Origin of the sequence: Paraburkholderia sp. CNPSo 3076, from assembly GCF_026343935.1 — a bacterium.
Classification (GTDB): Bacteria; Pseudomonadota; Gammaproteobacteria; order Burkholderiales; family Burkholderiaceae; genus Paraburkholderia; species Paraburkholderia nodosa.
Window position 1 is genome coordinate 1 of sequence record NZ_JAPMAL010000042.1, and the last position, 56,853, is coordinate 56,853.

At 62.2% G+C, this 56,853-nt stretch carries 51 protein-coding genes, 4 pseudogenes and 1 riboswitch (1 of these 56 only partly in view); of the genes and pseudogenes, 22 read left to right on the top strand and 33 right to left on the bottom strand.

Going from position 1 to position 56,853, the window contains the following annotated elements; all coding sequences use genetic code 11:
- From ilvA to M3A49_RS35490, 5 genes are all read right to left on the bottom strand, one after another.
- A partial coding sequence (ilvA, locus tag M3A49_RS35470; protein ID WP_266233045.1) for a threonine ammonia-lyase, biosynthetic occupies positions 1-1,254 on the bottom strand: 1,254 nt, incomplete at its 3' end.
- Between the two features lie 517 nt (positions 1,255-1,771).
- Positions 1,772-2,806: a ParB/RepB/Spo0J family partition protein gene (locus M3A49_RS35475; protein ID WP_266233046.1), complete on the bottom strand. Its 1,035-nt coding sequence runs from the start codon at positions 2,804-2,806 to the stop codon at positions 1,772-1,774.
- Positions 2,796-3,482, bottom strand: coding sequence for a ParA family partition ATPase (gene parA / locus M3A49_RS35480; RefSeq protein ID WP_254358597.1), 687 nt, complete (start codon positions 3,480-3,482; stop codon positions 2,796-2,798). Before parA ends, M3A49_RS35475 begins: the two co-directional genes overlap by 11 nt.
- Positions 3,483-4,453: 971 nt before the next feature.
- Positions 4,454-5,827 (bottom strand): replication initiation protein, encoded by a 1,374-nt coding sequence (locus M3A49_RS35485; protein ID WP_266233047.1) that lies wholly within the window; start codon positions 5,825-5,827, stop codon positions 4,454-4,456.
- A 1,514-nt stretch (positions 5,828-7,341) separates the two neighbouring features.
- A complete protein-coding gene (locus M3A49_RS35490) occupies positions 7,342-7,656 on the bottom strand; it encodes a DUF4148 domain-containing protein (protein WP_266233048.1) in 315 nt (104 codons plus the stop codon).
- A gap of 432 nt (positions 7,657-8,088) precedes the next feature.
- On the opposite strand from M3A49_RS35490, the gene M3A49_RS35495 reads away from it, so the two are divergent.
- Both M3A49_RS35495 and M3A49_RS35500 read left to right on the top strand, forming a co-directional pair.
- Complete coding sequence (locus tag M3A49_RS35495) at positions 8,089-8,664, top strand: ATP-binding protein (RefSeq protein ID WP_266233049.1); 576 nt, start codon at positions 8,089-8,091, stop codon at positions 8,662-8,664.
- A 102-nt stretch (positions 8,665-8,766) separates the two neighbouring features.
- Complete coding sequence (locus tag M3A49_RS35500) at positions 8,767-9,417, top strand: winged helix-turn-helix domain-containing protein (RefSeq protein WP_266233050.1); 651 nt, start codon at positions 8,767-8,769, stop codon at positions 9,415-9,417.
- Between the two features lie 138 nt (positions 9,418-9,555).
- Here M3A49_RS35500 and M3A49_RS35505 read toward each other — a convergent pair whose 3' ends face one another.
- From M3A49_RS35505 to M3A49_RS35540, 8 genes and pseudogenes are all read right to left on the bottom strand, one after another.
- Positions 9,556-9,840 (bottom strand): DUF4148 domain-containing protein, encoded by a 285-nt coding sequence (locus M3A49_RS35505; protein ID WP_254358317.1) that lies wholly within the window; start codon positions 9,838-9,840, stop codon positions 9,556-9,558.
- 216 nt (positions 9,841-10,056) lie between these two features.
- Positions 10,057-10,599 (bottom strand): annotated as a pseudogene (locus M3A49_RS35510) (TolC family protein); the annotation flags it as partial.
- A pseudogene (locus M3A49_RS35515) lies at positions 10,599-11,902 on the bottom strand (efflux RND transporter permease subunit); the annotation flags it as partial. The pseudogenes M3A49_RS35510 and M3A49_RS35515, both read right to left, overlap by 1 nt.
- A 198-nt stretch (positions 11,903-12,100) precedes the next feature.
- A complete protein-coding gene (locus M3A49_RS35520; RefSeq protein WP_266233051.1) occupies positions 12,101-12,775 on the bottom strand; it encodes a response regulator transcription factor in 675 nt (224 codons plus the stop codon).
- Between the two features lie 40 nt (positions 12,776-12,815).
- On the bottom strand, positions 12,816-13,748 hold the full coding sequence (locus tag M3A49_RS35525) for a LysR family transcriptional regulator (protein WP_266233052.1): 933 nt from the start codon (positions 13,746-13,748) through the stop codon (positions 12,816-12,818).
- A 129-nt stretch (positions 13,749-13,877) separates the two neighbouring features.
- Positions 13,878-14,267: a hypothetical protein gene (locus M3A49_RS35530; protein ID WP_266233053.1), complete on the bottom strand. Its 390-nt coding sequence runs from the start codon at positions 14,265-14,267 to the stop codon at positions 13,878-13,880.
- Between the two features lie 208 nt (positions 14,268-14,475).
- On the bottom strand, positions 14,476-15,915 hold the full coding sequence (locus tag M3A49_RS35535; RefSeq protein WP_266233054.1) for an MFS transporter: 1,440 nt from the start codon (positions 15,913-15,915) through the stop codon (positions 14,476-14,478).
- 45 nt (positions 15,916-15,960) lie between these two features.
- Positions 15,961-16,563, bottom strand: a complete 603-nt coding sequence (locus tag M3A49_RS35540; protein ID WP_266233055.1) for a TetR/AcrR family transcriptional regulator — start codon at positions 16,561-16,563, stop codon at positions 15,961-15,963.
- A gap of 164 nt (positions 16,564-16,727) precedes the next feature.
- Between M3A49_RS35540 and M3A49_RS35545 the strand changes: the two genes are divergently transcribed.
- Complete coding sequence (locus M3A49_RS35545; RefSeq protein ID WP_266233056.1) at positions 16,728-17,819, top strand: HPP family protein; 1,092 nt, start codon at positions 16,728-16,730, stop codon at positions 17,817-17,819.
- Positions 17,820-17,837: 18 nt separating this feature from the next.
- Here the strand turns inward: M3A49_RS35545 and M3A49_RS35550 are convergent, their stop codons facing one another.
- From M3A49_RS35550 to M3A49_RS35560, 3 genes are all read right to left on the bottom strand, one after another.
- Positions 17,838-18,836 carry a sodium:calcium antiporter gene (locus M3A49_RS35550; RefSeq protein ID WP_266233057.1) on the bottom strand — a complete coding sequence of 333 codons (999 nt, stop codon included), beginning with the start codon at positions 18,834-18,836 and terminating at the stop codon, positions 17,838-17,840.
- Positions 18,837-19,013: 177 nt separating this feature from the next.
- Positions 19,014-19,117, bottom strand: a riboswitch (yybP-ykoY riboswitch).
- Positions 19,118-19,189: 72 nt separating this feature from the next.
- Entirely contained in the window at positions 19,190-20,359 is a 1,170-nt protein-coding gene (locus M3A49_RS35555) for a porin (RefSeq protein ID WP_266233058.1), read from the bottom strand.
- Positions 20,360-20,452: 93 nt separating this feature from the next.
- Positions 20,453-20,665, bottom strand: coding sequence for a hypothetical protein (locus M3A49_RS35560; RefSeq protein WP_266233059.1), 213 nt, complete (start codon positions 20,663-20,665; stop codon positions 20,453-20,455).
- 143 nt (positions 20,666-20,808) lie between these two features.
- Between M3A49_RS35560 and M3A49_RS35565 the strand changes: the two genes are divergently transcribed.
- The 4 genes from M3A49_RS35565 (at position 20,809) to ugpB (ending at position 23,904) form a co-directional block, all read left to right on the top strand.
- Positions 20,809-21,090 carry a hypothetical protein gene (locus tag M3A49_RS35565; protein ID WP_266233060.1) on the top strand — a complete coding sequence of 94 codons (282 nt, stop codon included), beginning with the start codon at positions 20,809-20,811 and terminating at the stop codon, positions 21,088-21,090.
- 113 nt (positions 21,091-21,203) lie between these two features.
- Complete coding sequence (locus tag M3A49_RS35570; protein WP_266233061.1) at positions 21,204-21,887, top strand: class I SAM-dependent methyltransferase; 684 nt, start codon at positions 21,204-21,206, stop codon at positions 21,885-21,887.
- 46 nt (positions 21,888-21,933) lie between these two features.
- Positions 21,934-22,332 carry a VOC family protein gene (locus M3A49_RS35575; protein WP_266233092.1) on the top strand — a complete coding sequence of 133 codons (399 nt, stop codon included), beginning with the start codon at positions 21,934-21,936 and terminating at the stop codon, positions 22,330-22,332.
- Between the two features lie 225 nt (positions 22,333-22,557).
- A complete protein-coding gene (gene ugpB / locus M3A49_RS35580; protein WP_266233062.1) occupies positions 22,558-23,904 on the top strand; it encodes a sn-glycerol-3-phosphate ABC transporter substrate-binding protein UgpB in 1,347 nt (448 codons plus the stop codon).
- Between the two features lie 117 nt (positions 23,905-24,021).
- Here the strand turns inward: ugpB and M3A49_RS35585 are convergent, their stop codons facing one another.
- Together M3A49_RS35585 and M3A49_RS35590 are read right to left on the bottom strand one after the other, a co-directional pair.
- Positions 24,022-25,878, bottom strand: a complete 1,857-nt coding sequence (locus M3A49_RS35585; protein WP_266233063.1) for an acyl-CoA dehydrogenase — start codon at positions 25,876-25,878, stop codon at positions 24,022-24,024.
- 104 nt (positions 25,879-25,982) lie between these two features.
- Positions 25,983-26,282, bottom strand: coding sequence for a helix-turn-helix domain-containing protein (locus M3A49_RS35590; protein ID WP_266233064.1), 300 nt, complete (start codon positions 26,280-26,282; stop codon positions 25,983-25,985).
- 22 nt (positions 26,283-26,304) lie between these two features.
- Here M3A49_RS35590 and M3A49_RS35595 point away from each other — a divergent pair, with 22 nt between their 5' ends.
- The 8 genes from M3A49_RS35595 to M3A49_RS35630 all read left to right on the top strand — a co-directional run bounded on the left by M3A49_RS35595 (position 26,305) and on the right by M3A49_RS35630 (position 34,363).
- Entirely contained in the window at positions 26,305-26,460 is a 156-nt protein-coding gene (locus M3A49_RS35595) for a DUF2345 domain-containing protein (RefSeq protein WP_266233093.1), read from the top strand.
- A gap of 66 nt (positions 26,461-26,526) precedes the next feature.
- Positions 26,527-26,685 carry a hypothetical protein gene (locus M3A49_RS35600; RefSeq protein ID WP_266233065.1) on the top strand — a complete coding sequence of 53 codons (159 nt, stop codon included), beginning with the start codon at positions 26,527-26,529 and terminating at the stop codon, positions 26,683-26,685.
- Positions 26,686-26,754: 69 nt separating this feature from the next.
- Complete coding sequence (locus M3A49_RS35605; RefSeq protein ID WP_266233066.1) at positions 26,755-28,314, top strand: esterase/lipase family protein; 1,560 nt, start codon at positions 26,755-26,757, stop codon at positions 28,312-28,314.
- Positions 28,315-28,415: 101 nt separating this feature from the next.
- Positions 28,416-29,384, top strand: coding sequence for a T6SS immunity protein Tli4 family protein (locus M3A49_RS35610; protein ID WP_266233067.1), 969 nt, complete (start codon positions 28,416-28,418; stop codon positions 29,382-29,384).
- A 4-nt stretch (positions 29,385-29,388) separates the two neighbouring features.
- A complete protein-coding gene (locus tag M3A49_RS35615) occupies positions 29,389-29,655 on the top strand; it encodes a hypothetical protein (protein WP_266233068.1) in 267 nt (88 codons plus the stop codon).
- 350 nt (positions 29,656-30,005) lie between these two features.
- Positions 30,006-30,716 (top strand): hypothetical protein, encoded by a 711-nt coding sequence (locus M3A49_RS35620; RefSeq protein ID WP_266233069.1) that lies wholly within the window; start codon positions 30,006-30,008, stop codon positions 30,714-30,716.
- Between the two features lie 166 nt (positions 30,717-30,882).
- On the top strand, positions 30,883-32,199 hold the full coding sequence (locus M3A49_RS35625; protein WP_266233070.1) for a methyl-accepting chemotaxis protein: 1,317 nt from the start codon (positions 30,883-30,885) through the stop codon (positions 32,197-32,199).
- A gap of 52 nt (positions 32,200-32,251) precedes the next feature.
- Positions 32,252-34,363, top strand: a complete 2,112-nt coding sequence (locus M3A49_RS35630; protein WP_266233071.1) for a putative bifunctional diguanylate cyclase/phosphodiesterase — start codon at positions 32,252-32,254, stop codon at positions 34,361-34,363.
- Here M3A49_RS35630 and M3A49_RS35635 read toward each other — a convergent pair.
- Genes M3A49_RS35635 through M3A49_RS35650 form a run of 4 tightly spaced genes read right to left on the bottom strand, consistent with a single transcriptional unit; the run spans position 34,360 to position 38,973 of the window.
- Entirely contained in the window at positions 34,360-35,382 is a 1,023-nt protein-coding gene (locus M3A49_RS35635; protein ID WP_266233072.1) for a CaiB/BaiF CoA transferase family protein, read from the bottom strand. The two genes, M3A49_RS35630 and M3A49_RS35635, sit on opposite strands and share 4 nt — an antisense overlap.
- 44 nt (positions 35,383-35,426) lie before the next feature.
- Positions 35,427-36,557 carry an acyl-CoA dehydrogenase family protein gene (locus M3A49_RS35640; protein WP_266233073.1) on the bottom strand — a complete coding sequence of 377 codons (1,131 nt, stop codon included), beginning with the start codon at positions 36,555-36,557 and terminating at the stop codon, positions 35,427-35,429.
- Between the two features lie 41 nt (positions 36,558-36,598).
- A complete protein-coding gene (locus M3A49_RS35645) occupies positions 36,599-38,146 on the bottom strand; it encodes an AMP-binding protein (protein ID WP_266233074.1) in 1,548 nt (515 codons plus the stop codon).
- Complete coding sequence (locus M3A49_RS35650) at positions 38,125-38,973, bottom strand: IclR family transcriptional regulator (protein ID WP_254358195.1); 849 nt, start codon at positions 38,971-38,973, stop codon at positions 38,125-38,127. The genes M3A49_RS35645 and M3A49_RS35650 overlap by 22 nt, the downstream gene beginning before the upstream one ends.
- A gap of 342 nt (positions 38,974-39,315) precedes the next feature.
- On the opposite strand from M3A49_RS35650, the gene M3A49_RS35655 reads away from it, so the two are divergent.
- Genes M3A49_RS35655 through M3A49_RS35665 form a run of 3 tightly spaced genes read left to right on the top strand, consistent with a single transcriptional unit; the run spans position 39,316 to position 42,100 of the window.
- Positions 39,316-40,509, top strand: coding sequence for a thiolase family protein (locus M3A49_RS35655; RefSeq protein WP_266233075.1), 1,194 nt, complete (start codon positions 39,316-39,318; stop codon positions 40,507-40,509).
- 34 nt (positions 40,510-40,543) lie between these two features.
- Positions 40,544-41,323: an SDR family NAD(P)-dependent oxidoreductase gene (locus M3A49_RS35660; protein ID WP_028208365.1), complete on the top strand. Its 780-nt coding sequence runs from the start codon at positions 40,544-40,546 to the stop codon at positions 41,321-41,323.
- Positions 41,324-41,335: 12 nt separating this feature from the next.
- Entirely contained in the window at positions 41,336-42,100 is a 765-nt protein-coding gene (locus M3A49_RS35665) for a crotonase/enoyl-CoA hydratase family protein (protein ID WP_266233076.1), read from the top strand.
- Positions 42,101-42,113: 13 nt separating this feature from the next.
- On the opposite strand, the gene M3A49_RS35670 is transcribed toward M3A49_RS35665, so the two are convergent.
- The 7 genes and pseudogenes from M3A49_RS35670 to M3A49_RS35695 form a co-directional block, all read right to left on the bottom strand.
- On the bottom strand, positions 42,114-42,875 hold the full coding sequence (locus M3A49_RS35670) for an aldolase (protein ID WP_266233077.1): 762 nt from the start codon (positions 42,873-42,875) through the stop codon (positions 42,114-42,116).
- Positions 42,876-42,934: 59 nt separating this feature from the next.
- Positions 42,935-43,168 (bottom strand): annotated as a pseudogene (locus tag M3A49_RS35675) (Lrp/AsnC ligand binding domain-containing protein); the annotation flags it as partial.
- Between the two features lie 753 nt (positions 43,169-43,921).
- Positions 43,922-44,524: a tyrosine-type recombinase/integrase gene (locus M3A49_RS35680; RefSeq protein WP_266233094.1), complete on the bottom strand. Its 603-nt coding sequence runs from the start codon at positions 44,522-44,524 to the stop codon at positions 43,922-43,924.
- 148 nt (positions 44,525-44,672) lie between these two features.
- Positions 44,673-45,986, bottom strand: coding sequence for a Bd3614 family nucleic acid deaminase (locus M3A49_RS35685; RefSeq protein ID WP_266233078.1), 1,314 nt, complete (start codon positions 45,984-45,986; stop codon positions 44,673-44,675).
- Positions 45,987-46,152: 166 nt separating this feature from the next.
- Positions 46,153-46,896, bottom strand: coding sequence for an MBL fold metallo-hydrolase (locus M3A49_RS35690; protein ID WP_266233079.1), 744 nt, complete (start codon positions 46,894-46,896; stop codon positions 46,153-46,155).
- A gap of 385 nt (positions 46,897-47,281) precedes the next feature.
- Positions 47,282-47,593 carry a hypothetical protein gene (locus M3A49_RS42540; protein ID WP_323183463.1) on the bottom strand — a complete coding sequence of 104 codons (312 nt, stop codon included), beginning with the start codon at positions 47,591-47,593 and terminating at the stop codon, positions 47,282-47,284.
- A gap of 683 nt (positions 47,594-48,276) precedes the next feature.
- Positions 48,277-48,494, bottom strand: a pseudogene (locus tag M3A49_RS35695) (ATP-binding protein); the annotation flags it as partial.
- A 166-nt stretch (positions 48,495-48,660) separates the two neighbouring features.
- Between M3A49_RS35695 and M3A49_RS35700 the strand changes: the two are divergent.
- The 3 genes from M3A49_RS35700 (at position 48,661) to M3A49_RS35710 (ending at position 51,840) form a co-directional block, all read left to right on the top strand.
- Positions 48,661-49,881: a porin gene (locus tag M3A49_RS35700; protein WP_266233080.1), complete on the top strand. Its 1,221-nt coding sequence runs from the start codon at positions 48,661-48,663 to the stop codon at positions 49,879-49,881.
- Between the two features lie 264 nt (positions 49,882-50,145).
- Complete coding sequence (locus M3A49_RS35705) at positions 50,146-50,964, top strand: MoaF C-terminal domain-containing protein (RefSeq protein WP_266233081.1); 819 nt, start codon at positions 50,146-50,148, stop codon at positions 50,962-50,964.
- 177 nt (positions 50,965-51,141) lie between these two features.
- Positions 51,142-51,840, top strand: a complete 699-nt coding sequence (locus M3A49_RS35710) for a helix-turn-helix transcriptional regulator (RefSeq protein WP_266233082.1) — start codon at positions 51,142-51,144, stop codon at positions 51,838-51,840.
- On the opposite strand, the gene M3A49_RS35715 is transcribed toward M3A49_RS35710, so the two are convergent.
- The 4 genes from M3A49_RS35715 to M3A49_RS35730 form a co-directional block, all read right to left on the bottom strand.
- Entirely contained in the window at positions 51,815-52,504 is a 690-nt protein-coding gene (locus tag M3A49_RS35715) for a TetR/AcrR family transcriptional regulator (RefSeq protein WP_266233083.1), read from the bottom strand. The genes M3A49_RS35710 and M3A49_RS35715 overlap by 26 nt on opposite strands.
- A gap of 99 nt (positions 52,505-52,603) precedes the next feature.
- Positions 52,604-53,905, bottom strand: coding sequence for an NAD(P)/FAD-dependent oxidoreductase (locus M3A49_RS35720; protein WP_266233084.1), 1,302 nt, complete (start codon positions 53,903-53,905; stop codon positions 52,604-52,606).
- A 125-nt stretch (positions 53,906-54,030) separates the two neighbouring features.
- A complete protein-coding gene (locus M3A49_RS35725) occupies positions 54,031-54,843 on the bottom strand; it encodes an SDR family NAD(P)-dependent oxidoreductase (RefSeq protein ID WP_266233085.1) in 813 nt (270 codons plus the stop codon).
- Positions 54,844-54,912: 69 nt separating this feature from the next.
- Complete coding sequence (locus M3A49_RS35730) at positions 54,913-55,671, bottom strand: SDR family NAD(P)-dependent oxidoreductase (protein WP_266233086.1); 759 nt, start codon at positions 55,669-55,671, stop codon at positions 54,913-54,915.
- A 325-nt stretch (positions 55,672-55,996) separates the two neighbouring features.
- Between M3A49_RS35730 and M3A49_RS35735 the strand changes: the two genes are divergently transcribed.
- Positions 55,997-56,853, top strand: the 5' portion of a protein-coding gene (locus tag M3A49_RS35735; protein WP_266233087.1) for an aldehyde dehydrogenase family protein. It continues 652 nt past the right edge of the window; 857 of the gene's 1,509 nt are visible here — the first part of the coding sequence; its start codon is at positions 55,997-55,999; the stop codon falls past the right edge of the window.

Consider the following 56,853-nt stretch of genomic DNA (forward strand, 5'->3'; position numbering starts at 1 on the left):
GGTCTTCGCGATCTGCTGCGACTCGCCGCGGTTGCGGATCTGCACGCCCACGAAGATGTGCGCGCGCTCGGCGTCGTCGATGCGGTAGTTGAACTCGGTCACGCTGCGCGTGCCGACCAGCTCGCAGAAGCGCTTGAAGCTGCCGCGCTCCTCGGGGATCGTCACCGCGAACACCGCTTCGCGCGCCTCGCCCACCTCGGCGCGCTCGGCCACGAAGCGCATGCGGTCGAAGTTCATGTTCGCGCCCGAGGTGATCGCCACCAGCGTCTGGCCTTCGATGCCCTCGCGCTCCGCGTACTGCTTCGCGCCCGCCACGGCCAGTGCGCCTGCGGGTTCGAGCACGCTGCGCGTGTCCTGGAAGACGTCCTTGATCGCGGCGCACAGCGCGTCGGAATCGACGGTGAGCACTTCGTCGAGATAGTGCTGGCACAGGCGGAAGGTTTCCTCGCCCACGAGCTTCACGGCCGTGCCGTCCGAGAACAGGCCGACTTCGGCGAGTTCCACGCGCTGGCCCGCCTGGATTGACTGCGCCATCGCGCAGGAATCATCGGTCTGCACGCCGATCACCTTGATCTCGGGGCGCACGGCCTTTACGTACGCCGCCACACCCGCAGCCAGCCCGCCGCCGCCGATCGGCACGAAGATCGCGTGAATCGGGGCCTGATGCTGGCTCAGCACTTCCATCGCGACGGTGCCCTGGCCGGCGATCACGTAGGGATCGTCGAACGGGTGCACGAAGGTCAGGCCGCGTTCTTCCTGCAAGCGCACGGCGTGGGCGTAGGCGTCGCTGTACGACTCGCCGGCCTGCACGACCTCGACGGTCGCGCCGCCGTGGGCGCGCACGGCATCGACCTTCACCTGCGGGGTGGTCACCGGCACGCAGATCACGGCCTTCACGCCGAGCTTCGCCGCCGAAAGCGCCACGCCCTGCGCGTGATTGCCCGCCGAGGCGGTGATCACGCCGCGCTCGAGTTGCGCAGGCGAGAGATGCGCCATCTTGTTGTACGCGCCGCGCAGCTTGAAGGAGAACACCGGCTGGTTGTCCTCGCGCTTGAGGAACACGGCGTTGCGCAGGCGCGCCGAGAGGTTCGGGGCGCGCTCGAGTTCGGTCTCGCGGGCGGCGTCGTACACCCGTGCCGTGAGAATCTTCCGGAGATAGTCGTTTTCGTCGCGTCGAGACTGAGCGGAATCAGTGGCTTCGGCGACTTCGGTGGCTTCGTTTGCTTCGGTGGGGCGGCTTTGATGCACCTGCATGACGGCTCCTGTACTCACTTTCGTTTTGGCCAGGAGGCGGAAACAAAAAACCCGCCTCTTGGGGCGGGTTGTTGTCACTGCTGCCAGACGTACGCTAACCCACCATTCGTTGAATGGTGCTAATAATCAGCGCAATCGTGAAAAGGCGGCAGTTCATCTCACAAAGCATGACCTAGGGGGCGGGCGTTGTCAATTGCTCACAGCCTTGTTGCTTGTAATGCATTACAAACTACGTATTATTTGCTACGTTTTTCGCTTGTCGTGGATATCTCCATGGCTCGCAATGCAAAAAACGCAATTTAACTCTGCCTCAACTAACATGTTTCGTGAAACATTCTAGAAAATTGGATCTAACCCATTGAATCTAAATGATTATGCCTGATCCGGTATTTTTTCTCGGCTGTTTCACGGATTCGACCCCGGCGGTGGCTCGCGTACGGCTCACATCGCCACTACAACAAAAAAAGGGCGTCTGACGACGCCCTCCCCTGCTGAGGTTGGCCGATGCTCGCGACCCTCAGGTCGTCGTCCCGGTCGTATCCATTTCCGAAGCCCACTGCTCGATGACCGCCTTGACGCGCTCGGCCAGACGTTGCTGATCCGAAGGCGCGATGCCCTTGAGGCTCAACTCCGCGCGCCCGTCGCCGAACAGCTTCAGTTCGCCCAGTGCGACGCCGTCCGGTCGGTTGAACTGGACGCGGGACTGATAGTGCGTCCGGCGCGGCCCGACGCTGCGCGCGCCCGCTTCAGCCGAGGCCGCCGCCTCGAGCTTGCGCACACTCGCCTTCCCATCGATCACCTGCTGAAGCCAATGCTCGGCGACCGTTGCGCCCGCCCGGTCGAAGATCAGCTTGATGTTGTAGGCATGTCCGAGTCCGACATCCTTGCGATTCTGCGCCATCCTCTGCAGCAGATAAGGCGGCAGCGACGTGAGCGCAATCACCTTGCTGATGTGCTTCGGATCTTCGCCGACGGCCACGCCCAACTCGACCTGGTCCACGTAGACGCGATCGTCGAGCAGTTTCTTCCACGCGAGCGCATCGTCGAATACCGTCTGTTCCTCGCGTTCCTTGTTGGCGTGATAGGCGCGCAGGTACAGGTTCTGGTTATCGAGACCCTCGCGGACATCGGCGTCGATGAATTTATCGCCGCGCGAACGCGCAGCGCGAATACGCCGCTCGCCGTCGACGATCACATATTGGCCGGGAAACGCCGCGAGTTTCGTGACCAGGATCGGCGTGATCTGCCCTTGCGTCGCAAAGCTTTCGGCCAGCTCGTCGATCGTCTCGGCGCTGTAGAACGCGCGCGGGTTGTACGGATTGGAGACGACATCTTCGACCGAAATCTTCCGGACCGCATGCAGCGAAAGCGGTGCCTCGATGACTTCGGCAGGCTGAGCCGCCGGCGTGTCTGTGTCTACGGCGTTGGGTGCGCCCGCGTCGCGCTGCGCGATATTGACGACATCGGCTTCGGCGAGACGCTCGCCAGCCGAAACGCGCTCGGCAGCCATGCCCGCGCGGACCTTGCTGGTGAAATTCAGCTTAGCGGCCATCGACCACCTCTTCTTCTTCCTGAACCAGCGCGATGATCTCGTTGTAGACGGCGCTGATCTCGTCCTTCGCGACTTTCGCCCCGCGCACGCCGCGCACATCGAAGACGGTGCGGCCGAGCGCTGCCGTCTGCCGATAGAGTTCGCGCTGTTTGATGGTTGCCGCAAATACGCGGACATTGCTCTCGGCGAGGATGGCGCTCATCTGCGTGTGCAGCAGCGTCTTCGAATTAGATTTATTCAGCAAAATTGCGAATTTTCCGGCCGGATTGGCAACGCGGGTTCGCTCGACCAACTCCATCATCCCTTCGCTACTCCAGATGTCGATCGGCGACGCATCTGTCGGAATGACGGTGGCGTCGGCTACGGCAAGCACTCGCGCGGTAGTCAGGTCGTTGATATTGGGCGGGCAGTCGACAATAACGACGTCGTAGTCGTTTGCCAGCGCGGCGATCTCCGGCCCAATCATCTTCTCCAGCTTGTGAATGCTGCCGACGCGGAACGGCAGGGGCGTTTCGGGACCGGCCGCTGCACACCAACTCATGCAAGATTGCTGACCATCGGCATCGGCGACATAGACCTTATAGCCTTCAGCCTGAAATGCCCCAGCCAAATTCATGCTGGTGGTGGTTTTGCCAACCCCACCTTTTTGGTTCGCTACGGCTATCACGAGACCCATTCGTTTCTCCATGCAATTGTTCAACAGCGGACGAGCCTTCCAGGCGCACTCTCCACGTGGAGACTCCAGCAAGTCATTCGAGAGTCTAATGGCAACTTAAAGTAAATTCTAGGATTTCTGTCTCAGACGTTGTCAGTTCACAACCAATTGGCCGAACGGATAAGGATTGGACCCAACACAGAAGGTTGGCGAACGGGCGCAATGACTGGATTGCGATGTTTCAACGACCGTGGAAAACCGATCTCCACGTGGAGATCGCAGAATTGAAGATGTGGGCTCGCCTGCTCGCAGGTCGATGAGACGCAGTATCTTTGCACAGCCGTGTAATGCGCTTGTGACGATGGGAGAAGGATCGAGTTAGGCGAAAGCACTGGAGCAGTATGCCGCTGCCGAGGGCGTTGAGGAGCCTCGAGCAAATCTCCACGTGGAGATTCATCGACTTGACCTTGAGCAGTCTAGTGCAGTGAGCGAGATGGGGATGAACTAGAAACGATTCGGCCTGTGTGTGCAACTATTGAATCTCCACGTGGAGATTCATCAACCCACATTCGGGATGGTTACTGATGCGTGAGCAGGTGCTATCCAGGATGGCAGGATGGGTTGTGACAGCAAGCGGGTACTGACCATCACCGGCATGTCGCCGAACGCGCACATTCTTGATCGCTTGAAGCAGTGACTCTCCACGTGGCGATCAACGCGAACAGCACGAACTAACCAAGCGGCATCAGCAGTCGCAGCAAGCCGAGACAAAGCACAAACATCACTCCGCAGCACTCAGGCAGTCGAACCCTGGCGCACCACGAAACAAACCAGCTCCTCTAACGCGCAGAAACTCCGAAATATATATTTAGCTCCGATTTCTACGTTGTCATATTTAGCCAATTATTCTTGCTCGCGACCCGCGTGTACTCACAGCGAATCGCGCAAAAAAAACGGCGGCCAAAGCCGCCGTCCTGTTTCTTCGATAACCTTCACTCGTCCCGCGCTTTCAACGCAAAATCGATTTCCGCCGCCTGCAGGCCTTCGCCCCCAGCCGGCGCCTGTTGTCCGCTCAGCAGGAATTCAAGCAGGTCGGCAGCCGTCGGTTGGCCCCAGGTGTCCAGCACCACCCAACGGAAGAAGTTCGTCGATGCCATCTTGCTTGGCACCTTCGCCGTCGAGACCTTGAGCTTGTCCATGCCGACCGTCTCGTTGTAGCGCTTGATCAGCGCAGTCTGGTCGTCGTACTCGAGCTCATTGAAGTAGGCGCGCGCCTCGTTGATCTTCGCGGCGATATAGCGGTCCTTCACCTGATCCTGACTTTCGCGCGCGCGGCCAGCGTCTGCGGCGGGCGCGGCGGCATTCGCACCGGGTAACTCGTAGCCCTCCGTCAGCGCCTTGCGGAAATACGCCGCAACGTTGGCGAGCGGCGCTGCGTTTTTCTGCGCCACCCGCGCTGCGGTATAGGCCACCGCCGTGCGAATCTTCTCCTCGCCGTACTGCTTGAGCAGGCGCCGCGCCTCGGAAACCGGGATGCTGAACTTCGACATCTCGCCGATCAGCAGCGTTTCGTTTACACGCAGTTCCTGGGACGGATTGGTCTCCGGCTTGCGGGTCACACGGAACTGCAGGGCGACGACCGAGCGTCCCACCTTGTGCTCGATGAGCTCGAACATGTGATCCGAAATCTCGTTGACTTCCTTGATGCAGGGCACCAGTACACGGCTCTTGAACTGCTTGTAGAGCTTGTACGATTGCGCCGAAGTATCCTGCCCAAGGATCAGGTCGCGCAGCGTCGCGAGCGGAAAGCGCGCCGTCACACCCACGGCCTCGTAACGAACGACGTTCTCCCACAGCGCGAGCGAATGCGCCTTCCTGAACTGACGCGTGATGCGCATGTCGATCATCGCGTAGATTTCAGGATTAAGCAGTTCACCGCGAATCTGCTCGGAGAAGGTGTAGCGCAATACCGATCGCTCGAGTTCGGCGCCGGCAAGCAAACCGGACGCCTTCCAGATGCTGCGCTTGTCCTGTGTGAGGTAGTCCCAGTTGACGACCGTGCTGATCAGCGAGTTGATCGTTTCCTTGACGTATTCGGTGTTGTTACTGTTCAGATCGACGTCCTGGGAGAGGGCGGAGATCGTGATCTCGAACGACGAGCGGCCGCGGTCGAGGGAATCCTGGCGAATGGCGTTCTTGATCAACGAGCTGAACATCTTGCGCTGCTGCAGGCTGATCGATCCGGACTTCGGTGCGATATGAATCGCCGGAACGGCCTTGCGGAACAGATCAGGCGGCTGGCCTTGCTGGAATACGAGTGCACCTTGTTTGTCGGCGTCGCCGGCTTCGGCCTTTTTTCTTGCCATATGACCCACGTTGAAAGGGAACCTGTTCGGTTGGTAACTGTATACCAGCCGAACAGGTGACTCAAGGCCGCAAACGCAATCGTGACGCGGCACGACACCCAAGGGCGCAGAGCATTGACAGCCGGAGATTCTCCGCCATGGTGGGCACCGGGAACCCCTCTGGGCCGTGCAGAGCAGACCCCGCACATGAACCCATAATTGGTGACCTTTGTATCGCCGTGCCCCGAAAACCATCCCATAGCTAGCGACCTTTAGGCAGAATGTGAGTACTCACTCTGCGAATTTAGCCTCGATAGGTAGCCGTCCATGGGATCTTTCGTGTGGCTATCAGGGTTGTCGCCCGGATCTGGTCGCCCATGCATCGGCACGCTCATTAGGCCCATAAATGGTGACCTGAACTGGCTCCCACAAATGGCTACCCATACGGCGGCAAAATACGGCGCCGAAGGTCTGCGAATCAGCACTAGCTCCCATAACAGGTGACCCATACCGGATCCCATAGGCTGTTACCTTTGTCCAGCCAGCTTCTCCGCATGGAAGGATTCATGCGGGGGAGCCGATTCGGTGGTCGCTGACGCCGGAATTCCTCTCTCGACAAGTCACCATATCTGGTTACCCAAGCAGATTCCCAAATACGGTTACCTGAATTCAGGCGCGCAGGCCTCTTGAATGCCATCAGGAGAGGCATCCTGGCCCATAAGCGGCGACCTTCGCTGGCTCCCATAAACGGAGACCTGAAGGCAAAACCGCTCCTATTCCCATAGTGGGCAACCTTCTCCCCATATCCACAACCCGTAAACCCCATGCCCGGCTACCGAAGTCCCATATCCACAACCCGAAACTCCCATACCCGGGACCGCAAATCCCATAACGCGCCACCAAATCGGCCGCAAAGCCTTGCCTGGTAAGGGTTTGCGGCGCCTAAAGGTTTACTAAAGTTGTTAAAGCGTAAAAGGTAAACACTGAAACACGCGTTCGATGAGAAAGACGTCTCCCAAAACCGGGGACCTTATCGCATGTGAGTGGTCACCAACCTCCGTGGCCCCATTCCTGGTTACCTAGCCCGTCTACCAACGCTTTGCGGGCACCATAGATCATGACCTAAGCCCCCTCTTCTTGAGAATCAACATTTAGATACCGAACCAGGTCATTGATTTACTGGGAAAAACACCCGGAAGGTCTCCGGCTATGGTGTTGGTCTTCGTCTAAAGGTAACTGTCTATGGGATCGGCTGCATCACGACGAAACCCATTGGAACGCGACCGCAAAGCGCTCAGCCTGCCCTGGGCACCCGCTCAATCCAGGTCACGGAGACGCGCGACCTGGAGAACGCCCATGTGGACCAACCGTTCTTCCCATTTCCGGTTACCCAACTCAGGTCACCAAATATGGGACCCGCTGAAGGTCCACCTTGGCCACGACCCAAAGCGATCACGAAAGCCTGGCGGCAGCGGGACAAGGTGCACTGCACAAAGTCCATTGGTGACCTACGGGCCGCCGAGCGCGCCCCGATCTCAGTCCGAATTCGCGGGAAAGGTCACCGCGGCCGCGGTGTGCTGCGGCAGACAATCACTGCGATATACGTCCGCGAGACGCTGCTGGGCGGCTTCGATATCGGTGGGATAGTTGTTGTCGTCCGAGTTCGGTTCGTAGCCCACCGCCTCGAGTTCCGTGACTTCCCGTATCAGATCGGCATGCGTGACCTCGCGGGCCGGTTTGACGAACGGGTAGCTGTGACATTCCTGCTGCGTCAGATGCGGCGCGGCGACCGCGCTTACGCTCACCGCTCCCACAAACGGCACCCATACGAACTTCAGCCATGACTTCATGATGCATCCTCCTTTTGATGAACCCGCAACGAAATGACAAAGCGCAAACGCGCGAAAAAGCGGATTCGAGGATAAGGAGGTGCCGACGCTGGAACCGGCTCAGCCGAATGAAAGAAGGTTCATCTGCCCCGCGCGCGCTCGAGACGAGACCTCGTGTCCGCACGAATTGACAAAATGACAGGTGCGCGTCACGCGCCAGTAAGAAGATGACGCGCTCTTCATTGCCGTGATGCCGTTGGGTCGAGGGCGCGCCCCTATGATGGCCAGGCACGAGCGCATCCGCGCTCGTGGGTTCGCCAGTGAGTCGTCGAGCCGACCATTCATTGCCATCGGGGTAGCCATGTCAGTCTGCGAGAAAGCACCGTGCTCACGATGCACGACCGCGCGTGTGCCGGCCTTGCACGACGCCGGGCCCCGCATTCGAGGCGCGCGATGAACCTGCCTGCCTGGGTGGCGCTCGGGCGTGGCCTGTTCGTTCCGGCGTCGTCGCGGGCGGCGCCGGACGTGTGGGACATTGGCCGCGACCACTGGCAGACGACCACGGTCCGCTGGTTCACCGCTTACGCAGCGATCTTTTCGCTCGCGTTCATGGCGCTGCTCGGCGAATGGCGCATCACGGCCGAGCCCGTCGCCGAGATTCACGGCGACCGCGCGCTGCTGTTCGAGGCATTCAACAATCTCATCGACAACGCCATCAAGTTCGCGCCGCAAGGCGGCGTGGTGAGCGAGACGCTGTGCTCGACGCCGCTCGGCCCCTTGCTCGAGGTGGCGCACAACGGTCCCGGCATCGCGCCTGGTGAGCGCGCGGCGGTCCTGCAGCGCTTCGATCGCGGCGAGGCGGTGCGTCATATCGCCGGCTCGGGCCAGGGGTTTTGCATCGTGGCCGCCGTGATGCGCGTCCACGATTTCACGCTGCGCATCGACGACGCACGCGAACTGGCGGGCGAGAAGCCAGGCGGCCCGGGTACGCGCATGAGCGTGGAATGCTGGCCGCGCTCGCTCGCCTGACATCTCCCGTCCAGCAGTCGGGCACTCGCAGTCAAGCGCATACTACTCATCTCCCCGAATCACGCCGAAGGCGCCTGGCTCCAGAAGGCCCTGCTCGAAAACGTGCATAGCCTGCAGCGCGCGGAAGACCTGCGCGACGGTCTTTTCGTCGCTGGAGAGGAGCCATTCGATGCGGTGATCGCGATGGCGCTAGACGGCGCGCTGCTGCCTGCGCTGCACGGCATCCTTCCCGGGCTCTCCAGGATCACGGCTGGCGCGACGATCATCGCCGTGCTCGGCATCGTAGCGAGCGCTCGAAGGTGCTGCGCGCGGGCGCCGACGCGTGCTTTCGCTACCCGTTCTCGTTCATCGAAATGCACGAGCGCATGCACGCGCTATGGCGCACCACGGCGGCGTGCGGCGGCGGCGTGCAGGGGTGGACAGCCCGCGCCGGCCGCAAGCGGGCCACAGCCCGTCCAGAACGCGCCACAGCTCGATGCGGGTACGCGCGAGATCGTGGAGGGCGCGCACCGCGCGGAACTCACGCGCCGCGAGTACCTGCTCGTCGAATGCCTCATGCGTCAAATCAACTTGCCCGTGCCGCGCGACCAGATGATCCGCTACGCGTGGCCCGAGAAGGACGACATCGACGCCTCGACCGTCAACCTCGTCGTTTCGCGGCTGCGGCGCAGGCTCGCGCGCGAGGGCATCGATGTGCGCATCGACACCATCAACCGCTACGGCTATCAACTGACCTTGCCGACGTTCGACTGATGCGAGCGCTGAGGTAACCGTTTGTGGGAACCGGTTACCTATCCGGGCGCGGACGCATGGGTTTGTTAACATCAAAAAGCAAACGGCACGCTGAGAGCGTGCCGTTCACCCGTGCCTGAAAAGCCCCGCCTGTCGTGCTCAGTGCGCGTAGAGCGTGGAGTTCAGGTACGCAAGCTGACCATCCTGCGCCGCCTGCACGAGTTCGTGATACACCTCGGCGCGCGTCTTTTCATGGACCGCCTGCCCATAAGGCGGTACCCATCCGCCGGGCGCAACCGTGGGGGCCGTGTCGTTCGCCGCAATCTGGGTGGCTGCCGCGGGCTGGCTGGCCTGCGTGCCGGCCGTCGGTGCCGGGGTTTGTGCAAAAGCGGACGTGGCGGTGACGACACCGGCAAGCGCAGCGATGATCATGAGAGCCTTCATGTGACTATTCCTCCAGGAGTGAGATCGGCTAGCCGGTCAGCGAATGCGATAAATCGCATCCCGGTGTGAGTAGAATAGTTAGGTCACCCTATCGAACCCGATGCAGCTCCATGAAGAAATGTTTATCGGCGCGAGAGGATTCGGTGAAAATAAAAACCCCGCGCAGAGGCGGGGTTCGGGTGGCGATCAATGCGGCTGGCGCCGCTTCAGGGGCGTTCAGGAAGCCACCTTGTCCTCAAGCAGATCCTGCGTGCTCCAGCCGCCGCCTATCGCCTGTATGAGGCCCACGGTGGCATCGAGGCGCCGTGTGTCCAGTTCCAGCGAGGCAATCTGCGTGGAAAGCTCGGTCGTCTGCGCCGTCACGACGTCGAGGTAGCTCACCACGCCGTCGCGGTAGCGCGACATCGAAAGCGTGAGGGTGCGCTGCGCCGCCGTGAGCGCCTCGTCTTCTCGCTGTGCTTCGTCGCCGAGATGGTGCAGCAGCGCGAGGTTGCCTTCGACCTGCTGGAACGCGCCCAGCACCGTGGCCTTGTACTGCGCACCGTTCTCGGCGAGCTTCGCCTGCGCGCCGCGCACGACTGCCGCACGGCGCCCGCCGTCGAAGATCGTCATCATGAGCGTGGGGCCGATCGACCACATCTCGTTGGGCGCGACGATCCACGGCGAGAAGGTGTCGCTCTGGAAGCCGCCGTCGAGGCCGAGTGAAAGATCGGGAAAGAACGCGGCCGTCGCCACGCCGATTTGCGCGTTGGAGGCGGTGGCATGACGATTTGCGCCGCGCCGTCGAGGATCGCGCTGCGCGCGTCCTTGCCCTGCTCGAGGTGCCAGTTGATATTTTCGATCGTGACCGTGGCGTCGTCCACGAGTATGCCGACCGCGAGCGCGAGGCCGCCTAGCGTCATCACGTTAAGCGTTTCGCCGCACGCGGCGAGCCCTGCGATCGCGGCGAGCACGGCGAGCGGAATCGAGGCGGCGATGATGAGCGTCGAGCGCCAGCTACCGAGAAAGAGCAGGATCATCGCCGAAGTCAGCGCGGCCGCAATCAAGCCTTCGCGCGCCACGCCGCTGACCACGCCCTTCACGAACACCGAGTGGTCGGAGAGCGCCACGAGCTTGAGCCCCGGCGGCAACGACTGCTCGATGAGCGGCAGCTTCGCCTTCACGCCGGCGATGATGTCGAGTGTCGAAGCCGAGCCGTTCTTCGTGATGCTCATGAGCACGGCGCGGTGGCCGTCCACGCGCACGATGTTGCTTTGCGGCGGATAGCCGTCGCGCACGTGGGCCACGTCGCGCATATAGATCACCGTGCCATCCACGGTCTCGATGGGCAGCGCATTGAGCTGATCGATCGTGAGCGGACTGTTGTTCAGGCGTACGTTGTATTCGTAGCGGCCGATTTTCTGCGTGCCGGCGGGAATGATCCGGTTCTGCTGCGCGAGCGCGGTCGCCACGTCCTGCGCTGACAGCTTCTTCGCCTGCGCGCTTGTGGGTCGAGGTCGATCTGCACCTCGCGCACCTTGCCGCCGAAAGGCGTGGGAATGGCGACGCCCGCCACGGAAAGCAGTTGCGGGCGGATGAAGTTGGTCGCGTAGTCCGCGAGCTTCTGCTCGTCGAGCGTATTGCTCGTGAGCGCGAGTTGCAGCACCGGCACCGTGGACGCGTTGTAGTTGAGGATCTGCGGCGGCGTGGTGCCTGGCGGCATCTGCTTGAGCACCGTTTGCGAAACCGAGGTGACCTGCGCGGTGGCCGTGCGGATATCGACCGTCGGCTGGAAGAAGATGCTCACGACGCGGTAGCCGCGAAACGACTGCGACTCGATATGCGCCACGTCGTTGACGGTGGTGCCGAGCGTGCGCTCGTAATAGCTGACGATGCGGCCCGCCATGTCGTCGGGCTGCAGGCCCGCGTAGTTCCACACGACACTGATCACGGGAATGCGGATGTCGGGAAAGATATCGGTAGGCGTGCGTAACGCCGCGAGCGGGCCCGCGATCAGGATCAGGAGGGCCAGCGCGATGAACGTGTACGGACGGTTCAAGGCTAGCCGGACGATTTTCAGCATCAGATGGGGCTCCGTTCAGGACATCGGCGCCAAGCTGCGCGCCACGCGTGGGTGCAGCCGACGCCGGTATTGTGTCGGGTGCGTCCTAACACGCGGGAGCCAGGCAAATGAAAGAAGATTTAGCCGCGCGCTGGTTTCGTGAGTCTTGAAGGATTCCGAAATGAAACGCAGCAGAGAGCGCGGCGGAAATTTAGTGCGTCAACCGAGCAGATAACCCGAGCCGCGTATCGTGCGGATGAGCGAGGGTTGACCGGGTGTGTCCACGCGGTTGCGCAGGCGTCCGACGTGAACGTCCACGAGATTGGTGCCGGGGTCGAAGCGGCCGCCCCACACGCCTTCGAAGATCATGGTGCGCGTGAGCACCTGGCCCGCATGGCGCGTCATGAATTTGAGCACGCGCAACTCGGTGGGACGCAGGCGCAGCACCTTGTCGCGGCAACTGAGGCGGCGCTTGACGAGATCGAGTTCGAGCGGGCCCACGCGAAGCATGGTTTCCGTCGCGGCAGGGCGCGTGCGTCGGCGCACTAGCGCTTCGACACGGGCGGACATCTCGTCGATCGAAAACGGCCGTGTGAGGTAGTCGTCGCAGCCGGCCCGCAGGCCCTGGATGCGTTCCTCCACGCCGGTGGTCGAACTCATCACGATCACGGGCGTTTCGATCCCCACGCCACGCATCGTGGTGACGATCGTGAGACCGTGGAGGTCGGGCAGGCGCCGCTCGAGCGCGACGACGTCGTAGTCGCCCGCCATCACCATCGCAATGCCTTCGCGGCCCGAGCGGGCAACGTCGACGGTGAAGCCGGTCGAGGCGAGCGTGGGCACGACGCTGCGCTCGGTCACGGCGTCGTCTTCAATGGTTAGTATTCTGGGCATGGCTTTGCACGCGTGGTGACGAAAGGAACGGGAAGCCGCATCAGGCAACGGCGCGCAGCGGTGCCGGCGCGGACCGCGTCTGCGCTGCATTCGTGCGGAACTGCTCCACGGCGAAGTCGATGAAACTGCGGATCTTCATCGTGAGGCAATTGCGGCCGGAATAGACGATCGAGATGTGCTGCATGCCGCCGTTCACGTCGAACGCGTTGAGCACGGGCAGGAGCGCACCGCGCGCGAGGTCGTCGGCGACGAGAGGTAGCGGCAGCGCGATGCCCATGTCCGCGAGCGCGGCGGCGCGTACGGTTGCATAGCCGTTGGCCGTCATCGGGCCGTTCACGTTGATGCGCTGCACGCCCTCGGCGTTCGAGAACTCCCAGTGGCGCGGCGCATCGGAAACCGCGAGCAGGCCGTGCCCGGCCAGTTCGGCGGGATCGCGCGGCATGCCGTGGCGCGCGAGCCAGGCGGGCGTGGGCACGAGCATCTCCTTGATCGAGGTGAGCTTGCGGCTCACGAGCGAGGCATTCACGCTCTGGCGGTCGGTCGCGAAGCACACGTCGAAGCCGCCTTCGATCAGGTCGATGTGCGTGTCGTACGCCGTCACGTCGAATTCCACGCGCGGGTTGACCGCGCGATACGCGCCGAGCACCGCGGGCAGTCCCGAGCTTGCAAACACGGCGGGCGCGGCGATGCGCAGCACCCCGCTAGGGTCGCGCGTGGCGCGCACGAGTTCCGATTCGACTTCATCGAGCTTCTCGATCACGGCGCGACAGCCATCCAGATAGAGGCGTCCGGCTTCGGTGAGCGAAAGGCTGCGCGTGGAGCGGTTCAGGAGGCGCATGTTCAGATGCGCTTCGAGCATGCCGACGCTGCACGTGACGGCCGCGGCCGACATGCCGAGCTGTTTGCCGGCAAGATTGAAGCTGCTCAGATCGACGACGCGCGTAAAGACACGCATGGCTTGGAGCTGGTTCATGGGCGATAGTCCTGGGCAGACGCGCCGCCACGAGGGCGAGAGCGGGCAACGACGCTGCGCATGGCGGCGACGTTTCATCCACGCTACGTGCGTGGTCAGACGGGAAGAACGAGTAGGCTGGCAGCGCGCCTAGTTAGGCAGCGCCTGCGCATAGGCATGCGCGTCGCGCTGCGCAGCGGCTTCGTGTGCCGAGAGGGCGGCCTTGAGCCGATGCATGCTTTCGGTGGGAATGGCGAAACCCGCCCAACCGAGGCCGGTATGGCGCAGGAACACCACGGTGCCGTCGAATAGCGGGTTGCGTTCCGTGTACCAGCACGGATCGATCTCGAGCACGTATTGATGCGAGCGCAAAGGCTGCTCGGGTACGGCTGGCTGCATGAGCGCGCGCAGCTTGTTGAGTTCTTCGATCAGGCCATCCACATCGGGCGCGTCGAGCAGGGCGGCTTGACCGCTTACTTTCACGCACACCGCGTGCTGGCCGTATTCGTTGACGAGTTCGATCGACATCGGCTTTTGCATATTGCGTTCCTCGCAGTGCTGAAACTGGAAGGCATTATCGGTGCCCAATCGGAACGCATGCTTTAAGTTGCGGCGCACTCCAGATGAAAACAAATTTAGAAAGCGACGATTCGCTTTCCCGTCACGGCGGCATGGCGCGCAGGCCGTGTTAATAGCGCAACCCGACCGATGGCCATCGTTTCATGCAGTACGATGGGAGCGCTTAAACTTATACGTGCTGTTTGCGCAATTGCGGCACGTGATTATTGCGTCCGCCGGCGAGAAACGCTGCAATGAAAAGCAGAATGCCGATAATCGCAACGGTCGTCGCGAACGCGCGAGCCACTTGAGCGCTGCCCGAATCCGGCCCGGCGAGCGCGAAAAACAGGCCACCGAGCAGCGCCACGGCGAGCGCTGCACTCACCTGCAAAACCGAGCTGACGAGCCCGGCGGCAAGACCGGACCAGCGTCGATCGACACATTCGACGTTGCGCCTGACGAGTGCGGGCAGCGCCACGCCCTGGCCGAAGCCGATCAGAAAGAGCGACGCGCTCAGCGCATGAAGATGTTCGTCATGCACAAGCGTGGCAGTCCAAAGTAATCCGCAACCCTCGATTGCCATGCCGGCCGCCGCCGCACGATGCCCGAACTGGCGCGCGATCAGCGGATTGAGCAGCGGTCCGATCAGAAAGCCGACGCCCAGGGGCAGAATACGCAATCCGACTTCGAGCGGCGCGAGCCCGAGCGCACGCTGCACGTAGATCGCGAACATCATGAAGAACGGTGCGAGCGAATAGAAGAAGAGCGTGGCAACGAGCCCGCGCACGAGACCAGGGGCGGCGAAGATGACGGGCGGCACGAGCGCATCACGCCCGGCGTTCGCGACGCGCGCCTCGTAGCGCCAGAAGATCGCGAACAGGGGCGCGGCGGCTATGAGCAACACCCACGTCCAGCCGGGCCAGCCGCGCTCGCGACCTTCGATCAGCGGCACGACGAGCGCAGCCAGCGCTACGGCGAGCAGGACCATGCCGCCGGGATCGAGCTTCGCGGGGTGGTCCGAGCGGCTTTCACGCACGAGCCAGTATGCCGCGGGCGCGGCCGCCATTACAACAGGCAGGTTGATGAGAAAAATGCTGCGCCAGCCCAGTCCGAATACGTTAGCCGAAACGAGCACCCCTCCGAGCGCCTGGCCGGCGACGGCCGCGATCCCATAAGCCGTGCCAAAAAGGCTGAGCGCAAGCCCCTTCTGATGCGCCGGAAAGAGCGCGTGGATCGACGCCAGCGCCTGGGGCGCCATGATGGCCGCGGCGCCGCCCTGGAGGATGCGTCCCGTCACCAGCGCAGCGGGTGAACTCGCGAACCCGCAAACGGCCGAGGCTGCCGCGAACGCAAGGATGCCCACGAGAAAGATGCGCCGCCGCCCGTACAGGTCACCGAGCCGGCCGCCCGTAATGAGAAAGATCGCGTAGGTCGCCGCATAGGCCGAAATAACCAGCTGTGCGATGGCGGCGCTGGCATGCAGGTCGGCCTGCATGGAGGGTAGCGCTACGTTGACGATGAAGAAGTCGAGCGGCGGCAACAGCGTGCCCATCAGCAGCACCGTCAACGCCCACCAGGTGCGCGCGCCCGCTCGCGTGGGCGGCAATTCCACAGTCGAAAGGTTCGTCATGCGACCTCCATATGGAACCAGTCAGTTCCCAATTAACCAAAAAAACTAGCGGATGGCGCTCAGCGCGATTTCAGCAATTGCATCTATCGCGTCCTCGCCGGCGTTGGTCTTGCCTAGCACGCGCATGCCTTCGATCGTGCAGAGCAGGAAGCGCGCGAGATCATCGGCATTCTGGTCGGCGGCCAGTTCGCCCGCTGCCTGGCCACGCCGGATCGCGCCGGCGAGCAGTGCCTGCATGCGCGTGAACATGTCCGTCACGCGGGCTTTCACTTCGGCGTCGAAGGGCAGGCACTCGGTCGCGGCGGCTGTAACCGGGCAGCCCGCAAGCCCTTCGAGGCCGGCAGAAAGGCGCACGTAATGACGTAGCGCCTCGCGCAGCGCGGTGCGCGCCGAGGCGTGCCGCAGGTTGCGCGTGAGCCGCGCGATACCGCGCTCGGTATAGAAGTCGAGCGCCGCAAGAAAGAGCTGGTGCTTGTCGCCGAACGCCTTGTAGAGGCTGCCGCGCGAGAGCTGCGTGCCTTCGATCAGGTCAGGCAGCGACGTTGCGGCATAACCACGCGCGCGAAATACCTCGAGCGCGTTCTGCACGGCTTCCTGCTCGTCGAATTCGCGTGGACGGCCGGGGCCAGAACGGGTATCGGATTTCATGTCGTTATTCTAGACCAAACGATTCCGAATTGTCGGGGAAAATGCGTGCGGCGAATCCAAACATGCATACAGGATGAATTATATGTACGCACAGAAATATCAATTGTTGATATTTGACGCGCGTCGGTAATCTGGCCGACATACCGACCAGCAAGCCCCCGGATATGTCCCGCACCGCGATCATCGAATGGTTGACGAGTTTCGTGCCCAACCCGGCCGCGCCGCAATGGCAGGAGCGGGGGCGGCGTTGCGGCGGTGCGCTGATCGGCATCGCCTTCACGGGACTCGCCACTCACTTGATGTTCGGTGCCGCGGGCGATATCCCGCTGCTCGTGGCGCCCATGGGCGCTTCTGCTGTGCTGCTGTTCGGCGCGTCGGATAGCCCGCTTGCGCAGCCGTGGTCGATTCTTGGCGGCAACTTCATCTCTGCGCTGATGGGCGTGGTGTGCGCGCAATGGATCGCGTCGCCGGTCGCGGCGGCTTCCGTGGCGGTAGCGCTCGCGATCTGCGCGATGTTTCTGTGCCGCTGCGTGCATCCGCCTTCAGGCGCGGTCGCGTTGACCGCCGTGCTCGGCGGCCCCGCTGTTCATGCGCTCGGCTTTCACTTCGTGCTCGCGCCGATCGCGTTCCAGTCCGTTGCATTGCTCGGTGCGGCGCTCGCCTTCCACGCGCTGACCGGGCACCGCTATCCGCGCGCCGCGTTTCGTCCCACACCGGCGGCCGCTGCCGCGCCGCTTGCCGCGCTCTCGCAACATCTACTGGAGCCGCTGGATTTTCCGCAAAAATCGTTCGAACAACTAACTTGCGAGGAAGTCATGTCGATTGGCTGTCCCGCTGTGCCCGCGACAATGGGTGCGCGGGCGGCGCACGAGATGTTCCGCCGCCACGGTGCTTCGACGCTGCCCGTGGTCGACGCGATGGACCGCGTGGTCGGCGTCGTCACGCATCACGCGCTCGGCGACCTTGCGCCGGCGGCGGGCCTCAAGCGATTGTGGAACACGCTGCGCGGCGCGCTGCTGCGCGAGTCGGCGCGCGTGGAAGAAACGGTGGAAGCCGTGATGGCAGCCGGCGTGCACGCGGTCCATCGGGCCACGCCGCTCGCGCATCTGGTGCCGATCTTCATCGAGCATGCCTACCACGACATTCCGGTGATGGACGATGCGCGGCGGCTGGTCGGCGTGGTCAAGCATTCGGACATGATCCGCTGGCTCCATCACCACGCAGGCGCCGCGCAGGCCGCCGCAGCGGCAGCCTGAGCCAGGCGCCTGGCCGCGTCACACCACGAACAGCAACGCCGCGAACACCGCATACAGCCAGCCGACATGCGTGAGCTGACGGCTGCGCACCTTCGGCGCGCGAAACGCCCATTGCAGTATCAGGATGGCGACCATCGTCGTCACGGCCGCGAGAATCGCAGGCGTGCCGAGATGCCACGGCGTGAAGAAGAGGCCGAACGCCGTGGGAATGGTGGCCTGAATCATCATCGCGCCGCTGATGTTCGCCAGTGCCAGCCGCTCCTTGCCCTGGCGCACCCAGATGATCGCGTTCATGATCTCGGGCAGTTCGGTGGCGATCGGGCTGAACAACACGGCGGTCAACTGCGGGCTCAGGCCGAGCCATGGCCCCACGGCGCCGATCTGCTGCACGAACAGATGCGAGGCCGCGAAGATCACCGCGAGCGCGCCCAGCGTCTGCAGCACAATCCACACCATGGCCGGATTGTCGTCGTGCGGGCGCAGCTTCAGCGGCTCGAGATCGCCTTCCACCTCGCCGCCATCTTCGGCGGAAAGCTCCTTCCAGCAGTAGAACGCGTAGGCCGCGAGAAACGCGATCCCCAGTAACGGCTTGAAGCTGAACACCACGAGCCCGAGCGCGATCTTCGCGACGAAGATCGCGAGGAACCATAGCTGGTCGCGGCGCAGGCGGCGCGTATTCACGTCGACTGTGGCCGCGCGCTCGCGGCCCACGCGCTTCGCTGTCGCAAGCAACGCGAAGCCCACCACGGCATAGGCGATCGTGCTGAGCGCGAGCGGCCCGCCAATCGCGGCGCCTATGCCAATTTCCTTGTGCGCGGGATCGCCGCCGAATGCTACGGCAACGAGGGTAACCACGCTCTCGGGCAGCGCAGTGCCGAACGCGGCGAGGATCGTGCCGGTGGCGGTTTGCGTGACCTTGAGCTTGTGGCCGAGCCATTCGACGCTATTGACGAAGGTCTCGCAGGACAGGTAGATGATGCCAGCCGCGGCAATGAGCAAGGCGAACGTCAAGATCATGACGAACGCTCCGTGGCGCAAATGAAGAGGAGTTGCGGGGCGAGACGAGTCATTATCTTTGCCGTGATGTGCGAGCCGGGCACCGAAACCATGACGCTTCCCTTCGCCCGGCCCGGGTGAAAGGGAAAACGTCATAGGTCTCGTCAGGCCGCGCAATTGCAGCGATTCGCTGCAATGATCCGCAATACGGCTGCCGGCGCCATGGTGCAGGGGCACCAATTATGTTGACGGCGGCGCAACGCCAAAGCAGGCGTTGCAGACTACTCCCCTAAGACAGGGGGCGATTATAGCCGAAGTTCAAGGCGGCGAGCGATTTCCGGCGCGCTCGCCGCGCTCGCTTCACGCGAAGCGAATCAGAACTTGTGACGCAGCCCGACCATCACCATCGCCTGCTTGTCGTTGGTCGCATCGTTGCCGAAGTCGCCGAACGAGGCGACCGCGTTGACGAGCTCGCCCGTGTCCGCGTCGATCGTCTTGCCCGACGCCTTCTGGTAGCCCGCGAGCGCGTAGATATCGGTGCGCTTCGAGAGGAAGTAGTCGCCGCCCAGGCTGAACTGGTTGTAGCTCGCGTCCACGCCGTTGCCGTGACCCTTCGTGTAGTTGTAGCCGAAGCCCACGAGCGCGACCGGCGTGACCTGATAGTTGATGAAGGCCTGGCCCGTGTTGAACTTCGTGTTGCTGTTCGCGCCGTACGCGCTCTGATAGTTCGCGTACTCGACATTGCTGTACGCGAGGCCCGCCGTCACCGGCCCATACGTGTAGTCGCCGGCCGCGCGAATGATCTGCAGCGAATTTGCGGAGACGAAGCCGCCCGTAATGGCGGCGGAATCCACGTTGACGTCGGTGTTCGGATTCAGGCCGTCGAACGTCGCGGCCGTGCCGCCGTTGCTATTGGCCTTGAAATAGCCCGCGCCGAAGCCGAACGGGCCATGGTTGTACGCGGCCGCCACGGCCCACGTCTGGCCCGCGCCGGTGCTGCCCGGCTGGCCGCCGAACGCGTACATCGCGCTCATCTGCAGGCCGCCGAAGTTGGGGCTCGCATACTTGATCGAGTTGCTGGTGCGGTAGCTGTTGTCATAGTTGTCCATGTCGCCGGGCGTGGCGAACGCGGAGCCGAATGCGCCGTCGTTGGTGAGCGGCTGCAGGTCGATGAGCGGATCGTACTGGCGGCCGAGCGTGACGGTGCCCGCCGCGCTCGAATTCAGGCCAACCATGGCCGTGCGGCCGAACAGGCGGCCGCCCTGGCCCTGCTTGCCGTTGTCGACGTTGAAGCCGCTTTCGAGCTTGAAGATCGCCGAAAGGCCGTTGCCGAGGTCCTCGGTGCCACGCAGGCCCCAGAGGTTCGGCGACATGTTGCCGGACATCATCTGGAACGTACCGCCCGAGCCGTTCTTGCCTTGCTGGTTGCCGAACCAGGCAACTGAGGTGTCGAGCGAGCCGTAGAGCGTCACGCTGCTCTGCGCGTGAGCGATGGAGGCAAACGATGCCAGTGTGAAGGCGGCGGCGAGAGCGGTTCTTTTCATGGAAGGGTCTTCGTTGGTGAGTGGCATGGGTGAGAGTGAAATCGCGGCGCGCGAAGGCACGCTAAGGCACGGTTTTGCCGACGGCCCCGAAATTCAGCGGCGATTATGCGTAGCGCCCTCCGCGGACGAATTTGAAAAGCGGAAAGACTGAGTTTCAGAATTCGCATGATCGCGAATGCGCCGCCACTGCGGCTTCACAAGGTTGTGACCCGCGCGGGCGTTGTTTTTTTGCGGCGAATTTTTGTTATTGATAAGAATGTCTAAATAAATATCGCGGCCGCTATCTGCGCGTCGCAGATTAAACATTTCTTCATTTTCGTGCGGATGTTTGGCGAAAGTCGCGCCTCTATCCTTGCCTCACGAGTCGCATCCCGATTCGATGCTGGAACGGGCAACGCTTCCGGCCATGACCGATAGCCCGGCCCGCGAGGCCGCACAGGAGAAACGAGGTGAGGATATTCAAGAGCGGCGCATGCGCCGCAATCATGCTGTCGATAGCGGCGCTCGCGCATGCACAGGCGGCGAGCGCGCCGCAAGCGAGCGTGCAGCAGTCGGCGAGCGCACAAGTCCTATTCATGAAATCACGCATTCTTTCTTACGTGTTGCGCGCCGCGCTATGCGTTACGGTCGCCGCTGCCTTCTCCGGATGCGCGAACCTGCATCCGCAGCCCAACGGTCCCGGCGATTGCGTCGGGCCGGCCGGCTTCTGCTTGCCGTTCTTCGGTTCGTAATTCGCGAGATCGGTCTTCTTGCGGCCGTGCTCGCGCACCGCTCCGGGTGTTCTGCGGCGCGCATAATACGCGTTTCGGTGGCATATCCACGCTCCGCGTCGACGAGGAGACCCATGAATCGCGATATCCGCACCGACGCCGAAGTCCTCGCATCATGGCAGCGCAACGCGACGCCCTGGATCGCCGCCGTGCGCGGCGGCGAGATCGCGAGCCGCCGGCTCGTGACCGACGCAGCGATGCTCGACGCCGTGCTCGCGTGCGCGCCGCGCAGCGTGATCGATCTCGGCTGCGGTGAAGGCTGGCTCGCGCTGGCGCTTGAGCGCCGCGGTGTCGCTGTCACGGGCGTGGACGCGGTGCCCGAACTCGTGGAGGCCGCGCGCGCGGCGGGGTTCGCGGACTGCCGCCTGCTAACCTACGAGCAGGTCGCGCAGGGCGCATTACACTGCCGCGCCGATGCGGTGGTGTGCAACTTTTCGCTCATCGGCTCGACCTGCGTCGATGATCTGCTGCGCGCGGTGCCCGCGTTACTGGAGCCGCACGGCACGCTCATCGTGCAGACGCTGCATCCGCTCATGGCATGTGGCGACGAACCTTATGTCGACGGCTGGCGCGCCGGATCGTGGGCCGGATTCAGCAGTGCTTTTCGCGACGCGCCGCCGTGGTACTTTCGCACGCTCGAAAGCTGGATCGCGTTGCTCGACGCAAGCGGTCTCGACATGCGCGCGCTGCGCGAGCCACTCGACCCGCGCAGCGGCAAGCCGGCTTCGGTGCTGTTCATGGCGCAACCGCGCGGTTGACACCACCCCGCGCGCCGCTGCAAACGAGGAGGCAAAGACGATGGCGATGATTTCTCACGTGTACATCGGCGTGAACGATTTCGAGCAGGCATTGACGTTCTATTCCCCCATCATGCAGGCGCTGGGCTTCGTGCTGAAATTCCGCGAGCCCGACTACCCCTGGGCGGGCTGGATGGAGCCGGGACTGCCGCGTCCGCTCTTCCTGGTCGGCCGGCCGTGGGACGGCAACGCCGCGCAACCCGGCAACGGCCAGATGGTCGCGCTGCTCGCGCCTTCGCGCGCGGCAGTCGACGCCGCTTACGCCGCCGCGCTCACGCACGGCGGTGCCGACGAGGGCGCGCCCGGCGTGCGCCCGCACTATCACCCGAACTACTACGGCGCGTACCTTCGCGACCCCGAAGGCAACAAGCTCTGCGTCTGTTGCCACGATCCCGTGGACCATTGATACCGCGCGGCAAGCCATCACACGGGCGTCCCATTCGCTGTGCTACCCTTGCCCTGCCTTGGGCCGAGGGTGCTGTGCGCGCGTGCGAACGACCGCCGGCGGACGGCCCGATGTATCGACGCCGAAAAGCGAAGTCGAAAATCGAAGTCCTGAACCAAAGTCCCGAGCCGCGCCTCATCGCGAGCATGCGCCGGGACAACGACCAATAACAGGAAGAAGACCCAGATGAACAAGCACGAGATACAACGCGCAGGTTCGCGCGGCCGCTTGCGCGCGCTGATCGCCGCCGTGGTGCTGGCGGGCGGCGCGCAAGCCGCGCATGCCGCCACGGAAATCCAGTTCTGGCATGCCATGGAGTCCCAACTCGGCGAGCGCGTGAACGCGATCGCGCAGCAATTCAACGCGTCGCAGAGCGAATACAAGATAGTGCCCGTCTTCAAGGGCACCTACGACCAGACGCTGGCCGCCGGCATCGCGGCCTATCGCAGCGGCGACGCGCCCGCCATCCTGCAGGTGTACGAAGTTGGCACCGCCACGATGATGAACGCGAAGAAGGCCGTGCTGCCCGTGTACGACGTGATGAAGACCGCCGGCGTGCCGCTCGACGAAAAGGCGTTCGTGCCGACCATCGCGAGCTACTATAGCGACGCGAAGACGGGCCATCTGGTGTCGATGCCGTTCAACAGCTCGACCCCGGTGCTCTACTACAATCGCGACGCCTTCAAGAAGGCCGGCTTGCCCGACGCGCCGCCGAAAACCTGGCCCGAAGTCGCCGAAGCCGCCGCGAAGCTCAAGGCCTCGGGCATGACCTGCGGCTTCACTACCGGCTGGCAGGGCTGGATCCAGATCGAGAACTACAGCGCGTGGCATGGCGCACCGCTCGCGACGCGCAACAACGGCTTTGACGGGCTCGACGCGCAACTCGAAATCAACAAGCCGCTGCAGGTCGCGCACATCGCCTTCCTGCAGAACATGGCGAAGCAGGGCACCTTCACCTATGTGGGCCGCAAGGACGAAGCCACGGCCAAGTTCTATAGCGGCGACTGCGGCATCATGACGGGCTCGTCGGGCGCGCTGGCGAACGTGCAGCAATATGCGAAGTTCAAGTTCGGCACCGGCATGATGCCGTACGACCCGAGCGTGAAGGGCGCGCCGCAGAACGCCATCATCGGCGGGGCGAGCCTGTGGGTGCTGGGCGGCAAGAACCCCGAGGTCTACAAGGGCGTGGCGAAGTTCCTCGCGTACCTGAGCTCGCCGGCCGTCGCCGCGAAGTGGCATCAGGACACGGGCTATCTGCCGGTGACGAAGGCCGCGTACGAACTCACGCAGCAACAGGGTTTCTACGCGTCGCATCCGGGCGCCGACACGGCCACGAAGCAGATGCTCAACAAGCCGCCGCTGCCGTGGACCAAGGGCCTGCGCCTTGGCAACATGCCGCAGATCCGCACGATCGTGGACGAGGAACTCGAACAGGTGTGGACGGGCGCCAAGACGCCGCAGCAGGCGCTCGACTCGGCCAACTCGCGCGGCAACGACCTGCTCAGGCGTTTCGAGCAGCAGGCGGCGAACTGACGCTCCAACGCTAGTGAACTGATCCGATGCCTCCGGTGAGGCATCGGGCTGCGCCCCAAAAGGCCGACGCCAGTCCGGTCTTTTGGGGCGCTTTGCTTGTGCTCCGTGCCCGCGGCTTTAGAACCACGCGTCCTGCATGTCGAGCGTGGTGCGATCGAGCGAGGCGAGCAGATCGAACTGCGCGCCCGTTTTCGGCAACTCCCACGCGAAGAAGTAGGCGGCCGCCGCGACCTTGCCGCGATAGAAGTCCGCCTCCTCGCCGTGCGTTCTATTGGACGCGGCGAGTGCCGCGCGTGCCACGAGCGCCTGTTCGAGCCACACCCAGGCCAGGACCACGTGGCCGAACGCTTCCAGGTACACCGAAGCATTGGCGAGTGTCACCGCCGGGTCGCCTGCTGCCCACAACTGCCGCGTGACTTGCGTGAGCCGCTCGAGTGCGGCTGCGAGCGCGCTGGCGTGGGTGGGTTCGTCTGCCGCGCCCGAAGCGTGTGCGCGTTTGAGCGTGGCCTGTACGCGCGCCACGAAGACCTTGAGCGCCGCACCGTCCTTGATGACGACCTTGCGGCCGAGCAGGTCGAGCCCCTGAATGCCGTGCGTGCCTTCGTGGATCGGATTGAGACGGTTGTCGCGATAGAACTGTTCGACGTTGTACTCGCGCGTGTAGCCATAGCCGCCGTGCACCTGGATGGCGAGATCGTTGGCCGCGAGACACCATTGCGAAGGCCAGCTCTTCGCGATGGGCGTGAGCAGGTTCAGCAGCAGCGAGAGCGGCTCGCGCTCCGCGCCGCCGGCGGCGCGTGCTTCGTCCACCAGTTTGGCGCACCAGAGGTTGAGCGCGAGCGCGCCTTCTACGTAGCTCTTTTGTGCGAGCAGCATGCGGCGCACGTCGGCGTGCTCCACGAGCCTCACCTGCCGTGAAGCCGGATCTTTGCCTGCCGCGCCCACAGGACGCCCTTGCGGACGGTTGCGCGCGTAATCGAGCGCATGCAGATAGCCGGTATAGCCGAGCATCGTCGCGCCGAGCCCCACGCCAATGCGCGCCTCGTTCATCAAGTGGAACATGTACGCGAGCCCGTGATGCGCCTCGCCCACGAGATAGCCGATCGCGCCCGCGCGGCCGCCCGGCGTGTGCCGCGTGCCTTCGCCGAAATTCAGCAGGCAGTTCGTCGTGCCGCGATAGCCCATCTTGTGATTGAGGCCCGCGAGCACGACGTCGTTGCGCTCGCCGCGCGAGCCGTCCTCATTCACGAGGTACTTGGGCACGACGAACAGCGAGATGCCTTTGACACCCGCAATGAGCTTGCCGTCGGGTCCGGGAATCTTGGCGAGCACGAGGTGCACGATATTCTCAGCAAGCTCGTGCTCGCCGCCCGAGATCCACATCTTGTTGCCACGCAGACGATATTGCGCGCCGAGCGGGGAGTCGCATTCGAAGTCGGCGCGCGTGGCGACATCCGAAAGCGACGAGCCCGCTTGCGGCTCGGAAAGGCACATCGTGCCGAAGTAGCGGCCTTCCAGTTCGGGGCGCACGAAGGTATCGATCTGCCTGGCGCTGCCATGCGCGAGCAGCAGGTTCGCGTTGCCGATGGTGAGAAACGGATAGGCGCTCGTGCCGACGTTCGCCCCCTTGAACCACGCGAAGCCCGCCTTCTCGACGACGAGCGGCAACTGCATGCCGCCGTATTCGTAGTCCTGGCCCGCGGCCATCAAGCCTGCGTCGCTGAACGCCTTCAACGCCGTCTTCACTTCGGGGATGATCGTGACCGTTTCGCCGTCGAAGTGCGGCTCGTGCTGATCGTTCTTCTTGTTGTGCGGCGCGAAGAGGTCAGTGGCGATCTTCTCGCAGGTGTCGAGCGCGGCGTCGAAGGTCTCGCGCGAGTGGTCCGCGTAGCGCGGAATGCGCGTGAGGCTTTCGACATCGAGCCATTCGTAGAGCAGGAAGTTCAGATCGCGGCGGGAAAGAATCAGCGACATGGCGGAACGGTCTCGCATCATGAGAGGAGAAGGTGCGTAGCGTACCTAAAATAGAACGAACGTGCTATTGGTAATTTCTCCAGCGACGCAGCGACCCAGCGGCCTTAGTGCTCGCCGCCAAAGTGTCGCTGCGGCGACACGCCCATGACACGGTTGAACATCGTCGAAAACGCCGTGGGGCTGCCGTACCCCAGTTCGTACGCGACGCGTGTGATCGACTCGCCCCGGTTTAGCCGGGCAACCGCCTCGATCAGGCACGCTTGCTCGCGCCAGGCGACGACGCTGGTTCCCAGCTGTTCGCGAAAGTCGTCCGATGAAGGAAGACTTGTATCAGCTGTGCAGCACACATCGGTGAAGAGACGCGCACTGCCAATGCCGTGATTCCAGTCACAGAGCGACGACATTGACTTGATTTCCGACAGGAACATGCAAATCAGGAGTGCCAATGGACGTGTCACTATTGAGCCAAAGGAAGAGTTCCTTCTAAAATGCGGTGGATCGTGCGTCCGAATTTCATCGACTGGTATCGAAGATGGAACGAAAGGCAACCGGTCTATCAAATCGACGGCCTTCAGCCGCTAGGGGCCCAGTTCACTCGCGGAAACCGTCAACAACGGGAAGCATGCGCCCTTCGACGACGAGTACACCTTGAAGTGGCCCTTCAGCGATGAACCGGTCTACAACCAGAAGTTCTCGATTATTCGCGACGACGGCAGCGTTATCCAGGGCAGGACAGATACATCTGGAAAGACCGGGCCGCAGCGCGGGCTGGCTGCTGAAAGCGTACGTCTTCGGATTGAAGATTAATCAGCATGATCCCGACCGAATACATAACTCGGCTAGCGCATATTTGCTTCAAAAAGGGAAATCCTGGACATGGCCACAACTGAACGTATCATTCCCGCGACCATAGCAGAGGATGGATCTGCGCACTACACCTCCGTCATGTCGGTGCCGGACGACAGCACAGCCGTTTGTTATATGGTCCCGAATCGCGTCATTCCCGTGATCTTCGTTCCGGGGGTCATGGGAAGCAACCTTATCGGGATTGAGGGCAGTCCGGTTTGGTTGGCCAATGGAGAGGGAGGGATGGCGTGGGGTTGGATAGGTAGGGGCGCTGAGGTACGAAAGAAAAAACTGGATCCGAATACAACGGACGTCTACGAAGATGGCGATATCCCGTCCGGGACCGCGCAGAGTGAGGTGGAACTGCGTCGGCGCGGCTGGGGGACGGTGGCGAAGATGAGTTATGGAACGTTCCTTCCCTTCCTGGAAAATGCACTGAACGATGCGCATGAGTGCAAGGCAGGTTTCCGGGCGAGCCTTATGAAACAACTTGTGGCCGATGCCCCGGGCGTAAGCGTGCTGTCACATGATGAAGTTGCGCTGTCATACAAGTATTACATGCCAGTTCACGCGGTCGGATACAACTGGCTGCAATCCAACTCGGATTCGGCAAAACATCTTGCGGCAAAGATCAAGGAATTTACCGACTACTACAAGAAGCAGAACAAGCTCTGCGAGAAAGTCATTATCGTTACCCATTCCATGGGGGGGCTCGTGGCACGATATTACTCGGAAGTCGATGGGCATCGTGACAAGGTACTGGGGATCGTCCACGGCGTGATGCCAACCACGGGGTCAGCGACGGCCTACAAGCGTGTCACGTCCGGCAGCGAAGGGGCTGCTGGCCCGGTGCTCGGGCCGGACAATTCCACGATGACACCGGTATTTGCGCAGTCTCCGGGGCCGCTGCAACTGCTTCCGGCCGTGGAGTACGGGATGGGGTGGCTCAAACTGAGGAACGGCAAGAAGCAGACCTCACTGCCGGTGAAGGATCCCTATCGTGAGGTGTACGCACAACGAGGGCAATGGTGGAGTCTCGTCAATGACAAGCTGATCAACCCGATGGATCCGGAGAAGAAGAATATCGATGCGGACTGGGATGCCTACGCATCTTCAATAATGAAGAGTATAAAACCGTTCCATGAAGCGATGCGGGGGAAATTTCATCGCGCCACCTATGCGTTCTACGGTGACGATGAGAAGCACAGGACCTGGGGTGATGTCGTCTGGGAGAGCAAGCTGAATCCGGTGCTGAAGTGGACCGATTCGTATGCGAAAGTCGAGAACCTCGAAAATGGACAGGTAATACAGGACAGCGGGACGGGCAGCCAGTCGCTGCTCCAGCGCAGTGGGGGCGATCCCATCTATATGCAATATAACCTGATGCCGCCCGAAGAAAATGGGGATGGGACGGTCCCTATCCGGTCCGGCCGTGCCCCTGCGGGGCAATCCGGTGTGCAGGCCTGTGTGGCCTACCCGGGGGTTGACCACGAGGGTGCGTACAAGAACCGTCCGCAGCAGTACTTCGCGCTATGGGCTGTCACCAGAATTGTTTCCAACGTCAAGGGTACGGTACTGGAATACAAGTGATGCCTCATCAAGCAAACAAATGGCTTTTTTTGCTTCCGTTGCTGGTCGTTTCCGCGTGTGGACGCCAGTTGGCCCCCTTGACCGAGCAGGAGAAACATCACGTGAGTGAACTGACCCAGAACCTGAAACCGTATTGCGTGTGGCGGTATCTGATTGACATGCCGGCCGATGTGCTGATGACGGGTGGCGCGACCGTGCAGGGCGTGAGGATCGAATCAGAGGCCATGACGCATGAAGCGTATCTGCAGGAAGTCGCGAACCGCAAGGCAGAACTCCGGGGTACGAAGAGTATTGACCCGTATCCATTTCTCTATGCCGATGATGAGATCGATGGTTCGGATGCGCACTACTTTGTCCATCGGGGGAACGTGGGTGACGGGCCTAGTCGCCGCGTTTTCGAAGCGTACAAATGGGATCATGGGTATCGGTTCAAGCTTGGAATCGAAGGGAGCGACTTCCTTCATCCCGATCAGACAAAAGATCCTATTGTTCAGCAGATCAAAATAAAGAATGATGTTCCAAAAAAAACACAACTCATATTCGACCTCGTCAAAAGACTCCGCTGGCGCAGCGAGGATGAAATACCTCGGGAACCCGGTCTCTGCTTTTTTGGTGCCTTTCTTCCTGGAAAAGCAACGGACAAGGAAGATGTCGGGACACAGTTTGTGTTTCCCAATAACCGGGATGTGAGTATCGGCATAGGCAGCGATTCAGGTATTCGCGAGTCCAATACTCTATTGCAACGCGGCGCCGAAATCAGCCGTGATTTGAACGCAATTGGGGGAAGGACTGTGCGCAAAGGCTCGGTCAAATTAGAGGGCATTGACGCGGAGGAGTGGCTTCTTACCGGCAAGACGGATCTAGGCGTTCAGGGGACCAAGTGCTTACTTGAAGCGAATTCAACGACGAGCGACGCCCAGTCGCCGCTGCTCACACTCGAGATGAACACCGGCTCTCCAAATGCATTTATGCAGGATCGCATCAAGGCTGCGTCCATGAGCGAGAGCGAAGCCGGCGCCGTGTGGGATATTGTGTCCCGCACACTTCGTCCGCGGCCGAACGGTTTCTGAGGGAGTGCCAATTCCAGTTGACTTCGCAAGCCTGCCCCCTGAGGAGCCTGTACCCGATAACCCACCATCGCGTCTACGCTGGACGATTGTCTTTTTCCTGATCGTGATCGTCGGCGCTTTTATCGTGCTGTTTTTCTGGCCAAAGGGCGAACCAGCCCAGACGCCCCGGTTCTGGACCTGCGTGACGGTTTATCCGTACGGGGTCGCCGCATTCGTGGTCTTGCGGCGCTACAGCGTTTACGAGGGCCGCCGGCTGGATGCCATCGTGTGAAAACGCCCGTGAAAATTATGTGACCGACGTGTTTGCGCAGGCCAGTCGTCCGCTCGGCGTTCTTGCCGCGACCACGAGGTTTGCCAGTGAGGCGAGCGAAGACGCGATTGGAAAATTGCTGGACGGGTCAGTCAAGCTCGAACCGCGGACGGCTCTGAAGCCCGACACTCAACGCGCGTTGGTTCGAGTCACCGGACAGAACCAAGGATGGGATCCGGTTCAGGAACGACGACGAGCGCCGACGGTATGTCCTCGCACGGGCGTTCAGCGAGGGGACCGACGCGGTCGCGGAAGCGGTACGTTCGTTGCCACCAGACTTGGGGTTGAAGGTCCAGTTGATGCTACCGGGCATGGTCGACACGGACGAATCGCTGGCGACCTGGAACAGGCAATGGGTATGGTCGGACCAGGCTGCAGAGAAACGCGAGCTCCTCGAGATCGAGCGCGAACGCACAACGAATGGGCGTCCGCAGCGCGAACTCGAAGGTGCACAGCAACGCGCGTCTCGCGATGGCGAGCGCGCGCAGGCCGAGATCCCGTCCCTGCAGACACAACCGGGGGACTTTCGCCATCAGACGGTTATGCTGGACGGGCGATTTGATGCAATGCGGGCGAGCCACGCTGCACAGGCGCAGGAGCTCGAATTCCTGCGGCGGAACGTGTCCGGTCCGGGTAGTGCAGCACGGCAGGTTCCGCGACGCGCGGCCTGGCAATCCGCCGGCCCCTGTGAAAGCTGTCCGCAAGTCCGGCGTGAAGTTATGAGTCGCACAGGACGCAGTCGGCGGAAGGCGGCCTGCCCGAAGATCGGTGTGTTAGTGCGCTACGAAGGGCGTGTGGTGCGGGTAGTGGCTGAAGCGCGCGGTCAGCGGGCGATCATCAAATCACTTGGCGAAGACGGACGCGCCTTCCGGAACTTGCATGTCGTCAATACACGTTTCACACGCTCAAATAACTGGGGCTCGAGCCAAATACAAGGGGGAAGTGCGATCAAAACGCGGCAAACGTTTGCAAATACTTGTCCTGTAAAGGGTTTCCTGAAGTTTCCCCTTTTGCTGCCGTAAACTCGTGCGCGGCTCCCGATTTTCTTGCCGAGCCCGCCAACGAGTCGCGCCGACGCCATACGGCGGCCCTTTTTGCAGCCGAATTCAATCAGGCGCATCAAGGTCCACCAGCCGCCGCCGCATTAACGCCCACCTGCAACTTTTTTTCCTCATCCAAGTGTCGTTCATGCTGGCAGATTCGCCGGGTCGCGCGCAGTCGCTTCGACCTTCCGGCTCGCAACCGCGCGTGGCCATCCGCGCGCTCGACGACGTCGCGCGCGCCGCCGACGCGGTGATGTATTCCACGCTCGTTCTCTCCGCTATCGCGGCGGTGCTGATCGGCTTCATCTATTACGAACCGCAGCTCGCGCTCGTAGGCGCCGCGCTGTTCCTCGGCGCCGGCAGCTTCGTGTTTTTCTGCGCGCGCGGCACGGCGCTTTCCCGCGTCGCGCTCGCGCTCGCCAATGCCGCGCTCGTCGCGCTGCATATCCAGGCCGCGCATGGTGTCACCGAATTCCATTTCGGCGTGTTCGTCCTGCTGGGCCTGTTGCTCGTCTATCGCGACTGGCGACCGATCGTGCTCGCGCATCGTCTGCGCGTGGCGGCCATCGAGGCGGCGGAGCTGTCGGACATCGTGCGCAGCGTGGTGCGCAAGCGCGAGGTGTGCCTCGCGGTGGACGGCATTCCGGCGAGCGCGCCCACAGCGGTCGCGCTCAAGGGGGCGATCGCCCAGATGGCGCGCGCCGTGCACGAGGTGAGCACGAGCACGGCGCACGTCGAGCAGGCCGCGCTCGAAATCGCGGAAGGCAACGCGAACCTGAGCGCGCGCACCGAACACCAGGCGGGCAGCCTGGAAGAGACGGTCGCCTCGATGGACGTCTTCACGCGCACGGTCATGGCGAGCGCGGAACACGCGCGCGAGGCGAGCGCGTTCGCCCGCGAAGCGTCGACGGTCGCGCAGGCAGGCGACGACGTCGTCGCGCGCATGACCACGACGATGGGCGCTATCGAAGCCTCGGCCAAGCGCATCTTCGAGATCGTCGATGTCATCGAGGGCATCGCGTTCCAGACCAACATTCTGGCGCTCAACGCGGCCGTGGAAGCCGCGCGCGCAGGCGAACAGGGACGCGGCTTTGCCGTGGTGGCCGGCGAAGTGCGCAGCCTCGCGCAGCGCGCCTCGGCCGCCGCGCGCGAGATCCAGCAGCTCGTGGAGAACTCGGCGAACGAAGTCGGAGCAGGCACGCAGCTCGCCGGCGAGGCGCGCGCAGCGATGGAAAGTGTGGTGCGCAGCATTGGCCGCGCGGCCGACATCATGGGCGAGATTACGGCGTCGAGCCACGAGCAGGCGCAGGGCATCGAGCAGGTCAACGCCATGGTCGCGCAGATGGACGACACCACGCGCCGCAACGCCGCTTTGGTGAACGAAGCGGCCGCCGCGTCGTCGTCGCTGCACGCGACGAGCGCGAAGCTGCGCGAGGTGCTCGGCCTCGTCGCGTTGTCGTGATAACGTGGCGCGACGCCCGGGGTGAACGAGTGGTGAACAAGGAGATATTCCCATGATGAGCGTGGTGGGCTGCATCGTCTACAAGCACAATCTGTGGCTCGTCGTCGTCGCGCTGCTGATCTGCGCCGCGGGCTCGTGGGTCGCGGCACGGCTCGTCCTGCGCGCGTTCGCCACGCGTTCGCTGCAGCGCATGGGCTGGTCGTTCATCGCAGCCGTCGTGGCCGCCGCCGATATCTGGTGTACGCACTTCATCGCCATGCTCGGCTTCGAGCCGGGCGTGCCGATCGCCTTCGACCCCGTGCTGACCATCACGTCGCTGCTCATCGCGCTCGTGGGCAGCTTCGCGGGATTTCTGCTCGCCACGAGCCAGGCCGCGAACCGTCTCATGCGCGCGGCGCCCGCGCTGGGCGGCGCGATCGTCGGGCTGGCGGTCGCGCTCATGCATTACGCGGGCATGCTCGCGTATCGCGTGGAAGGCATCGTGATCTGGAATCGCATTGGGATCGCCTTGTCGATCGTGTTTGCGGTCTCGATCAGCGGGCTTGCGCTGCATCTCGCCGGCGTGGCCGCGAGGCGCCCGCAGGAGAACGCAGCCAGCGCGCGGGCAAGCGCCGACGCGTCCGCGCGCGTCGTGGCGGGCGTGCTCGCCCTCGCCATTGCCGCGCTGCACTTCACCGGCATGTCCGCGTTCCAGGTCGTGCCGATGGCGATCAACGGGCACTTTTCGAATCCCGCCGCGTTGCATGCGCTCGCGCTCGCCGTGGCGTGCATGGCGCTCGTGATCGCGGGCGCGGGCTGCGTGAGCTTTCTGCTCGACGACAGCGTGCGCGCCGAATCCGTCGAGCATCTGCGCACGATGGCGATGAGCGACATCCTCACCGGCCTGCCCAATCGCGCGAGCTTCAACGCACGCATCGACGCCGAACTGGCGCGCACGCAGGACACGCGCAAGCTCGCGCTCATCGGCATCGACCTGAACCGCTTCAAGGAAATCAACGACCTGCACGGCCATCATGCCGGCGACGAAGTGCTGCGCATTCTCGCGCGGCGTCTTTCGAGCCTGATGCGCGAAGGCGAGTTCGTGGCGCGCGTGGGCGGTGACGAGTTCGTGGCGCTCACGCGCTTCGCCTCGCGCGAGGAACTCGGCGATCTGCTCTCGCGTCTCGAAACCGCGCTGTACCGGCCGGTGCGCTACGACGACGCCGAAGTGCTCTCGGGCGCGAGCCTTGGCGTCGCCATTTATCCGGACGACGCCACCACCAAGACCGTGCTCATCAACAACGCCGACCTCGCCATGTACCGCGCGAAGGCGGACCTCGCGCAGTCGGTGTGCTTCTACGAGCCGGCGATGGACGAAATCGCGCGGGCGCGCCGCTCGCTCACGCACGACTTGCGCGAGGCGCTCGCGCGCGCGCAGTTGAGCGTGCACTACCAGGTGCAGACCTCGATCGCGAGCGGCGAAATTTGCGGCTATGAAGCGCTGCTGCGCTGGGAGCATCCGCGGCTCGGCTTCATCTCGCCCGCCGAATTCATTCCGCTCGCCGAAGAGAATGGCCTCATTCTCGGCATTGGCGCCTGGGTGCTGCGCGAGGCGTGCACGCGTGCCGTTTCGTGGTCGCCGCCTTACAAGGTGGCCGTGAATCTCTCGCCCGTGCAGTTCTCGCACGCGGATCTGCCGAAGCTCGTCGAGACCGTGCTGGTCGAGACCGGCCTCGCGCCCGAGCGGCTGGAACTGGAACTCACCGAGACGACCATTTTCGCGGACCGCGAGCGCTCGCTCGACGTGCTGCAGCGAATCAAGGCGATTGGCGTGAATATCGCGCTGGACGACTTCGGCACCGGTTACTCGTCGCTCGACACGCTGCGCTCGTTCCCGTTCGACAAGATCAAGCTCGACCAGTCTTTCATCAGCGAGGCCGAGTCGAGCCGCCAGGCCACCGCGATCATTCGCGCGGTGCTCGCGCTCGGCAAGAGCCTCGGTATTCCGGTGCTGGCCGAAGGCATCGAAACCGAAGCGCAGCTCACGCTGCTAGCCGACGAAGGCTGCGACGAAGTGCAGGGCTTCCTGCTCGGCCGCCCGGCGCCGCTCAGCCATCTCGTGGCGAGCGGGCAGCTCTCGCTGCTCGCCGACGATAAAGAAGCGCTGGGCGCGGTTCGAGGTTAACCGCCCTCGCTGCCGTAGTCCACGAAACGCGGCGCGCATTGCGGCTGCCACGCGCCGCCGCTCTGGGCGAACGCGCCGCGCGCCGTGTTGTGCGCATCGAGCGGTGCTTCCGCAAGACTCAGCACGGGCGTGACGCACGCGTCGCTGTCTTCGAACACGGCGGTCCATTCTTCGCGCGTGCGCGTGGCAACCGTCTGGGCGATGCGCTCCTGCACGCGCGGCCAGTGCGCCCGGTCGCGCTGCGGCAGCTCGAGCAGGTCTTCGGCGCCGATGCCTTTCATGAACGCGGCGTAGAACTGCGGCTCGATGCAGCCCACGGCGATATAGCGGTCGTCCGAGCAACGATAGGTGCGATAGAAAGGCGCGCCGCCGTCGAGCAGATTCGTGCCGCGCTCGTCCTGCCAGTGCCCCGCCGCGTAGAAGCCATACATCATGCTCATCAGCATGGCCGCGCCGTCGGTCATCGCGGCGTCGACCACGCAGCCTTCGCCCGTCGAACGCGCGCGCAGGATCGCGGCCACCACACCGAACGCGAGCAGCATGCCGCCGCCGCCGAAGTCGCCGACCAGATTCAGCGGCACCACGGGCTCGCCGCCCGCGAGACCCACCGCATGCAGCGCCCCCGAGATTGCGATGTAGTTGATGTCGTGGCCCGCCGTGTGCGCGAGCGGCCCCGTTTGCCCCCAGCCGGTCATGCGGCCGTAGACGAGCGAGGCGCGCCGCGCGCGGCACACTTGCGGGCCGAGCCCGAGCCGCTCCATCACGCCTGGGCGAAAGCCTTCGATCAACGCATCGGCGCTCGCGATCAGATCGAGTGCGCGTGCAATGTCGTCGCGGCTCTTGAGGTCGAGCGCGACGTATTCGCGCCCGCGCGCAAGCGGTCCGGACGGCGCGGGGGCGCCCTCGCGGCCGATGCAGATCACGCGCGCACCCATTTGCGCGAGCAGCATGCCGCAGAACGGTGCGGGACCGAGCCCCGCAAACTCCACGACGGTAACGCCTTCCAGAGGCTTGATCATGTGTACTTTCCTGCCTGCTTGCTGGTGTGTCGATTCACGCGCCCTCACAGCGTGCGCGCGATGATTTCCTTCATGATCTCGTCGGTGCCGCCGTAGATGCGCATCACGCGCGCGTCCACCCACGCGCTGCCGACCACATACTCGGACATGTAGCCGTAACCGCCGTGTAGCTGCAGGAATTCGTCGAGCAGCTGGTTCTGCAGTTCGGTCGCGTTGAGCTTCGCCATGGCGGCGTCCACGGGCGAAAGCTCGCGGCGCAGGTGCCGCGCGATGCAGTGATCGACATAGGTGCGCACCATCTCCGCCTTCGCGCGCGCATGTGCGAGTTTGAAACGTGCATTCTGGAAATCGAAGATAGCCTGGCCGAACACCTTGCGATCGCGCGTATAGCGGATCGTGCGCTCGAGCATGCCCTCGATCGAGGCGGCGGCGCGCACCGCGATCACGAGCCGCTCCTGCGCCAGTTCGCGCATGAGGTACGAGAAGCCCTGGTTCTCCTCACCAAGCCGCTGCGCGACGGGCACACGCACGTCCTCGAAAAACAGCTCGGACGTGTCTTGCGCGCGCAGGCCGATCTTGTCGAGCTTGCGCCCCTTGCTGAAACCCGGCGTGCCCTCTTCGACCACGATCAGCGACACGCCCTTGCCGCCCAGTTCGGGCGCGGTCTTGCACACCACAACGACGAGGCTCGCATTCTGTCCGTTCGTTATGAAGGTCTTCTGGCCGTTGATGACGTAGTGGTCTCCATCTTTGCGCGCGGTCGTGCGCACCGACTTGAGGTCGCTGCCGGTGCCCGGCTCGGTCATGGCGATGGCGCCGATATGCTCGCCGCGCGCGAGCTTCGGCAGCCACTTGCGCTTTTGCGCCTCGCTGCCGTACGCGAAGATATACGGCGCGACGATGTCCGAATGCAGCGGAAAGCCGATGCCGCTCGCATTCACGCGCGCCAGCTCCTCGATCATGATGGCCGCGTGGCCGAAGTCGCCGCCGCCACCGCCGTACTCTTCGGGAATCGTGCAGCACAACAGGCCTTCCTCGCCCGCTCGCCGCCACACCGACTTCGGCACGATGCCTTCTTGTTCCCATTGATGATGGAACGGCACGATTTCGCGCTCGATGAAGCGTCGGGCCTGTTCGCGGAAAATCTCGTGATCGTCACGGAATACAGTGCGCATCGGGGGTGTCTCCAGTGTCTCTTGCTATTTCGTTATCCGTATCAAGCCGCGGGCTGGCGGTAGCGTTCCTTGAGAATGCGCCGTAGCAGCTTGCCATTGTCGTGGCGCGGCAGCGCCTCCTCGAACTCGACCGAGCGCGGCACCTTGATAGGCGAAAGGCGCTCTCGGCAGAACGCGATCAGCTCCTCGGCGAGCTGCGGGCTCGCGGCGTCGCGCTCGCGCGGCTGCACGACCGCTTTCACGGTCTCGCCGAATTCGGGGTGCGGCACGCCGATCACGGCGGCGTCGGCCACGGCGGGATGCTCGGCGAGCACGTTCTCGATCTCTTGCGGATACACGTTCACGCCGCCGCTGATGATGAGGTCCACGCGCCGGTCGCTCAGGTACAAATAGCCTTCGGCATCGACATGGCCGATGTCGCCATAGGTCGCCCAGCCGTGGCGGTTGTAGACGCTGCGCGTCTTCACCGGATCGTTGTGGTACTCGAAAGCCGGCCCGCCTTCAAAAAACACGCGGCCAATCTCGCCCACGGGCAGTTCGTGATCCTCATCATCGACGATATGGATCTGTCCGTATTTCGAGCGTCCCACCGAGCCGCGATGCGCGAGCCATTCGTCTGAGTCGATCGCCGTGAGGCCCACGCTTTCCGAGCCCGCGTAGTACTCGTAGATCACCGGGCCGAACCACGCGATCATCTGCTCCTTGATGTGCGGCGGGCAGGGCGCGGCGGCGTGGATCGCCACGCGCAGGCTGCTCACGTCGTATTGCGCGCGCGTAGTCCCGGGCAGATTCAGGAGGCGGATGAACATCGTCGGCACCCACTGGCTGTGCGTGACACGGTAGCGCGCGATGGCGTCGAGCGCAGCCTCGGCGTCGAACTTCTGCAGCACGATGGCGCGGCCGCCCGTGTGCAGCATGCGCATGAGGTAGCGCAGCGGCGCGGCGTGGTAGAGCGGCGCGGTGCTCAGGTAGATGGAATCGGCGTTGAAGCCGAACGTCTTGCGCCATGCTGCGGTTTCGGTGTCGTCGGCATCGCGCTGCTCGAACGGCACGGGCGGCTTGCGGATGCCTTTGGGCAGGCCGGTCGTGCCCGATGAATAGAGGAAGTCGCGTCCGCGCGGAAGCGGCGGCAGCGGCGCGCTCGCATCGACCCCGGCGAGTGCCGCTTCGAGCGAAGCGAAGCCGGGCGGCGTCTCACCCGCGCCAGCCACGAAACAGGCGACGCCCTGCGCGGCGCCTTCCGCCACGAGCGTGGCGGCGAGTTCGTGCATGGCCTGCGAAACGATCAGCACGCGCGCGCCGCAGTCCTCGAGGACGTGCGCGGCCTCGCGTGTTTTCAACTGGATGCTGATGGGGGTGTAATAGAGGCCGGCGCGTTCGGCGCCGATGGCGATGACGGCGAGCGCGGGGTGGTTCTCGAACAGCAGCGCGATGCCGTCGCCGGGTTGCAGGCCGAGGCCGAGGAGCCAGTGCGCGATGCGCTCCGCGCGTTCGTCCAGCTCCTTGTAGGTGATGATCTGGTTGAGTGCGGGGAAGCACAGGGCTTCCCGCGTGGGTGCTGCTACAGCTAGTTCGCGGACACGCTCCACGGTCTCGTCTCCATGTCATGCGCGGCCCCAGTCATGCTGCCGAGCGCTGCCTCCACGCGCCTGACAAGCGACATCAGCCGGGGGGCGATGTCGTCGGTCAGCTGGTTGCCGCTGATGTTGAAAACTGCAATCGAACAGCTAAAAACCCAATACTCGTCGTCGATCGGGGCGGACAACGGAATCGCCACCGAATGGATCTCGCGCTGCATGTCGCCGTGCGAGAGCGTGCAGCCGTGCGCACGCAACTCCTGCTGCGCAAGCGCGAGGCGCTGCGCGAGCAACTCGCCCTTGGCGGGGTCGCGCGCGAGCGTTTCCTGCAAGTACTGCTCGCGCTCCGCGCCCGGCACGGTCCACAGATACGCGCGGCCCGACGCCGTGCGCGAAAGCGAGAGCCGCGTGCCCGTTTCCGAGCGATACACCGCGCTGCCTTCGCCCTGAATCACTTCGGCGTACGCCATGTTCAGGCGGTAGCCCACCGCGAGCGTCACCTGGCCGTGGCAGTAGTCCGCCAGCTCCTGCATCATCGGCCGCGCGATCTGCCGGATCGTCATGCGGCCGAGCGCCGGGGCGGCGAGGCTCAGCATCTCCGTGCCGAGCACATACTTCGAAATGCGCTCCGAATAACGCAGCAGGCCGAACTCCGCGAGCGTGTTGATGAGCCGCAGCGCCGTGGGCTTGGGCAGCCCCGTGCGCTCGACCAGATCGCGCGCCGACAGCTCCGCGTCTCCCATCGAAAAGCACTGCAGGATCCGGATGCCGCGCGCGAGCGCGCTCACGAGTTGCGAGTCGGCGGCGTCGTCGGTGCGGGAGTTGGCCTGATCGTTCATGTCGGGTCCTTCGTCGGGGTAAGGGCGCGGCGCGCCGGTGCGGCTCGCGGCAAACCCCGGATTCTAGCTTTCCGCTGCACGCCGGAACAATTTTTCAAGACGCCTGGCTCATTTTTTCGCCTTCGCGCTGCCGGGCCGCTCTTAGCCGCGTATTGACGTCTCCTTTTTCGATCTCTAGGGTTCAAGCCGCCCAAACAGTGTTCCGGATTGTGAGTCAGAAAGCAATAAAAATGATCCTGACGTGCCGAAATATGTTTACCACTATTGAAATAGTGAGTTAGAAAGGTGTATTTTGAGTCAAGCGATTCATTTTTCATGTCACTTCCAATCGTTGAGAGAACCATGACCAACAGCGCGGTAATCGTCGACGCAGTGCGCAGCCCGATGGGCCGGACCAAGGCGGGCGGCGGCTTCGTCGACCTGCACCCCGTGGATCTGCTCTCGCAGGTCCTGCGGCAACTGATCCTGCGCAACGACCTCGACCCCGGCAGCGTGGACGACGTGATGATCGGCTGCGTGAGCCAGGTGGGCGAGCAGGCCTCCACGCCGGGCCGCCTCGCGTGGCTCGCGGCGGGCTTTCCGCAGCACGTGCCGTCCACCACCATCGAGCGCAAGTGCGGGTCGAGCCAGCAGGCGATCCATTTCGCCGCGCAGGCGATCATGGCGGGCGTCAACGAGATCGTCGTGGCCGGTGGCGTCGAGTCGATGAGCCGCGTGCCGATGGGCTCGTCGCGCATCGGCCGCGATCCGTATGGGGCGCTGTACCACGCGCGCTATCCCGAAGGCATGGTCGGGCAGGGCGTGAGCGCCGATCTCGTGGCGCAGAAGTGGGCGCTCACGCGCGAGGCGCTCGACAGCTACTCGGCCGAGTCGCACCGCCGCGCCGACGCCGCGCGCGCCGCGGGCCAGTTCGCGCGCGAGATCGTGCCGATCGATGTGCCAGGCGCCGACGGCGTGCGTCGCGTGGACCTCGACGAAACCATTCGCGCCGGTACGACCGTCGAGCGGCTCGCGAGCCTCGCCCCCTCGTTCGAAAGCGCCGAACTCGCGGCGCGCTTTCCTGGCATCCGCTGGAACGTGACGGCGGGCAACGCCTCGCAAATCTCGGATGGCGCCTCGGCGCTGCTCATCATGAGCGAGCAGAAGGCGGCGCAACTGGGATTGAAGCCGCGTGCGCGCATCGTGGCGTTCGACGTCTGCGGCGACGATCCGCTGATGATGCTGACCGCACCCATTCCCGCCACGCAACGTCTGCTGAAGAAACGCGGCCTCACCATCGACGATATTTCGCATTTCGAAGTGAACGAGGCATTTGCCGCCGTGCCGCTCGCCTGGCAGAAGGCGCTGGGCGCGGACGCGGCGCGGCTGAACCCGGCGGGCGGCGCAATCGCGCTCGGGCATCCGCTCGGCGCCTCGGGCGCGCGCCTCATGACCACGATGCTCAATTCGCTCGAAGTGAGCGGCGGCCGCTACGGCCTGCAGACGATGTGCGAGGCGGGCGGCATGGCCAACGCGACGCTCATCGAACGCCTCTAAAGCGCGACCACGAACGACGAAGGAGAAACGACACATGGACGAACAGAACAAATTCGCCGGCACGGTGGCGGTGGTGACGGGCGGCGCTTCGGGGCTGGGCCTCGCGAGCGCAAAGCGGCTGCTGGCAAAAGGCGCACAGGTCGTGATCGCCGATCTCGCCAGCTCACGCGGCGCGGCCGTGGCCGATGAACTCGGCGCGCACGCGAGCTTCGTGCCCGCCGACGTGACGAGCGCCGACGACATGAACGCCGTGTTCGAGGCGGCCACGAAGCGCGGCACGCTGCGCTCGCTCGTGCATTGCGCGGGCCGTGGCGGCGCGGTGCGCCTGATCGAGAAGGACGGCTCGCCGGGCTCGCTCGAAGCCTACGAGAACGTGGTGCGCGTGAATCTCTTCGGTACCTTCAACGCGCTGCGCCTCGCCGCGGCGGCGATGGCGCGCAACGAGCCCGATGCCGGAGGCGAGCGCGGCGCTTGCGTGCTCACCGCTTCGGTGGCCGCGTACGAAGGGCAGATCGGGCAGGTGCCGTATGCGTCGTCGAAGGCGGGCGTGGTGGGCATGACGCTCGTGGCCGCGCGCGACCTCGCGAGCAAGGGCATCCGTGTGTGTACGATCGCGCCCGGCCTGTTCGACACGCCGCTGCTCGCGCGCCTGCCCGAGGAGATTCGCGAATCGCTTGGCCGCATGGTGCCGTTTCCGCCGCGACTCGGTGAAGCCGACGAGTTCGCCGCGCTCGCGCTGCATATTCTGGAGAATCCGATGCTCAACGGCGAGACCATTCGCCTTGACGGCGCGATTCGCATGCAGCCGCGCTGAGCGAGGCCGACCATGAGCGACGAATTGCGGACCGAGACCCGCGACGGCATCCAGATCCTCACGATCAACCGTCCCGAGGCGCGCAACGCCTGCACGAAGGCGGTGGCCGAAGCGATAGCCGCCGCGCTGGACGAACTGGAGCAGCGCGACGACCTGCGCCTCGCCATCATCACGGGCGCGGGCGGTACGTTTTGCGCGGGCATGGACCTGAAGGGCTTTCTCAAAGGCGAACGGCCGAGCCTGCCGGGCCGCGGCTTTGCCGGGCTCACTGAAGCGCCGCCGCGCAAGCCGCTCATTGCGGCGGTCGAAGGCTACGCGCTCGCGGGTGGATTCGAAGTCGTGCTGGCGAGCGATCTCGTCGTGGCCGCGAACAACGCGCAGTTCGGTCTGCCCGAAGTGAAGCGCGGGCTATGCGCCGCGGCGGGCGGATTGTTGCGCCTGCAGCAGCAGTTGCCGGAGCGCATCGCCATGGAACTCGTGCTCACGGGTGACATGTTCGGCGCGCAACGCGCCTTCGAGTTCGGCCTCGTCAACCGTCTCACCGCGCCGGGCGAAGCGCTGGCGGGCGCGCTGAAACTCGCGCAGAAGATCGTGGCAAACGGCCCGCTCGCGGTCGCCGCGAGCAAGCGCGTGATGCGCGAGTCACGCGACTGGTCCAGTGCTCAGATGTTCGCGCGTCAGCGCGAGATCACCGACCCGGTGTTCGCTTCCACCGACGCGCGAGAGGGCGCGGCGGCGTTTGCGGAGAAGCGCAGGGCGGTGTGGCAGGGGAGGTAGTGCGCCCCTTTCGTCAGGCGTGCGTGAGCGTTCTTCGCAGCGCCGTAAAGAACAGTTCCGACTGCAATCGCTCGCCCTGAATCTGGTCGGCCACGCGCTGCGCGAGATCGACCGCCACCGGTCGCAACGCGCGCCCGGTAGAACCCGCGAGCACCTGTGCGGCGCATGCGCGTTCCAGGTAATAGAGGTCGTCGAACGCGTAGTCGATGCGCTGGCCGCACACCACCACGCCGTGGTTGCCGAGGAAGCCGATATCCTTGCCGTCGAGCGCATGCGCAATGCGCTCGCCTTCCTCGGGGCCGAGCGCGAGCCCGTTGTATTCGCGGTCCAGCGCGACGCGGCCGTGGTAGCGCATGGCGTTCTGCGACAAGGTCGTATCGAGCCCGCAGTCCTCCGTGAGCGTGAGAGCGGTTGCGTAGGGCATGTGGGTATGCAGCACACAGGCTTTCTTTGCGATCCCGTGGATGGCTGCGTGAATGAACATCGCCGTCGGTTCGACGGCATGGCGGCCTGCCATCACGCGCCCCTGTGTATCGACGATGACGATATCGTCGGCCATCACCTCGCTCCACATCAGGCCGCGCGGGTTCAGCAGAAACAGGCCGTCTTCGCCGGGAAGCGCAACGCTGAAGTGATTGCATACGCCCTCACCCAGCCCGAAATGCGCGGCGGCACGCAGCGCGAGCGCTAGATCTGCGCGCAGCGTCGCGACTTCCGGGTGGTGGAACAACTCGTCGCTTTCAATGGCTCCGGCATGGTGCACTGCATTGCTCATGGGTCGTGGCTCCTGTTCTTCAGATGACCGCGTTGCGTCTGTGTCGCAACCCGCATTCCTCATTCGCCGTTCATCGCAAGCGGCACTTCGAGCCCCACCTTCACGCGGCTCATGCTCACCAGCGTCTTGAACCGCTTCACGTTGTTGTTCGAGAAGAATAGCTCGCGCGTGAGTTCCGTGTACTGGTCCATGTTTCGCACCGCGAAAATGAGCACGAAATCCCACTCGCCCGCGACGTAGTAGCACTGCTGAATCTGTGGGCAGCGCTCAAAGGTGCGCTTCATGGCGTCGAGCGGGCGGGTATGGTTAATAGATACGCCTGTTCAGATGTCAAAAATTACCTTAAGTGACTGTTTTATATGATGAAAATAGTAATATTTATCCGTATAGAGATACATTATGTGTGTGATACGTCACCTGAATCCCCGTTTTCGACGGTTACCAACGGATTGGAATACATTTTCGTGCGACGGGCACGCAACTTTCCAAAAGGAGGGTGAATCGCATTGCTAGGCGCGACGGTGACCGCAGCGCCATTAAGGAGCACTATTGCTCGCCGCGGCGCCGAACGCGGCACCTCCCTCGCGCGCGCGCCGATTGTCGTTTCCGTGCAGGTAGGTTGAGGTCGTCGCAATCGACACGTGCCAAAGGTTGTCGCGCACGGCCACGAGGTCCACCGCGGCGCCAAGCGCATGCGATGTATGGGTACGGCGCAGCCAGTGGGGGCTCACGCGCCGCAGCTTAGCGGCGAGTACAGGGTCGCGAGTATGCACGTGCTCTGCTGCACCCTGGAAAAACTCACCTATGATTTGCCGCAACCTCGCCGCGCCGATGCCGGGCTTGCCCGGCGCGTTCTGCGTACTTCGCGGGCGCGTTGCGTGATTCCCGTCGAGCACACACACCAGCGGCGTGGACGGCACCAATCTGGCCCGAATAACTGGCGGGCCCTGCGATTTCAGGTGGCGCGGCGCGTCGCGCGCAAGCGGCGCCAGTGCCACGCGCCCCGACGTGGTGCCCTTGCCGGTTATCGCAAATGGCGTATTCGCTCATCGGGTATGGGCGTGGCGACGTGCGTCATGGCACGCCTGTCGCACCACGTCGGCACCGACGGGTTGATCCGGGAAGCGGCCGGGAAACAGCCGGTACTGGGGCCGGCCGATACACCAGTAGCTGCGCAGGACCTCCAGCAGCCGTGGCGAGAGCATTACGTAGCGGTCGACGCGCCCCTTGCCCTGTTCGACACGTAGCATCATGCGCTGGCTATCGATATCGCCGACCTTCAGCCGGGTGGCTTCCGAGATGCGCAAGCCGGCGGCATAGGCTGCGATCAGCACGGTACGGTGCTTGACGCTTCGGATCGCTTCAAGGAACCGGGTGATCTCGTCCTGACTGAGGATCACCGGGAGTTTGCGCGGTGTCCGCGGTATCGGGAGTTCTTCGACGGCCCACTCGCGTTTGAGTGTGATGTGGTACAGGAAGCGCAGTGCCGCAGTGGCCACCACCAGCGTGCTGGGGGAACGCCGCTGGACTTCAATCAGATGGACTTGCCAGGCGCGCACCTCCTCCGGCCCGAGCAGTTCGGGGGAGCGCCCAAAGTACCTGGCAAAGTTGCTCACCTGCTGGAGATACTGGTCAACTGAGAAGAAAATAAAGACTCATCAACTGCAGTAAAAACGCGCTCCAGAGAAGAATACTTATCGTCCTAGCCGCGTATATGTCGGCATTTTGAAGATTCCGCAAGCGCGATCAACGACTGGAAACGCTTTCCTTCGGGGCAGCTATCAAGACCGGGGTTACTCAAAGTCGCTCGAGCATCGGTTGAAGATGGTTGAGCACTTTGACGACATCTGGATGTTTAACCTCTTTCCCCTGTGCGTATTTTTTAAGCTTTCTCTCGAGCGAATATGACGCCGCTAGCATTTGGTTGGCAGATTTCGTCGTATCGAGAGCGTTCGTCAAACCCTTAAATTTGCTCGTTTCCTTGTGCGCCTGCCATGTACTGTCGAGCGCTTGTGCGACTTCTCCGGTCTTTTTTCCGATTACATCGTATGAGTCATACATCTGCAATGACTTGACAGAGGCGCCCATTTGCGAGAGTTGATGCATTCCGAGCGTCGGTTTATCCAGGTGCTCCGCGTGAGTACCCGGATCGTCCTGAGCATAAATCACCTTGCAACAAGGGAATGCATGCGCGATCATCGCCGCGCACATCTTGCAGGGCTTTAAGGTGGTGTATACGGCGACAACGCCTTCGCGGCCTTGCACGAATGAATCGAACTTCGACATGTAGGCCTGAACCAGATTCACCTCGGCATGGAAGGTCTCATTGCGCGCTTTCATGTTTTCAGCTATCGCGAGCACGCGCCCTTGCGAACTGACCAACAGGGCCGCGATGCTGTGTCCGTGGTTAAGGATCATACCGGGGCCTTGGGTCGTATGTCCGAGAAAAGCCCCGCGATACCCCGCTCGGCGGTATGCCGCGGCCATATAGAGGCGATGAATATGCGTAGCGTTGCCTGAAATGACATCGACGCCAGGCACTTCGCCGGTTTGCGGGTTCGCACATCTGGCCAGGTACTCCCTGTCGAGTACAAGCGTAGGGTCTATGGGTATAAAGCGGATGGTTTGCGCACGTTTATAAGCGGCCTGTACTTCACCATCTCGGTCCCGGTCCTCAACGTCGTAGATTTCATCTTCCTCGAGTGGTCTTTGCGAAACAGGGGTGCCTTTGAACTCGTTGATGGCGTAGAAATACTCAAGCATGCCCATGCACATCATGGTTGCAGGTGATTTCAACGTGCTATTACAGACGACAAAGTTTTTTGGCGAAAGTCCATGGCCGCATACTCCCTGAATCAGATTTATGATCGATGGCCACGACTTATACGCGGGAGCGTGGAATATCTCGCCCGGTTTGTTTTCGAAATAGCCGTACGCGAAGTCGGCCCGACCCAGCAGGACTCGCAAATGATTCATGATGCATGCGTGCTCGATATCGCTAAGCATGAGAGTTTCTCCGGCTTTTCGCGTGAACGAAGCCAGCTGCGCGGCAAGCCGGAGGGCGCACGGTAGTTTCAGACCTTCCAAGGCTTTCCAGGTGGTCAGCGACAAGCTGCGGCTTCCTGAAGACTCTAGGATACCTACGAAGAAATCACCAGGGGTCAGCCTGGTGATCTCCATAGGGTGAAAAATAATGCGAATTGAATTGAAGTTTCACTCGGGGCGTGATGTTTCCAAATCTCTTTCCTTTTAACGATTTGGCTTGTGTTGCAGTCGTTCAGGACCTCGCCTGATCGCTTTCAACACTGTCAGCGAGTCCCAATAGCAAGGCGGCGCCATCGCCGTGCCAAGCGCTGCCGTGCATGCACGCGAGCGTGATCGGGTGAAGTTCGGCGAGGCGCTCCAGCATGGCACCGGCGTTTCTGGTGTGTGAGAAGTAATCTATCTGCCGACGGAATGCCTCGCTGGGTTCAAGGATGTCGCTCTCGGTCAGCGCCGGGTGATGAGAGCCGCCCTGAGTGAAAAGGTCGCCACATAGAAGGGTTCCCGACGTGGTCTCCATAAGGAAGCCGCATTCCCATGCATGCGGCAAATGCGGGGTGTCAAGCCACCGCACGCTGTGCCGACCGAGACTCACTGTCTCGTTATCCTCGAGCGCGCGTGGCGGCCTGTTGGCATAGTCACCGACGGAGACCATGGCGGCGATCCGGCCGCATAGTGGCTCCGCGCGGGGTGCCGCAGCGAGGAAATCGTTGAGCGCGCCACATTCATCGGCCTCGAAATGGGACAGGCCGATGTAGCGCAGACGATTGACGGGCATGATCAGACAGACGGCTTCCTGGACCACTGCAAAAAGTGCGCGCAGACCAGTATGAAACAGCAGTGGCTCGTCGTCGTCGATCAGATATTGGTTGAACGAGAAGCCACCCCCACCCGGCAGCTCAACGGGTGTGGCGATCCGATAGATATGATCGGCGATTTCGTCGATTGATGTTCCGTTGGTAAGGGATAGGGTCGCCATGCTGCGCTCCTTTTCGTGGTGCGGGTGCCGTCGATTCGCGGGTAACGTTCCAACCATTCAACCGCGGTCGATGTGCTTGTGGCGGCCGCACCGCGTGTCTGAGTGGGTAGGCCAGGTCGTCGAAGCCATAAAGCTGCGTTGTGGAACGGGAAGCTGGTCGTATGCAATCGATGTCGCGGTAAGGCTGCGATGGAAAAGCGCCCCGCCGGCGTTGCGTTACGGGCGGGGCGAAAAGCGCACTGGACTGTCGCCCGCGCCGGGGGCCATCATCGAGTCGGTTCAAAAAGAGAATAAGCCGAAAGGGGCGAGGGACTTGATCGAGAGCGTAGCAATCTGCACTGAACGGTGCGGGACCGCACATCTGGCCCGCGTGAAAGCGCTTTCCTCAAGGTGGGCGAATAGGCAGAGGGCGCAGCGAAGCTGGCGGTTTTGCTTGCAGCCGGAACGGCGCAGCCATGTTAGGCGGCGCTGCCTGTTCCGTCGGTTTCCTGCTCAGCGAACTCACGGATCTGGTGAAGGCCCGCGAGGTGTTTGAGGGCACCGACGTCGCGGCGCTTCGGGAATTCGAGGACGCGAATTCTGGCCTGATCGGCAAGTTCATTGGTTTGACCGAGTCGCGTCGTGAGTCGTTTTTCAGAAAAATCACCGCAAACGCCGATGACAAGGCGGCGAGCAATTTCCTCGTGTTGGCGATCATTGGACTGCTCCGGGCGCGAGACGTTATTGAACTGCGGGACCGGTACCGCTTTTCGCTCACCCCGGGTTCGGGAAACCGGACCACAGCCGCTTCCCTGTATGAATATGCGGGCGAAGTGGGCAAGCTCTACGACTACAAGCGGCCTTCCGAGGTCTTTGACGCAGTCTGGCTCGACGATTGGGGCGGCGACGAGCCAGAGGGTGACGGTGACGAGAGCGGCGACGTCGACGAGCCTGAGGATGACCGCGTCGACTCCGGCGCGCCTGTACCGGCAACCCGATTCCAGCAGTGGCCCGAGGAGAGGCCGGTCGCGGCCGAGCCCCCGCAGCGCGTCCTCGTATACATCGGCAAATCTCTCGACTTCCGCATTGACGGAGAGGGCCGCCTGTGTGACGTCAGGACGTGCCCGTCGGGCGCGGAGCTCTATTGGCTTGCTGCGATCGCAGAGGGGTCCGTTGGGCTACGGGGAAGGTTTTTTGAATCGATGCCGGACAGCGTGGCTGTCGCGCGCACTCTCATAGAAGTGTCGGAGGGTGAGACGACGACGGGCAAGCCAGCGACCATGTGGTTGTCAAGCAGCGCGCTGAAAGCTTTTAATCTCGGTGAACGCCGCGGTCTGCACGAGTGGGAGGCGGGTGTTGCGCGTCGTGCCGAAGGCAAATGGTTCGCTGAGTGCATCGCGGATGTCGTATGCGGGACACGCCGATGGCGGTCGCCAGATGTGATTTCCCGGAACCCGCCCACCGACTAGAACCACGTTGTGTGCGCCCTCGGTGAACGTCATGCCGGCCAGTTGCATGACGAGCTGGCGATCGTCCGGCGAGCCATCAAAGTCGAAGCCGGCGATGTCCTGATGCACCGGGAACTTCGCCGCGTTCATCTGGTGGCTGACCGAACGCACGTGTTGGTAGTTTCCCTGAGGCCATCATGAAATCAGTCTAACGGTTGATTTCAGCAATAAATCGTCCAATAAGAATATCCGCACTCCCGTCGGTAGTGCCGCGATCTGCGGCACTCCGTGCGAGCGATTTTTTTCTGCAAAAACTGGTTGCGAGGAGTCGGAAGTGATGGATCAGAAGAAGACGAAGAGGGCGGGTTGGCTTCTTGGTGTGATGGCCGCAGCGTGTTCACCGCTAGCTCATGCGCAGGGTAGCGTAACGCTTTACGGAACGATCGACACGGGCCTCACATATGTGAGCAATCAGCAGGTTTCGACGTCGGGCGGCCAGGTGTCTGGAAAAAGTTCAGTGTCGGTGACGACCGGAAACCTGGCGCCTGCGTCTTTCGGCATTCGCGGTACGGAGGACCTGGGTGGCGGCACCAGTGCGATATTCAATTTGCAGAATTACTATCTATCGAACAACGGTGCAATGTTTCAGGCAAATAACCTGTTTGATGCTACGGCGATGGTTGGACTGAAATCGGACAGATGGGGTCAACTGACGCTCGGGCGCCAGTTCGACTCATACACCAATGCTCTCGCACCGTTTGCAGTCAGCAACAACTGGGCGGGGCCATTCGGTGCGCACTTCGGAGATATCGACAACCTGAACGCTGCTTTCAACCTGAACAACAGCATCCAATATTCGAGCCCGGCTTTTCACGGACTGAGCCTGAGCGGAACCTTCAGCCTGGGGGGCCAACCCGGAGCCTTTGCCACCAACCGCGCATGGGCTATGGGCGCCAGCTATACCGACGGCGCTCTCTCGCTGGGAGCGGGCTATCTGTCATTGCGCAATCCCCTCACAGCTGCGCTGGGTGGCAGTTCGGGGTATATCGGCGAATTGAGCTGCGGGCAGAGTCCTTCCAGCTATTGTGAATTGCATGACGCCGACGAACTGCGGACGTTTGGACTGGGTGGCAATTACACGGTGGGTAATCTGACTATTAGCGGCACGCTGACGCGCGCGATGCTGCTGGGGAGCCGGTATCTGATATCCACGGGCGGGCCCGTCAGCGATTTCCGGTTCGATACTGCGGAACTGGGCGGATTGTATAGCGTCACGCCAGCCCTTCAGGTAGGGCTCGCCTACAGTTACACGCGCGCGAAAATTCAGGTGCTCGACTCGAATACGAACATCAACAAGATTTCGCTTGGCGGTATTTATTCGCTGTCGAAGCGGACCCAACTCTACGCAACGGGCAATTTCGAAAAGATGAGTGATGCGGGCCTCGGCATTAACCCCGTGACAGGTGCTTTCGAAAACTACGCCCAGCTAGCGTACCTGGGTACCTCGAATTCTTCGTCCCAGCTCGAGATATCAGTGGGGATCAAGCATAATTTCTGACGTCGAAATGTGCCGGAAGGCGCAGATCATGAGGAGAGCGGGTTGCCGACGGAGTTCCTCAGTAACCATCCCGCGGGGAGCGCCAGTCCCCCGGATCCGTTCGGGGTTCCGCCAAAAAATCAGCCATGAGGTTGATGCCGGCAAAGATAATATTACGCAGAATCAACCTCTGTATGCCCCACCTGGAATCAGGTGGAGTATTGAACGATCGGCTTGTTTCTGAACAAAGAAACATCGAGACATCTTCATTGATAGGAGCACATTATGGACTACAGCATCGATCAAACGATTCAGAACCACAAATATGTCCCCGAAAGCGAGTGGGTGACTCTCGAAGAGATGGCGGATGGCTTTTCCGAGCACAAATATCCGAACACGTCGTTGCTCGCTGGGGTTCGGGAAGTTTTTCGTTTCGACAACGGCTGGCTGATCGAGCATCACTTCATCGACGAAAAAACGCTGACCTGGGAGATTATCGAGGGTGACGGCGTTGGAATGACCGGCAGGCACACCTATGAAGCCATGGAGCTGCGGCCGGGGATTGTTTTCGTCGAATTTCTCAAGGAAGAATATGAGGAATCGGTGACGCTGGTCTGGAAGCTGGAAAGCGGCAATATCTTCGTGGCGGCGTCGAGCTTTTACGACCGCAATGGCGAGAAGCGGACCAAGACCGATTTCCTGAACGCTACCGTTCAAGGCAAATCGGGCGATCAGCCCTTCAGGCAGTCCTCGTCCATGGTCGGGAAGCGTGTCCTGTACCGGTATAGCTCCGATGACTGGTACGAGCACGTGTACTTCGGCCGGGAAGTGATGGCCTGGCATTGCGTCAACGGTGCCGAACGAGGTGTGGCCGATGTCGAGAAATGCGCCTATTTCGATGCGGCCCCGGATTTGACGATTCTCTTCTGGAGCGAAACCGTCATGCCAGTGGAATCGATCGTGGTGGTCGATATGCAGCGCATGCGCTCGACGGGCCGCTTTTTCTGCTGGGATCCGAAGCCCAGCAAGCTGGTGCATCTGACATTCGGTTCGAAAGCGACGCTCCTCAACGAAACGACGTATCCGTCATCGTTCCAGGATTGAGGCGACCCACGCGGTCCCGGTCACCGATGGGGTTATCTCCGACCCCATCGATTCGTCCCCAAGCAAGCGCTAGATGAGGGTTAGCGCTAATGCAATGTCGAGCGTTCCCGGCTAATAATAGGTCGTGTGGCCTAGTTGTGCCGGGTCGATTGCATACGTGATTGGGGGTGGGATGTCATGGAGCAGGGAAAACATCGACCGTCGATGGAGCAGTTCATCGACGAGACGCTGAATTGCTTCACTCGCGTGACTGGCGCGCAAGCGCTGGCGTTTTATACCTGCGGTGTGCATCAGGAGATCTGCTATTTCGAACGAAGGGGATTGCCGGACGCGTTTCATCGCTTGTATGTGGACGAAATGTATCATCTCGATCCGTTTGACGAGCACATGGTCGATTTCCCGGACGTCGACGTGGCGCTGCTTTCAAATCATCTCGGGATGCACGAATCGCATCGGGAGTACCGGCAATTTCTGTCGATGTTTCGCATCAGCAATATTATCGAACTGGTATTCCGGTCTGAGGGGCATCCGCAGGCAGGCATGAGTGTATGTCTGCCGGAGGCTTGCGACGATCAGGCTGCTGCTTCGATTCTGGCGGCGGCTCGCGCGCTGCACCCGTATATTGGGTTCAACCTCGCCGCATCATCGGCGATCGCAGAGGACGACGCTCGGGCCAATACGGGCGGTCGATATGGTTTGTCGAAGCGCGAGGCACAGGTAGCAGAACTGGTTTGTCGTGGGTTCAGCAACGGCGATGTGGCGTCGTCGCTCCACGTCAGCGTGGCAACCGTCAAAACCCATCTGCTGCATATTTTCGATAAGGCCGGCGTGACGAGCCGCACGGCCCTGGTCAGCCGGTTGTTGGCGAGCCAGTAGGTGCACTGGCAAGTGCCATCATGGCTCGTATCACCTCGGTTTCGAGTCCTTTCAAATCACGCGGAAAGCTCTTGCGTTGAGGAATCAGGATCATCAGCCCCTCCATCTGGCATGAGATCAGTGCCGCCCGAAGTGCGCATTCATGTTCGGTGAGCGCCGGGTTAATCTGTGCGATAAAGCGAGCAAGGATAGCTCGCTGCGCTTTGTAGATCCGGTCGACAATCTCGCGCGCAAAGTCCTGCGTCTGGGCGAGCGCCCAGATATTGAAGAAAATTGATTGCACGCGCGGCTTTTTGTCTTCAGCCAGCGTGTGCCGCAAGAGCACTTCCAGACGGTCCTCCGGGCTGAGACGGGCATCCTGGGCGAACACTTCATATTGCTCGAGATATCGAGCCGTCAACTGAATAATGACTTCGCCAAGCAGATCTTCTCGCGTTTTGAAATGGAACTGCAGATTGGAGAGACTGATACCCACGCTGTTCGCAACTTTACGCATGGTGAGTTCGCCGTAGCCTTCCTCGCATAGCATGTCGGTTGCTACGGAGAGAATCCGGGCAATGGCGTCCCGGCCGCGTTGGGTCGGGGCGCGTCGTTGGCTTGCCTCGGTGGTGCCAAGATTGGATACTTCGCTATCCAGTCGGGCGGTAGATGCACTGCGGGGCATGCGCTACTCCATGCGTTGGGAGAAATACACATTCTCTCGCATTTTTTCGCTCTCCGGGTCATTCTCAAATATCGAAATCGACCCGGAGCGGCCAATATCTTATCGCCGACCGTTGACGTAGCCGTGCAGCTGATGCGTCACTTTCCCTAGTGTGCAAATGACATTTCGGAAATTTTCCTTGCCAATTACTCTGGCCCGAGGAATCGAACTCATCACGTCCCATTCATAAGATCCCTCAAGCATGCCATCCACCACGACGCGGCTGACGACATGGCTTGGGGTCACGCCGAATCCTGAATAGCCCTGGACGAAAAAAGCATTGGGTTGACCCGGAAGCGTACCGATCTGCGGGAAAAGCGTTGCGCAGCACTCCATCGGACCGCCCCATCCCAGGTCGACCATCACGTCCTTCAAATACGGGAAGATCCGAAGCATGGCGTTTCGGTTGTATTCCTTGAAGTCCTTCGGGATATATTCCAGAAAATGCGTGACGGTGCCGAAGAGAAGCCGATTCTCATTGGTGACGCGGTAGTAATCGATCGCCGGGCGCACATCCGTGAATGCTCCCCGGATCGGGCTGATTCTCTGAATGAGGTCGTCGGAAAGGGGCTCCGTGACGAGCTGAAACGAATAGGTGCTGATGATTGTCTTATCAAGCTTGGGTTCAAGGCGATTGATGAATGCACCGCATGCGAAGCACACCTTATCTGCAGTGACTGAACCCCTGGCGGTGCGCACCTTGACTTTCTTGCCATACGTCACTTCCACCACCGGCGTGCTTTCGTAAATTCGCCCGCCGAGCTCGACGACGGCGCGTGCTTCGCCAAGCAGGAGATTGAGCGAATGAATGTGGCCATTGCCCATATGCATCAGCCCAGAGCTATAGGCGTCTGAGCCAAGGATGTTTCTCAGCTCAGCCCCTTCCAGGTAAGCAATGTCTTGCCCCGGATTCAACTCCTTGAATTCCCTTTCCCATTGCTGAAGAAGCTTTCCCTGGCGACCATTGAAGGCGAGATACCCGTACCCTCGGCGGAAATCCGCATCAATGCCATAGCGATCAATGCGCCGTTGAATCGTGCTGGCGCCTTGATCGCTGATATTGAAAATGGCCTTGACGCCGTCATCGCCGACGTACTTTCGGATCTTCTCCAGATCGTGACCGATGCCGGCCATTACGTGCCCGCCGTTGCGCCCCGACCCACCGAACCCGAGATAGTTTGCCTCGAGCACGACCGTATTGGTGATGCCTCGTTCGGCAAGCTCCAGCGCAATATTCACCCCCGAGAATCCTCCACCGATGACCACGACGTCCGCCTCGATATCTTTTTCGAGCGGCTCGTATCGATCGTGATACTTGCGCGTCATCGTGTAATAGGTGGTGGGGCTTTCGACTGACAACATGTTCGCTCCTGGTCACAAATGCTGGGGATCAGACCATTCCTTAGATACTAGGTCATGTGACATAGTATCGAGGGTGCAGACGCACTTTGGCATTAGCGTTTACGCGTGCCGCACGAGCCCTGAGGTCAGTCGCGATGACGCTGGGCGAAGGTGACGCGTGGATCCAGGGCAAGGGATCCCGGGTCGCCAGCGACCATCCCGCCATCGACTGGTATGACTGCCGCGTTGATATAGGACGCCTGTGCGGATAGCAGCCAGGCAATCAGGTGGGCCACTTCAACGGCATCCGCCGCTCTGCGGGCCGGGACGAACGAGGTTGCGATGTCGTACGCTTCCTGATACCCGACCCCAAGTCCTGTGCCGATCTCGCGCATCTCCATATCGGCCATTTCGGTTCTGACCCAGCCTGGGCACACGGTATTAGCGCGCACGCCTTGCGGGCCATAATCCACCGCAACGGTCTGCATCAGCATGGCGAGCGCGGCTTTGGTCGCGTTGTAGCCGGGAATTCCCCCTGTCGCTCTCAGCGCGGCAGCCGAACCGACGCCGACGATCGCTCCTTTTGCTGCCACAAGATGAGGTAGTGCGGCCCGCAACAATCGGAACGGCCCGGTCAGAATGGTGCGAACCATGTCATCCCAGGCGCCGTCCGTGAGCTCGCTTAGCAGTCCGGCCCGGACGATTCCGGCGTTCAACACGAGGCCATCGAGAGATCCGAATTTATCCAGCGTGCTTCCCACCAGACGCTTGAGATCATCTGCCGATGCTGCGTCTGCGACAAACGGGATGGCGCCGGTGGACTCCGCGACGCGCTGAAGCGGCTCGGGGCGGCGACCGCAGATAACGACTTCCCAACCGCCGGACCGGAGAACTTTGGCCGTTGCGGCGCCAATACCTGTGCCTCCGCCAGTGATGACGGCGACTGAACGATTGCTCATCTTTAATCCTCTATGGAGACGGTTACTACCTGTGGAGATTGCCTTAATCGAGGTGCTGCGCTGATAGGCTTACTTGAAATCGAGCGCGGGAAGGGCGGAGCGTGCTACGTATCCGAAATCGGTAATCAGACTGGTCCCGTTCATGGGCGCGCTCACCGGGGAAGCCAGAAATACTGCGTGTCGTGCAATCTGCGAGGCAGACATGATAGGCAAGTCCGTACCGGCAAAGCCTTCGGGTCGTCCGAGGTCGGCGCGTGACATCGGGGTGTCGACGATGCCGGGGCACAGACAATTCACCCTGATTCGGGCATGGTCCACAGAAAGCGACTTCGCGAGCATTAGTACCGCGCCTTTGGAGGTGCTGTAAGGAGTCGTACCTTCGAACGCGACCAGCGCTGCGTCGGAAGCGAGGAACACCAGCGTTCCGACCTCACTTGCGCCGAGCAGTGCCAGGGTGTGCTTGGCGATAAGGAAGTTACCCTTGACGTTGACAGCCATGACGCGGTCCCAGTCCTCCGTGGAAATGTCAGGCGCGGTCGATCCGACAGGGCCGGAGATTCCAGCGCAGGCGATCACCGCGTCGAGCTGACTGAAGCGGTCCTTAGCTTGCTTTACGGCTCTGCGGATATCTGTCTCGAGGGTCGTGTCGGCCTGCGCGAACTCAACGCAATATCCCTGCTGTCGAAAGCTGCTGGCGACTTCAGCCCCGCTCGGGTCTCTGTCGACGATCAGGACTCTGGCGCTCTCGGCAAGTACGGCCTGAACACACGCACAGCCGATACCCGAGGCGCCACCAGTAGTCAAAATCACACGGTCGCGTAAATGCATGTCCGCGATACCTGTCTCCTGTAAATGATCAGATGTGTCGAATGATGTGATGCCTCGGAACCTGGCAATTTCTGCGCATTTTCAGCAGCGCATTTTTTCCGGTCAATCCTGCTTATGGCTGAATTTTTGAACGACCAGCGATGCTGATAAAGATCCAACTTTCGGTGGATGCGCGACCGGACTCGGGCCAGTAGCCTTGCACGTGCCTTCTTCCGTCGCGAAGCAGGGCATTGACATCGGGATTCGGGTTCAGGCGCTCTTGCAATCGACCGGATTCTGCATTAAAAATAGGTCGATAGACCTAGTTAAAATTGGAGGCGGTGCTGTGGAGCGAAACCTGGGATCCCGGTTGGTCGAGATTCTTCCCGAAGTCAGGGCATTTCTCGATCGGGCGCATGGTGCCTTCATCGACGGAAAGTCGGTCCCGTCGACTACGGATCGATACATTGATGTTCATAACCCGGCGGATGGCTCTGTCATCAGCAGAACCATCGAGGGCTCGCGTCATGAGGTCGATCTGGCAGTCGACAGCGCCCAGCGCGCCCTGGGTGTCTGGCGCGCCATGAGGCCCGCCGACCGGGAGCGGTGCCTGGTCCGGTTCTCTGAAGTGATCGAGGCTCATGCCGAAGAACTGGCGCAAATCGAAACGCTGAATCAAGGCAAGTCGATCAATCTTGCGCGCGCCGTCGACGTTGCTGGATCAGTCGAATATGTTCGCTACATGGCAGGCTGGGCGACCAAGATTGAGGGTTCGACGCTCGATCTGTCGATACCGATTCCGCCGGGAACCAGGAATCTCGGTTTTACATTGCGCGAACCGGTCGGCGTGGTGGGGGCCATCGTGCCCTGGAATTTTCCGATGATGATCGCGTTGTGGAAGATCGCGCCGGCACTGGCGTCGGGATGTACGATTGTCGTCAAACCGTCGGAAGACACACCGCTCACCGCATTGCGGGTAGCTGAACTGGCGCTCGAGGCTGGCATTCCGCCAGGTGTGGTCAATGTTGTCCCAGGATACGGGCGGGATGCGGGCGCGGCACTGGTCGAGCACGCCGGCGTCAACAAGGTGACGTTTACCGGCTCGACCGAAACTGGCCGTCATATTGGCATGTCGGCGCTGAAGAACATGACGCGCTTCTCTCTGGAACTCGGCGGCAAGAATCCGTTGATCGTCCTGCCCGA

Bases quoted from the DNA above. Each gene is read 5' to 3' on its own strand.
- M3A49_RS35730 (WP_266233086.1), bottom strand. From the start codon at position 55,671: ATGCATTTACGCGACCGTGTGATTTTGACTACTGGTGGCGCCTCGGGT.
- M3A49_RS35625 (WP_266233070.1), top strand. From the start codon at position 30,883: ATGCTGGCAGATTCGCCGGGTCGCGCGCAGTCGCTTCGACCTTCCGGC.
- M3A49_RS35595 (WP_266233093.1), top strand. From the start codon at position 26,305: ATGCAAATCAGGAGTGCCAATGGACGTGTCACTATTGAGCCAAAGGAA.
- M3A49_RS35490 (WP_266233048.1), bottom strand. From the start codon at position 7,656: ATGAAGTCATGGCTGAAGTTCGTATGGGTGCCGTTTGTGGGAGCGGTG.
- M3A49_RS35555 (WP_266233058.1), bottom strand. From the start codon at position 20,359: ATGAAAAGAACCGCTCTCGCCGCCGCCTTCACACTGGCATCGTTTGCC.
- M3A49_RS35530 (WP_266233053.1), bottom strand. From the start codon at position 14,267: ATGCAAAAGCCGATGTCGATCGAACTCGTCAACGAATACGGCCAGCAC.
- M3A49_RS35475 (WP_266233046.1), bottom strand. From the start codon at position 2,806: ATGGCCGCTAAGCTGAATTTCACCAGCAAGGTCCGCGCGGGCATGGCT.
- M3A49_RS35495 (WP_266233049.1), top strand. From the start codon at position 8,089: ATGAACCTGCCTGCCTGGGTGGCGCTCGGGCGTGGCCTGTTCGTTCCG.
- M3A49_RS35705 (WP_266233081.1), top strand. From the start codon at position 50,146: ATGGACTACAGCATCGATCAAACGATTCAGAACCACAAATATGTCCCC.
- M3A49_RS35575 (WP_266233092.1), top strand. From the start codon at position 21,934: ATGATTTCTCACGTGTACATCGGCGTGAACGATTTCGAGCAGGCATTG.
- M3A49_RS35715 (WP_266233083.1), bottom strand. From the start codon at position 52,504: ATGCCCCGCAGTGCATCTACCGCCCGACTGGATAGCGAAGTATCCAAT.
- M3A49_RS42540 (WP_323183463.1), bottom strand. From the start codon at position 47,593: ATGATCGCCAACACGAGGAAATTGCTCGCCGCCTTGTCATCGGCGTTT.
- M3A49_RS35660 (WP_028208365.1), top strand. From the start codon at position 40,544: ATGGACGAACAGAACAAATTCGCCGGCACGGTGGCGGTGGTGACGGGC.
- M3A49_RS35710 (WP_266233082.1), top strand. From the start codon at position 51,142: ATGGAGCAGGGAAAACATCGACCGTCGATGGAGCAGTTCATCGACGAG.
- M3A49_RS35605 (WP_266233066.1), top strand. From the start codon at position 26,755: ATGGCCACAACTGAACGTATCATTCCCGCGACCATAGCAGAGGATGGA.
- M3A49_RS35550 (WP_266233057.1), bottom strand. From the start codon at position 18,836: ATGATCTTGACGTTCGCCTTGCTCATTGCCGCGGCTGGCATCATCTAC.
- M3A49_RS35700 (WP_266233080.1), top strand. From the start codon at position 48,661: ATGGATCAGAAGAAGACGAAGAGGGCGGGTTGGCTTCTTGGTGTGATG.
- M3A49_RS35650 (WP_254358195.1), bottom strand. From the start codon at position 38,973: ATGAACGATCAGGCCAACTCCCGCACCGACGACGCCGCCGACTCGCAA.
- M3A49_RS35640 (WP_266233073.1), bottom strand. From the start codon at position 36,557: ATGCGCACTGTATTCCGTGACGATCACGAGATTTTCCGCGAACAGGCC.
- M3A49_RS35560 (WP_266233059.1), bottom strand. From the start codon at position 20,665: ATGTTTAATCTGCGACGCGCAGATAGCGGCCGCGATATTTATTTAGAC.
- M3A49_RS35620 (WP_266233069.1), top strand. From the start codon at position 30,006: ATGGTCGACACGGACGAATCGCTGGCGACCTGGAACAGGCAATGGGTA.
- M3A49_RS35545 (WP_266233056.1), top strand. From the start codon at position 16,728: ATGTCCCGCACCGCGATCATCGAATGGTTGACGAGTTTCGTGCCCAAC.
- M3A49_RS35585 (WP_266233063.1), bottom strand. From the start codon at position 25,878: ATGTCGCTGATTCTTTCCCGCCGCGATCTGAACTTCCTGCTCTACGAA.
- M3A49_RS35525 (WP_266233052.1), bottom strand. From the start codon at position 13,748: ATGAACCAGCTCCAAGCCATGCGTGTCTTTACGCGCGTCGTCGATCTG.
- M3A49_RS35540 (WP_266233055.1), bottom strand. From the start codon at position 16,563: ATGAAATCCGATACCCGTTCTGGCCCCGGCCGTCCACGCGAATTCGAC.
- ugpB (WP_266233062.1), top strand. From the start codon at position 22,558: ATGAACAAGCACGAGATACAACGCGCAGGTTCGCGCGGCCGCTTGCGC.
- M3A49_RS35505 (WP_254358317.1), bottom strand. From the start codon at position 9,840: ATGAAGGCTCTCATGATCATCGCTGCGCTTGCCGGTGTCGTCACCGCC.
- M3A49_RS35535 (WP_266233054.1), bottom strand. From the start codon at position 15,915: ATGACGAACCTTTCGACTGTGGAATTGCCGCCCACGCGAGCGGGCGCG.
- M3A49_RS35720 (WP_266233084.1), bottom strand. From the start codon at position 53,905: ATGTTGTCAGTCGAAAGCCCCACCACCTATTACACGATGACGCGCAAG.
- M3A49_RS35570 (WP_266233061.1), top strand. From the start codon at position 21,204: ATGAATCGCGATATCCGCACCGACGCCGAAGTCCTCGCATCATGGCAG.
- M3A49_RS35635 (WP_266233072.1), bottom strand. From the start codon at position 35,382: ATGATCAAGCCTCTGGAAGGCGTTACCGTCGTGGAGTTTGCGGGGCTC.
- M3A49_RS35725 (WP_266233085.1), bottom strand. From the start codon at position 54,843: ATGAGCAATCGTTCAGTCGCCGTCATCACTGGCGGAGGCACAGGTATT.
- M3A49_RS35520 (WP_266233051.1), bottom strand. From the start codon at position 12,775: ATGCCCAGAATACTAACCATTGAAGACGACGCCGTGACCGAGCGCAGC.
- parA (WP_254358597.1), bottom strand. From the start codon at position 3,482: ATGGGTCTCGTGATAGCCGTAGCGAACCAAAAAGGTGGGGTTGGCAAA.
- M3A49_RS35670 (WP_266233077.1), bottom strand. From the start codon at position 42,875: ATGAGCAATGCAGTGCACCATGCCGGAGCCATTGAAAGCGACGAGTTG.
- M3A49_RS35630 (WP_266233071.1), top strand. From the start codon at position 32,252: ATGATGAGCGTGGTGGGCTGCATCGTCTACAAGCACAATCTGTGGCTC.
- M3A49_RS35655 (WP_266233075.1), top strand. From the start codon at position 39,316: ATGACCAACAGCGCGGTAATCGTCGACGCAGTGCGCAGCCCGATGGGC.
- M3A49_RS35690 (WP_266233079.1), bottom strand. From the start codon at position 46,896: ATGGCGACCCTATCCCTTACCAACGGAACATCAATCGACGAAATCGCC.
- M3A49_RS35485 (WP_266233047.1), bottom strand. From the start codon at position 5,827: ATGGCAAGAAAAAAGGCCGAAGCCGGCGACGCCGACAAACAAGGTGCA.
- M3A49_RS35590 (WP_266233064.1), bottom strand. From the start codon at position 26,282: ATGTCGTCGCTCTGTGACTGGAATCACGGCATTGGCAGTGCGCGTCTC.
- M3A49_RS35665 (WP_266233076.1), top strand. From the start codon at position 41,336: ATGAGCGACGAATTGCGGACCGAGACCCGCGACGGCATCCAGATCCTC.